The sequence below is a fragment of the Streptomyces caniscabiei genome (genome assembly GCF_014930365.1).
Taxonomy (GTDB): domain Bacteria; phylum Actinomycetota; class Actinomycetes; order Streptomycetales; family Streptomycetaceae; genus Streptomyces; species Streptomyces caniscabiei.
In genome coordinates this window covers 274,305-321,858 of record NZ_JABXWI010000001.1, presented here as the reverse complement: position 1 = coordinate 321,858, position 47,554 = coordinate 274,305, and the positions used below count along the sequence as shown (strand labels likewise).

The window sequence follows — 47,554 nt, the reverse complement described above, 5'->3', positions numbered from 1 at the left end:
TGGGGTTCCACCGCACTCCCCGTCGCCCACCGCTCGGCAACCCGCCGCTCGCCGCTCGGCAATCCGTCGCTCGGCAATCCGCCGCCCGTCGACACATCGCGTGCCGCTCGGCAACCCCTCGCCCCTACCCCGCACGTCACTATCGCACCCGACGCGCGCCTCCCCCCTGGGCGTATACGTGCAGGTCAGCGAGTGGTTGCGTATAAGGGAAACATAAGAGTTGAGTCCCCTCCGCTCAGGTCTGTTGACCCATCGGGGGGCGTCATGCACACTTGAGTCCGTTCCACTCAAGTCATTGTTGGAGGAATTGAAATGGCACGTGCGGTCGGCATCGACCTGGGCACGACTAACTCCGTCGTCAGCGTTCTTGAAGGCGGCGAGCCCACCGTCATCACCAACGCAGAGGGCGCCAGGACCACGCCGTCCGTCGTCGCCTTCGCCAAGAACGGTGAGGTGCTCGTCGGCGAGGTGGCCAAGCGCCAGGCGGTCACGAACGTGGACCGGACCATCCGGTCCGTCAAGCGTCACATGGGCACGGACTGGAAGATCGAGCTCGACGGGAAGCACTTCAACCCGCAGCAGATGAGCGCCTTCATCCTGCAGAAGCTGAAGCGCGACGCCGAGGCCTACCTGGGCGAGAAGGTCGCGGACGCGGTCATCACCGTCCCGGCGTACTTCAACGACTCCGAGCGCCAGGCGACGAAGGAGGCCGGTGAGATCGCGGGGCTGAACGTGCTCCGTATCGTCAACGAGCCCACCGCCGCCGCCCTCGCCTACGGCCTCGACAAGGACGACCAGACGATCCTCGTCTTCGACCTCGGTGGCGGCACCTTCGACGTGTCCCTCCTGGAGATCGGCGACGGCGTCGTCGAGGTGAAGGCCACCAACGGTGACAACCACCTCGGTGGTGACGACTGGGACCAGCGCGTCGTCGACTACCTGGTGCAGCAGTTCCGCGCCGGCCACGGCGTCGACCTCGCCAAGGACAAGATGGCCCTCCAGCGCCTCCGCGAGGCCGCCGAGAAGGCCAAGATCGAGCTGTCCTCCTCCACCGAGACCTCGATCAACCTGCCCTACATCACGGCCTCCGCCGAGGGCCCGCTGCACCTGGACGAGAAGCTCACCCGCGCCCAGTTCCAGCAGCTGACGGCCGACCTGCTGGAGCGCTGCAAGACGCCGTTCCACAACGTCATCAAGGACGCCGGGATCGCGCTGTCCGAGATCGACCACGTCGTTCTCGTCGGTGGGTCGACGCGTATGCCGGCCGTCGCCGAGCTCGTGCGCGAGCTGACCGGCGGCAAGGACGCCAACAAGGGCGTCAACCCGGACGAGGTCGTCGCCATCGGCGCCGCCCTCCAGGCCGGTGTCCTGAAGGGCGAGGTCAAGGACGTCCTGCTCCTCGACGTCACCCCGCTGTCCCTCGGTATCGAGACCAAGGGCGGCATCATGACCAAGCTCATCGAGCGGAACACGACGATCCCGACCAAGCGGTCCGAGATCTTCACCACCGCCGAGGACAACCAGCCGTCCGTGCAGATCCAGGTCTACCAGGGCGAGCGCGAGATCGCGGCGTACAACAAGAAGCTCGGGATGTTCGAGCTGACCGGTCTGCCGCCCGCCCCGCGCGGTGTCCCGCAGATCGAGGTCGCCTTCGACATCGACGCCAACGGCATCATGCACGTGACCGCGAAGGACCTCGGCACGGGCAAGGAGCAGAAGATGACCGTCACCGGCGGCTCCTCGCTGCCGAAGGACGAGGTCGACCGGATGCGCCAGGAGGCAGAGAAGTACGCGGAGGAGGACCACGCCCGCCGCGAGGCCGCCGAGAGCCGCAACCAGGGCGAGCAGCTCGTCTACCAGACCGAGAAGTTCCTCAAGGACAACGAGGACAAGGTCCCCGGTGACATCAAGACCGAGGTCGAGGCCTCCGTCGCCGAGCTGAAGGAAGTGCTCAAGGGCGAGGACACCGCCGAGATCCGCACGGCCACCGAGAAGGTCGCGGCCGTCTCGCAGAAGCTCGGCCAGGCCCTCTACGCCGACGCCCAGGCCGCGCAGGCCGCGGGCGGCGAGGCCGGCGCCGGTGCCGGTGACGCCAAGGCCGACGATGACGTCGTCGACGCCGAGATCGTCGACGAGGACCGGAAGGACGGTGCCGCGTGACGGAGGAGACCCCGGGCTTCGACGAGCAGCAGCCGCAGTCGGCTCAGCCGCAGCAGCCTGATGTCCCCTCCGGCTCCGAGGACGCCGAGCCGAAGGCCGCCCCCCAGGAGGGGGCGGCCCCGGCCGGGGACGCGGCAGCGACGGCCCAGGTGGCCGGTCTGACGGCGCAGCTGGACCAGGTGCGTACGGCGCTCGGTGAGCGCACGGCGGACCTCCAGCGCCTCCAGGCCGAGTACCAGAACTACCGTCGCCGGGTCGAGCGCGACCGGATCACGGTCAAGGAGATCGCCATCGCGAACCTCCTTACCGAACTCCTGCCCGTGCTCGACGACATCGGGCGCGCGCGGGAGCACGGCGAACTCGTCGGCGGCTTCAAGTCCGTCGCCGAGTCCCTGGAGACGGTCGCGGCGAAGATGGGCCTGCAGCAGTTCGGCAAGGAGGGCGAGCCCTTCGACCCGACGATCCACGAGGCCCTGATGCACAGTTACGCGCCCGACGTCACCGAGACGACGTGCGTGGCGATTCTCCAGCCGGGGTATCGCATCGGCGAGCGCACCATCCGCCCCGCGCGGGTGGCCGTGGCCGAGCCGCAGCCGGGTGCGCAGCCCGTCAAGGCCGAGGGCTCCGAGGAGCAGGCGGCGGCGGCCGACGACAAGGAGAGCGGTGGCCCGGACGAGGGCTGACGCCACCAGCCTGAATGGCGTGCAGGGTGAGTGGAAGGAGGGACGTCGCGGATGAGTACCAAGGACTTCATCGAGAAGGACTACTACAAGGTCCTCGGCGTCCCCAAGGACGCCACCGAGGCCGAGATCAAGAAGGCGTACCGCAAGCTCGCCCGTGAGTTCCACCCGGACGCCAACAAGGGGAACACCAGGGCCGAGGAGCGCTTCAAGGAGATCTCCGAGGCCAACGACATCCTCGGCGACCCGAAGAAGCGCAAGGAGTACGACGAGGCCCGCGCCCTCTTCGGCAACGGCGGCTTCCGCCCCGGGCCCGGCGCCGGCGGCGGCTCGTTCAACTTCGACCTGGGCGACCTCTTCGGCGGCGGCGCCCAGGGCGGGGGGCAGGCGGGCGGCTTCGGCGGGGGCATCGGCGATGTCTTCGGCGGCCTCTTCAACCGGGGCAGCTCCGGCACCACGCGGGTGCAGCCCCGGCGCGGCCAGGACATCGAGTCCGAGGTCACGCTCAGCTTCACCGAGGCCATCGAGGGCGCGACCGTCCCGCTCCGGATGTCCTCGCAGTCGCCCTGCAAGGCCTGTACGGGCACCGGCGACGCCAACGGCACGCCCCGCGTGTGCCCGACGTGCGTGGGCACCGGCCAGGTCGCGCGGGGCTCCGGCGGCGGTTTCTCCCTGACGGACCCCTGCCCGGACTGCAAGGGCCGCGGCCTGATCGCCGAGCACCCCTGCGACATCTGCAAGGGCTCGGGCCGCGCCAAGTCCTCCCGCACCATGCAGGTCCGGATCCCGGCGGGCGTCTCCGACGGCCAGCGGATCCGGCTGCGCGGCAAGGGCGCCCCCGGCGAACGGGGCGGCCCGGCGGGCGACCTGTACGTCGTCGTGCACGTCGACCCGCACCCGGTGTTCGGCCGCAAGGACGACAACCTCACGGTGACCGTCCCGGTGACGTACCCGGAGGCGGCGCTCGGCGGAGAGGTCCGGGTCCCGACCCTGGGCGGACCGCCGGTCACCCTGAAGCTGCCCCCCGGCACCCCCAACGGCCGTACGATGCGGGCCCGGGGCAAGGGCGCCTTCCGCAAGGACGGCACCCGGGGGGATCTGCTGATCACGGTCGAGGTGAGTGTCCCGAAGGACCTGTCGGGGAAGGCTCGTGACGCGCTGGAGGCGTATCGCGAGGCGACCGCGGGCGAGGACCCGCGAGCGGAGCTGTTCCAGGCCGCGAAGGGAGCATGAAGGTGATGGACGGCCGCCGTAGGCAGAACTCATTCGGTAACCGGGCTTATGAGCTGACGGAAGAGACACCGGTGTACGTCATCTCGGTGGCCGCCCAGCTCTCCGGTCTGCACCCGCAGACCCTGCGCCAGTACGACCGTCTCGGACTGGTCTCCCCGGACCGCACCGCCGGGCGCGGCCGTCGCTACTCGGCCCGTGACATCGAACTGCTGCGCACCGTCCAGCAGTTGTCGCAGGACGAGGGCATCAACCTGGCCGGCATCAAGCGCATCATCGAGCTGGAGAACCAGGTCGCCGCGCTCCAGTCGAGGGTGGCGGAGATGGAGGCCGCGCTCGACGGCGCCGCCGCGGCCATGCGCCAGCGCGAGGCGGCGGTCCACGCGTCGTACCGGCGCGACCTGGTGCCGTATCAGGAAGTGCAGCAGAGCAGTGCGTTGGTGGTGTGGCGGCCGAAGGGGCGGCAGCCGTCATCGGACTGACGGGTCGGCAGCGTCTGACTGACGGATCGTCAAGTACGCGGAAGGGCCCGGAGGTTCGCACGAACCTCCGGGCCCTTCCTTGTGCTCAGGGGGCCAGGGCCGCCCAGGCGTCGCCGGGGGCCGATTCGGTGCCGTCGGCGTGGAGGGCGGTCACCCAGTAGAAGTGGGTGGTGCCGGCGGCGGCCGTGGTGTCGGTGTACGACGTGCCGGTGACCGGGTCGGCGGTCAGGGACTCGTAGGCGGCGGTGGCCGGGTTCCACCGGTACACCCGGTAACCGGTGATGTCCGTGCCGTTGTACGAGCTGGACAGCTTCCAGGTGAGGTCGACCGCGGCCCCGCCGTCGGCGACCTCGGCGTTCACGTCGACCAGCCAGTCCGCGGGGGTCTCCACGGTGGGCCGCAGGTCCAGCTCGGTGACGGTCGTGGACACCATCTTGTCGGCCGACGTGTAGTTGGAGTTGCCCGAGGTGTCGACCGCGTCCACGAAGTACGTGTGGTGCTCGCCGTCCTGGAGGTTCGCCGAGTCGACGAGCCGGCTGGTGCCCGCCTTGACCGTGCCCACATGCGTGTACTCGGTCCCGTCGTCCACCGTGCTGAGCCGGAACACGTTGTACTCGGCGAGGTCGGAGACCGGGCTGTCGTCCCAGTCCAGGACGGTGCCGTACTCGGTGGCGGCGGCCGTGAACCCGGTGACGAGCGGCGGGGCGGTGCCGTCGCCGTAGCCGTGGGAGATGGTCTGCGAGGGGCCCGACTCCCGGCCGAGCGCGTCGACGGTCGTCACCCAGTACACATAGAACCCGTCGTTGGGGCTCGGCACGACCGTGGTGTCGGTGCAGGCGTAGCTGTGCTTGGTGCCGTAGGCGGTGTCGACGAGCGTCGGCTCGCAGGGCACCACCCGGGAGTCGACGACGTCGAACGTGCCGGTGGCGTCGTCGAAGCGGCGCTCCTCGCGGTGCACCCGGAAGGTGGTGGGCGCGTGCGGGGACACGTCCCAGCGCAGATCGACGCCGCCGCCGTCCTCCGGCCGGTTCTCCGTCTTCCAGAGGTACGGCACCGCGAGCGGCCTATCGATCGACACCACCGACGAGTACGCGGTGTTGCCCGCCGCGTCCGACACCGCGACCTTGTAGTACGAGGTCTCCCCGTACGGGGCGGTGGCATCCGTCGCCGAGTTGCCCCAGGGGCCCTTGACCTCCTCGAACGGCCCGTCGGGCGAGGCGGACCTCAGCAGCCGGTTCGTCTCGGCCCCTTCGGACATCCACCAGAGCGACACCCCGTCGAGGGCGGAATCACCGCTGACCTTCAGATCCCGGACGGTCGGCGCGATCCGGTCCACCGTGGTGACCAGCTGATCGGCCGTGCCGGTGGACGCGTTGCCCGCCTTGTCGTAGGCGCGGACCTCGTAGTAGTACGCCGCGCCCGACTTCGGCAGCCCGGTGTCGGTGTACGAGGTGGAGGTGGTCGTCGCGAGCGGCGTGCTGCCGAACGAAGCGCCCTTGAGCCGCCGGTAGACCTTGTACCCGGCGAGGTCCATCTCCTTGTTCTTCGCCCAGGTCAGCTTGGCCTTGCCCGTCTCCGAGTCGTACGACACCGAAGTCCCGCTCGGGACAAGGGGTTTGACCGTGTCGACGGTGGCGGAGGTGCGGGGCGCGTACGTGAACTTGACCTTGGCGGAGCCGGTCCAGTTGACGTAGTCGACGCGGAGGGTGTGCTTGCCGGCGGGGATGGTGAGGTTGACGGTCTTGGAGACGGTGGTCGTGCCGTTCTTCCAGAGGTCGATCTTGCGGGCGCCGGTCGTACCCGGGTCGAGGTAGATGCGGATGCCGTCCAGGCCGGAGGCGGAGAGCGCGAAGGGGCCGCCCGAGCCGAAGTCGCGGGTGACGGTCCAGCGGACGCCGAAGTTGTTGGTCGGCAGCCCGGTGGCGGGCGCGCCGGTGCCCCAGTCCTGGTCGATCGCGCTGTCGCAGTCCGTCTTCTTCGGAGTGCCGGAGAAGGTGGTGTTGGCGAAGAGCTGCCGCTTGAAGACGGGGGAGGCGCAGGTGACGGCCGCGTTCGCAGTCGTGGCGGTCACTGCGAGCAGGCCGCCGACGGTGGCGAGCACGACGGCGGTGGCCGCGGCCGTCGTCGAGCGTCTGACTGAGGTCATGGGGTCCTTCAGAGAGGGATGCCGATCGTCGCCGGCGGGTGACACCGCCGACGACGATCAGACGATTGGGGTGGGGGGATGGTTGTACGGGGTGGGTGAGACGGGGGAGGAAAGTGGTTCGCGAACGGGAGTGGTCGGTGCGGGGGCTCGTGGGGGAGTGGTTTCTGCGTCACCAGTTCGAGTGAAGCGAGGGTGTTTTCGCAGGTGAGCCTGTATGGGCGCCTAGCGTGGCGGCGTTGCTTGTGCCCCGTGCACGCCCAGCCCACACTTGAGGAGGAGGTGTCACCTTGACCGCTCTTGCACATGAGAGGCCCGAGACCATGTCCGAGGCAGGGACTGAAGTCGTGAACGGACCCGGCCTGGACGAGGCCTTGTGGCAGGTGTGGAAGGCCATGGACCCACCCGAGGGCTACCGCGCTGAGATCATTGAGGGAGCCATCGAGTTGTCGCCCACCGCTCGCCGTTCGCACGGCCTGATCGCCAATCGAGTGCGACGGGCCCTGGACAGGTTCCTGGACGGCGGCGAATACGCCTGCTATCAGGACATGAATGTGATCCACAACCGCAGGGCGTGGATCCCGGATGCCTTCGTCGCTCCGGAGGACACGGAGCCGTGCCGCGACGAGGACGACATGGGCGTGACCGCCGACTCCGTGCGCCTCGTCGTCGAAGTTGTCTCCCCGGGCAGGCGGAACCAGGACCGGGACCGAGTGAAGAAGCGGCGCGAGTACGCCCGCGCCGGTATTCCGGTGTACGTCGTCATCGACGACTACGACGGTGAGGGCGCCGTCACGCTTTTCACCGGGCCGCGCCCGGAGGCGGCCGACTGGAGCGACATCCGCCGCGTCCCCTACGGCACGGAGGTCGTCATCCCGGAAGGGCCTGCCAAGGGCTTCGTCATCGGCGAGGCGATCACGGGGGAGAAGCGGGACTGAAATTCCGGCTCGCCCGGGTGACGTTCTCGGACGACCCGGTCAGTCGCCCACGCCGAGCCCTGGGCTAGGGCGCTCGTGGCCGGGTGGCAGTTGCTGGGGCTGCTGGGTGGTGGGGCGCGGCGCGCCGGAGGTGCCGCGTGGACGCATGCCGACTTCCCAGAGGGGGATGTCGGGCGCGGCTCGGTCGGCGGTGGGTGTGGTGGGTTCCGGTCGGTCGGGGGTGGGTGTGGCGGATGCCGGTCGGTCGGGGGTGGGTGTGGTGGGTTCCTGTCGGTCCGGGGTGGGAGCGCTCGGGGTCCGTTCGGCGGTGGGGGGTTGTTGCTGCGGCTGTGCCTCCCTCTGCGGCGGTGTGGCGCTCGCGGGGCCTCCGGCCGAGGTTTCCGTCTCCGTCTCCGTCTCTCTCCCCGTCTCCGTGGCCCGGTCCGGGCGGCGCCAGCGTTCCGGGATGGTCGACCGGTGTTGCACGGCGCTCTCATCGCCTGCCTGGACCGCTGCCACGGCCCGCGCGCGCAGGGCGCTCTGGCGGGCGACGGGGGCGAAGCCGGGAGCGGCGTTGCCCGTCTCGGAGGGCAGACCTCGCAGGCCCATCTCGTTCAACTGCTGCTGGAGGCCCGACTCCGGGGCGAAGATCTCGCGCGGCAGCTGCCAGGAGGCCGCGCCGTCGACGTCGACCCGGTGTTCCTTGCCGTCGACGGTGAAGGTGAGGCCGTAGCCGATGTACTGGTCGTCCTTGTCGAACTGCAGGTCGCCGGAGATCTCACCGCTCCGCTCCCGGACCTCGTTCGCGAGGACCTGGAGGGCGGGCGGGAGCGGGTTGGTACGGCCGAGGCTGGCGACGTAGCCGCCGGCCCGCACCACCTTGCGCTGTATGTTCTCGCCCTCCCCTTCCTCGTAGGCGATGTGGAAGCGGGTCTCCTCGCCCTCCTCGTCCCAGTACGTCTCGATGGCGCCCAGCCGCGCCGTGATGAAGGTCAGCCGTTTCTTGTCGGGCCCGCCGTACGCCTTCTCCATCGCCGGGAACTGGACCTGGTGCCGCAGGGCCGACGGTGGAGGCGCGCCGATGATCGTGACGTGGGCGTCCGGGTTCTGCGTGAGGATGATCTCGGCGTTGGCGACTCCGGAGCCGCCGGAGCCCGCGACGACCCAGTCCTTCGTCTTCCGCGCGTCGAAGCGGTTCTCGGCGACCTCGTCGCCGAGCAGCGCCCGGCCCGGTGCCTCCTCCCGTGCCGTCTCCCACTTCGCGGTCGAGTCGAGGGCGCCGAAGCAGTTGTCGATGCGGGCCTTGCCGGGGCCGAGGCCGGAGGTGAGGGCCTCCATCAGTGGTGAGGACTTCAGGACGTCGAGCACCGTACGGGCGTCCGTGCCGCCCCGTTCGGGCTGGGTCAGCCAGGTCCGCAGGTCGCCCGCGTGGGGGAGCCCCTCGTCCTCCAACTCCCCCAGCCGGTCAGCGATCAGCCGCACCGCCTCGTCGCGGCTCTCCACGCCGTGGTCCCCGCGGGGCATGCCGGGGACGACCTCGGGGGTCAGCCCGGTGGCGATGCTCGGGACGCCGTCGCAGGCCACCCACAGTGGGCGTGGGGCCTCCTTGCCGTCCTCGGCCGGCCGTTGGATCTCGGCGAGGAGTTCGTTGTGCTGGCCGAGCCGCAGGCGGGCGTGGCCGTTCACCACGTCGCCCCGGGTGGCGAGTTGGTCCTCCCAGATCCGTACGGCGTCGATGGGCAGGCGGTGCCCGGGGTGCTCGACCGTGGAGTGCGGGTCGACTCCCATCCACTGGGCGAGGTCCCGGTCCTGATCCGCCGACTGCACGATGCCCTGGCCGGGGTCCAGGTGCCACCGGCCCGCCGCGTCGATCAGCAGCGCGTCCGGGTCCCGTCCGGTCAGGCTCGCGCCGCCGCCGATCACCACGCGGCGGTTGGGGAACTCTTCCTTCGCCAACTGCCCTTCGATGGCCTCCTCGGTGCGGGTGCTGATCTGGGCGCGGTACTCGGCCCATTGCACGGAGGCTGCCTTCAACTGGTCGCGGGGGAGGGGCAGTCCGTTCTGGTCATAGCCGGGCATGGGCATGGTGACTTCGCGGCGGCCGATGAACGCTTCGACCTGGCGCTCGGCTCGTAGGGCGGCGTCGCGGGAGGCTTGGAGGGCGGTGGCGTCGGCGGGGTTGAGGTGTTCTATGGGGCGGGCGAGGGTGGCGACGAGGCGTTTCGCATCGGAGGAGAGGAGGTCGTTCGACACGACGTACCGTCTGTTCGCGGCCCGGGACTCGGTCGTGAACCGCTCCGAGTCGGCCATGGGCGCTACTGGCCGGAGACCACACCGGTCGAGCAGAGCTGAGAGGTCGGCACGTGCCTCGGCCTGGTGCTCCTCCGCGAGGGTAGGTTCGGATGCGCGGGCTGCGAGCCAGTTCAGTTCGGCGATACGTCCGTGATCCCGGCTCGACAGTTCGTGCCGGTTGCCGATGTCGGGCTCCTGGTTCAGGAGGTTCTCGCGCACCGGCGCCAGACCCTGACTCGACCGGTCACGAGTGGCGATGAGTTCGCCCACCTCGTGAGCCAGAACACGGGTCAGGAATTCGCTGGGCAGACGGTCGGATATCTGCACGACGTACTGATCCGTCGTCGTGTTCGTCATCGTGCTGGAGATCACTCCGGAGGCCATCGGAATGGCGTCCAGCCACAAACTTGCCGAGCCGCCCTGGGCGTCCTCCAGGGCGAAGTACTCTCTCCCGTCGTCCGAGCGTCTCTCGTCGATCGACTTGAATCGCTCTCCGAGCACGACGGATGCCACGGTCGGAAGTTCACGTTTCACCGCTGCGATCAGGGCGGCTTGCCGGGCTCGCAACCGCGTGTCGGTGACCGTCGTGTCCACGTGATGTTCCTCCCCCGTATCCGCGCAGACGAATGCGCCGAACAACCCTTAGGATCATGTCATGTTGACAGCGCGCTCATCGGCCGAAGCCCATCTGTACATGGACCTGCATCGCTGTGAGTGCGGGTCGGGGGACTTCGACCGTCAGCACCGGCTGGAGCTGCGCGGCGACGTCCTTGTCGCGGTGTACGAGGGTGCTTGCAGGCAGTGTGAAAGAACCCGCCGTTTCGAGTTCCGCATGGCGGAAGAGGTTCCACCGCCGCCGCCGGCTTTCGGTGGTCCGGAGCCGTCGCAGATCATCGACCCAGGGGAGTTTGAGGCAGTCGCGGGTCGACTTGCTGAATCCACTGGAATTCAGCTCCTCAACACGCCTGAGGCCGAGCATCATCAGTTTCGCGACGCGATCGCCTATGTCGTTGCGGCGTACGAGGAGATGCTGAAGTTCCTCCCGCCGGGCGAGAATGCCATTCCGGCCGGCGCCTTCACGTCCGAGGTGGGTAAGGCTCGTTATCGACGCGATCCGGGAAATTATGACCGCGACATTCTGGAGCTGAACGTGCGAGCTGCTCGGGCGGTCCTCAACGACATCGACGAGGTCAGCAACGGTTCGGGGCCCTCCGCGTAGGGCACGGGAGGGCGGATTGCCCGCGAACCGGGCCGAGCGCGGCTGAGCCTGGGGCCGTGGCTCATGAGGGCGGGGGCAGCTGGTCCGCCACGAACGTCCCCAGCCCGACTTCGCCCCGTGTCCAGCCCTGCTCCCGAACCTGCCGCATGGCCTTCGCCGCCGTCGCGTTCACCACGCCGAACTCCAGGGCGATCTCCAGAGTGGACGGCACACGGCTTCCCGGCGGGTACGTGCCGTCCTCGATGCGTCGGATGATCTCCGCTGCGATCTGCCGCCACAGCGGGCGCGTACGGTCAAGGATCATCGAGTGGACGTTTCCCCGGAGGCTGGCGGCAGCGGGTCGACAACATACGTCCCCTTGGCGGCCAGCGTCTCGACCAGTCCTCGTTCGCGCAGGTCACGCACAGCCCGCCGTACTGTTCCAGGGCTGACCTGGTGCACATCGGCCAGTGCGCGTTCGTTCTCGAGCCGACCGCCGGGCGGAATCTCCCCGCTGCGGATCCGGCGCTCCAAGTCCCTTGCGATGCGTACCCACTCGTACTCAACCATGCATCGATGATCTGTGCGGGCAGTGCGTCACGCGCACTGGGTAGCACGCTGTGCGGACTGTGCAGGCAGAGCGCACTGTGCACACGTAGCGGATTGTGCTTATCCTGGGACACGAAAGCGCCCCGGCGGGAAGGGTGAGAGCTTCCCTGCCGGGGCTCAGCCGACTACACAGGAGTCGACCTATGCGCAGCCTACTGGCCGCGATCCTGAGCCTTTTCCTGCCTGCTCGCGGGGTGCACCGTGCGGTTGCGTTGCCCGCGACTCCCGCCCCCTCCTGCCCGCCCGTTCCTGCATACCGGCCCGCACCTCCGTGTCCGTTTCTCGGCGACATCATCAGGGTCGACGGGTCGCCCCTCGTCCGGCCCTACGTCGTCGTCTGGGAGCGTGAGCGGGATGAGCTCGATCGTCGGCGTCTGCAGCGGGCGCGGCGTCGGGCGGCCGTGCTGGCGACGATGGGGCAGGACTGCAGTTCCTGGGAGGCCGCCGTATGAGCGGGCCGCGACTGCGCAGCCTCGGCGTGGACCCGGCGACCGGCCGGGAGGCCTTCGCGGACACGTGCCCCGGGGGCGTCCTCGAAGGGCTGGCCGACGCGCAGGCCCTGAAGGCCGCCGCCGTGCTGGTGGCGGTCGTGGGTGCCGTACTGGAGGTGGGGAAGGCGTCGGACGCCGAACTTGCCGCCTTCGTACCGGCGTTGTACGCGGCGCTTGAGGAATGCGTCGGCATCATGGACGCGGATCACGCACGGCTGGCATCGGTGAACGAACAGCGGATCACACAGCCGCAGCGTCACGGGAGTGAAAATGAATGAAGATGCAGCGGCCGGGATTCCGCCGGTGACCGACGAGGTCCGTGAGCAGGCTGTCGCCCAGCCGAACGGCTGGGTCTACGCCATCGATGCGTACTTCGACCCGAACGGAGAGGTTCCGCCGTACGGCGTGGTCGGTGCCTGGAAGGTCGATTCGCGGGGCCAACTCACCGGAGAATTCAAGAAGAACCCCAACTACCGTCCCTCGCCTCGCACACTCGGGATGGCGGAGCCGACCGACGCAGTGGACGCGGCCATTCAGCTGGCGGCGGTCCGCTATGGGTCCGAGGCGGATCTGAGACTCGCTCTGATGGACGCCGTCGTCTATGTGGCTCTCGACGCGCACCACGTCTCACCGATCGTGATTCACACGAGCCCTGCGCAGGCCGCGAGTTCAGCAGAAGAACTCCGCCGGACCCCCTTCCGTGAACTCCTGTCCGGCCTGCCCGAGGATGCCGTCCTCAGGCTGAACCCCGGTGGTTCGGCGGCCGTGGACATCCCTGTGGCCGACCTGGGCAGGGCGGTGTGAGAACCATGGCCGAGGACCTGTCCGGACGTGCACCCCATCGTTACCGCCTTCGGCGGGCGCATTAGGAACGCAATGATGACTCAGGAGATCGCGCTCGCGCCCAACACGCAGGCGAACAGGCCTATCGGAAGTTTCAGCGTCATCCACGTCCACGCACCTCGGGGACAGGCCGCGACGGTGCGACTCTCTGTCGCATCCGAGGGCGAGGAAGCGCGTCACTCGCTGACCGTGGGTGACGTGTTCCCAGTCCAGGACCAGCGGTGGAAGCTCGACCGGATCGTGGACCTCTACTCCCCGACCGGCGACTGGACGGTCGTTCTCTCCCGAGTGGCGTGAGATGAGCGAGGTGGACGCGGCCGAATCAGGAAGACACTCGCAGGAGGCACCCGTGACGGACGAGACTGGGCCCGAGTTCGTCATGATCTCGACGTTCCGCAGAAGGACTGCGGAGGGATTCATGCTCGCGGCTTTCGTCATCGACGAGAGGGAGTGCGAGTCTCCTGCGGAGATGAGGTCGATCAGGAACGAGGCCCTCACCGAGATCCAGCGTCGGCGCGTCGTCGGAGAGTTCGAGACCCGGAGGGCGAAGGCCGGTGAGCTGCCGTCGACTCTGCCTCGATGGGCGGAATACAAGAGGCGGCTGGAAGCTGCGGACAAAGAGCCGTCCTGACCCATCGGGTGTTCGGTGCGTGGCACGCGTGGGGCAACGCCCGCCGACAGTCGGCGGTACCCGCTCCGCCCCGCCGGAGGTCCTGCCGCTCAAGCTGGCGGGCCCGTTCGGCAACGTACAACGGCTCGACACGCGCTCGCGGCCCCAGCAGTGGCGTTCCTGCTACCGCGAGACGCGCCATCACTTGTTACATCGGACCTCAGTCAAGCTGTTCCGTCGTGCCGTCCGGGTGGATCAGGAGTCGGATCGCGCCGCCGTAGCGGTTGTCCGTGATGGTGGCCGGGGTGGGGGCGCCGACTTGTTGGGCGCGTTGTTGGAGGATCGACAGGACGACGTCCTGGATGTCGCCGTAGGGCGGGGCGGTGACCGGGACGCCGTCGATGAGGCCGGCGTTGGGGGAGAAGACGTGGACCTGGGCGTCGGACGCGGCGGGGTCCACGGTCGGCGGGGGCGGACCCTGGGGCGGGAACGGTTCGGTCATCGGGGGCTGGGGTTCCTTCCGGCTCGCTCGGGTCAGGCGCTCTTCGCCTCTCCCCGTTCGGGGAGGAGGGCGTCGTCGATGTCCTGGACGTTTTCGACGTTCTCGATGTTTACGACGTTCAGGACGCGAGCGTACGTGCCGCGCGAGAGGCGTTGCAGGCGGCCCGACTTGACCAGCGCGGACAGGACGTTGCTGATGGTCTTCGACGGGTCGCCGTAGATGCCCGAGGGCAGGGCGCGGAGAACGTCGCGGGCGGAGAAGGCGCCGGGGAAGCCGGCGACGGCCTTCTCGACGGCCGCGCGGATGCTGGGGGTGGAGGGTGTCCGGCGGGTCTGCGCCGGTCCGGCTCCGGCTCCCGCTCCCGCCGCGGTGCCCGCGAGCGGATGGCCACCGTGCAGGGCGTGTGCCGCTGGGTGAGCCGTGGGGGCGGCCGGGTGCGGGAGGCGGTCGTGGATCTCGCGGACTGCCGTGCGGATGGTCTCCAGTCGGGCGGCGTCGCCGGTGTCGTCCGAGGCGGCGGCCAGCATGGTGGCGACCTTCTCTATGTTCGCGAGCGTGGCGGCGAGTTCGCGCAGCAGCGGTTCCAGGAAGTCGCGGCGGAGCGCGGACACAGGGTCGGTGGTGGCGAGTTCGACGGAGACGGAGCCGGTGAGGGGGCGGCGGGGAGCAAGGGGTGTCCCGTCGGCATCCGAGGGGGCTTCGGCGTGGTCCGGGAGCAGTGACTCGACGGCTTGCCGTACGGCCGGGATGTCACGCGGGGCCTCGGGACCGGTGTCGCCGCCGGGCATGCAGGTCAGCATCGTGACGAGCTGTTCGAGGCTGGTGAGCGCGGGCAGGGCGGAGCGCACCAGGGGGCCGAGCACGGCCTGCCGTACGGCCAGGGCGGGATCCTCGTACGAGAAGGTGATCCGTTGCCCGGCCTCGGCCGCTGCCATGGGTTCCTCGCTCCTGTCGTTCGACGGTCCGGACGTATACGACGGCCCGCCCGGAGGGGTCGTCTGTCTGTGGGTCGGCTGTGTGGTGGTGTGCGATTGCAACAGCGATGTCAACGCGGCGCGCGGCGGGTATTTCCTCAACAAGCTCTGACTGTCGGCCAGTTGACTCTGGAGCTGGTCGAACGCGTCGAGGATACGCTCCAGTTCGGGAAGGTCCGGAGTGGTCGGCCGACGGTTTCCGGAGTGGGTCGCCGAGGACTCGTCGGCGCGGGACCTCAGCCGGGTGAGGCGCCGGGGGAGCGAGCCGGAGTCGAAGCGGACCGCGGCGTGGGCGGGCAGGTCGCCGTTCTCGTCGCCGAGGTCGAGTATGCGGCGCAGCGCACGCCGGTCCTCGCGGGTGGTGGCCGCCGTGTAGCCGTACGGCTCGGCGTACGCGACGGCGTCCTGCAGACATTCCGCCCAGAGCGGGCAGGAGGCGCACAGGTCGCGGGCGGTGCGGAGGAGGACGAGGTGCTGGCGGCGCTGATCGGGTGGGATGCCGGGCGCCGCCGTCATCGGGGTGTCCGGGCCGTGAAGGCCGTGTGGGTGCTCGGAGTTGTCCAGCAGCGGGTGTTGGAAGACGTCCGGCCGACGCCGACAGGGCAGAGCCGCGTCGGGTATGTGGGCCTCCCGTGCGACCGCCTTGCGGGCGGGTCGCGCGGGCAGCCTGGCCAGCGTCGTATGGCTCGCCATACGCATGAGTAATAGCCCCCGTGGTGATCCGTGATCGCGGGGGACTCTAGAACACATTGTCAAACTGTTGCAACGCATGTGCAAAGTGCTGGCCGGAAACGAACAGTGCCGCGACGAACCGTTCACAAGAGCCTCAACTGTCCGCCGTTTTCCGGGCGTCACGAGGACGCGGCCGACGTATCGCCTGGCCCAGCCTTCTGACCCGGGCCGTCATGGCCTTCGCGGATGCGCCGCGTACGGCGAGCACCCCGAGCACGCCCACGAAACCGATGGGCACGCCTGCCTCTGGCGCGAACATGCCGACGACGGAGCCGATGACCAAGATCACATCGGCGAGCACGACCGTGACGCCGCGCCGGCCCGGGTGCTCCTTCACCATCCAGGCGCCGAGCAGGGCCATGCCGGTCAGGGCCCAGTAGCCGAACGCGGCGGTTCCGGTGACGGCCGCGCTCGTGGTCATCCGGGCCGACTCACCCACCGCCGAGAAGTAGCCGGTGAAGGCGGTGGCGAGGATCGTCGAGGCGAGGGCCAGGAGGAGTTGGGTGCGGCGGCGGAGGAGCCAGACGGCTCCGCCGAGGAGCAGCAGGGCGCAGACCATCACGAAGGACGAGCCGCTCTGCGAGGCGATCATGAAGAGGGTGTAGGCGGCGGCCAGGCCGAAGACGATGCGGGGGAGCATGCGTACGGCCCAGGGGTCGGTCTTGTCCTGGTGGAGGAGGCGGCGGAGGCGGGACTGGGTATGGGTTCGGCGGGTGGTGGGGGTGCCCGGGGTGCGGTTCATGGAGCGGTCACATTCCCATGCCGGTGTCTTGCGCCTGTTCGGGGGCGCCAGGGGCTTGAGTGGGGGTGGGGGCTGCGGGAGCCTGGGCAGCGGGGGCCGGGGCGGGCTTGAGGGTGACTCCGGGCAGGAAGTGCGCGCCTGCGATGGCTTGCGACGCGGTTCCGAGCGGTTGGATCGGCCGGGGGCCCACCTTGGCGTTCACTTCCACACCAGGCAGATAAGCGCCGTGGGTACTGACCACAGGGTTGGTCGCCGCGCGACTCTCGTGCGCCCACGCCAGGTCCGTGGAGCTGGGCAGCACGACCTCGTGGTCGGGACGCAGGACTCTGACTTCCTCGACGAGTCTTTCGACATCGGCCGTACGGGCAGGGCCGTCCATCGCGGCCACGCGAGCACAGACCTCGAGCACGGCGGCGCGTTGGGCCTCCGGAGTGGGCAGCGACTTCAGGTGCTCCAGGTCGAGGTGGCCCGCCTTGGTCAAGGGCGTGTACTTGGGGTCGTTCTCGTCGTACCAGAAGGTGTGCACCTGGGCGCGAACGGCCCGGGAGGCCAGCAACTCCTGGGTCTCCGGAGCGAGACCCGCGTACTTGTCCAGCGGCGGCGGATACGCGAAGTCGATGATGTCGAGCTTGCCGTCCTGGCGGAGCTGCCGAGATTCCGTCTGGTAGGCGACGGTTCCGGGATTGAGCTCGGCCATGAAGAAGAGCGCCTCGTTCTCGGTCTTCGCGGCGTACTTCTGTGAGAGAGCGTTCCACGCATCGGATGCCAGGCCCAGACCCGCTTGCTCGTCCAGTTTGAGTGCGTCTTGGACGTCTGGATGCCACAGGTGGAATTCACCCAGCGCCTTGCCGCCGGGAGTGCCCTCCAGATACCGCAGAGTCTCAGGCACGATCGCGTTCTGAGCCTCGGTGTACGCAGCGGCCACGTGCATACTCTTGAGCTCTTCCCCGGCATGCGTGGCGACGTTCGGGTGATCTGCCAGCTGATAGGACCAGAAGGCAGACCTCGTCTCGGGGGTGGGCAGGTCCATGTCCTGCTCGGCGGCGAACTCCATCAGCCGCTTGCGGAGCTGCTCCCTGTACTCCTGCTTGGGAAGGCCGGCAATGCCTTGGCGCAACCGCTTCGCAATGCTCTTGACCTCCTCGGGGGTGGGCGCCTTGCTTCTGCCCTGTCGGTCCCGCGCGTCATCGACGACATGGTCCGACACGTTCACCCGGATCACACTGCCTCCGGCGGGTAGCAGCGGATGTTAATGCGTGCGCTCCGGAGTTCGCCCGGCTCCAGAGCGGCGCCGAGACTGACGGTGAGTACGGTGATACGTCCTTCCGGGCCGCTCTCACGCCACACGGCCATGCGGTAAGGGTCCATGTCCTCCAGACGGATGCCGCGAGGCATGAGCCAGTGCTGGTCGTGAGGCGGTTCCGGGAAGGCGGGGTCGTCCCAGGCGCCGGCGAAGACCGGTTCGCCGAGCACAGGGCGTGCGGCCGCCACATACGCGCCCCATGTCGCGGCGGCCTGTGTCAGGACCAAGTCGTTCTCCGACGTGTCGTCAGCCCACATGTCCCAGCTGGTCCAGCTGAGCTGCTTGATCGGTGCCCATGAGGCCTCTTGCTCGGGCCAGAGCGCGATGGTCTGGCCCGTGGTGCTGCGCACCGTCAGCACCCGCTCCGCCGACGTCGGCTTCCACCCGAACAGCGCGCACCAGTCGTCCAGGGCCTGGCCAGGGTTGGGCGGGCCCGCCCAGACTGCGGGCCAGTCCACGTACTCAAGGCCCTTGAGTTCTTCGGCCAGCTGATCGGGGCTGCGATCGATGCTGAGGTTCGTCATCGTTTGTCACCTTCCTCGCGTTCCGGAGGGCTCTGGTTCACCCGTGCCGTGCCTGCCGCTCCGCCTCCACGTGGGCGGGATCGTGGCAGACGAGCACGATCCTCGCATCGGCCGGGACCGGACCGCCTCGGACGGCCGCGCCGAGCGTCATACGTAGCTCGACGACGGGTGCATGCGGCGGAAGGAAGCGCCACACCGCCACCCGGTGGGGGTCCTGGTGATCCGTGCGCCAGCGTGCGTCCGGCCATGGATGCGGGCCGGGAAGTTCTGGAAAGTCCGGGCTGTCCCACGTGCTCTGGTGGGTCGGGTTGCCCAGGTAGCCGCGCAGCGCCTCGTAGTGGGCCTGCCAGCGGGCCTCGGAGAGGTCCGTGACCCGGTCGTTCTCCGACAGGTCCCGGGACCGGGCCGCCCACACCGTGTATTCGGCCCGGGTCACCGGGAGGGCCGGGCCGAGAGAGACGAGGTGCAGACGGCCGCCCAGGGATGTGCGGACCCGCAGGCCGGACTGGAACCACAGGGGCTGCCAGCCGAAGCCGGCGCACCAGTGGGCGCGCTTGTCCGTGTCCGCCGGGACACCCGCCCAGACCGTGGGCCAGTCCACGCCGGTGAGCCGCTGCATTTCCCCGACCAACTGGTCGGGGGTGCGGTCGGCGGTCAGGGCGGGCATGGGCTGACTCCTCGGGGTCGGCGGGGCTCTGGCGTTCGGCAGCGGGTGTCAGACGCGACCATCGGGGGTGCGTGGGTCCCGTGGGGCCGGGGTCGGAGGCGTGGATGGACGAGGCGTAGGTGATGGCTCGGCCGCCTGGGTCCGGGGGCGAGTGGTGGGCGGCTGAGGATTCGGGTCCTGCGTCTGCTGCGAGGCCGGTGGACTCTCGGGCTGGGAGCTTTGCTCAGGCGACGGCGTTCGAGGCGCCTGCGAGGTCGACTGACCACTGGAACCACTCACACGACCGCCACGGGAGGAAGAGGCCGAGGGTGGGGCCTCCGGGGGCGCTGCCGCAGCCGGCGAAGCCTGCCTGTTGTCCTTGAGCTGGTCCTGGCCCGACTTGTACGCCGCGTACGAAGCCTTGCGCTGCTCCCGTTGTGACATGCCGATCCAGCCCTGCTGCTGGAGCCCCTTACGGCCCTTGCGTCCGGTGAGCAAGTTGGCTGCCCCCGCGGCGGTCTTGCCCACGACCCGCCCGCCCGCCTTGGCCGTGGTCGCCATGGCGGTGTTCCCCTTGGCGACCATCTTGTCGCTCCCGGCGCTCGCCGCCTCCCGGATGCCCATCGCGTCACCGGCACCGCCGGCGAACTCGGGACTGAAGTTCCCCGCGAGGAGCTTCTTCAGCATCATCACCACGGCGGCAGTGACCAGGACCAGCATCAACAGCTGCGTACCCAGGGCGACCTGGGCTGGAAGGATGATCTGGTAGAGGACGAGCAAGACGGTCAGGATCACTCCGAAGCCCGCGCGCAGCACGAAGCTGTGGATGAACGTCTCCAGCCAGCCCTTGAGCAGCTTCTGCTGTGAGGGGTGGATACCGAGTGTGGCGACCAACGGCAACATGATGATCAGGATCAGCGTGACCGCGTGCCAGAGCAGGGTGAGCGCGCTGAGGACGATGACCATCACACCGACGATGAAGGCGGCGATGACGGAATAGAAGGCAATGCCCACTCGGTCGGAGGCGTTCATGCCTGCCCAGTCGGGGTATGGCACTGGGTAGTGCGTGCCCTTGGCGATGTCGTCGCGGATCAGCTGCCAGTCGTAGAACTGGTCGAGTTTCTTGTCGTCTCCATCACCGGGTACGGACGACGTGTCGATGTCGGTTATGGATTGTGTGACGACTTGGCGCACGCGGAGGTCTGCGCAGCGGGTGCTGCCATTCGTGCCCCAATAGCAACCGGAGTGGTCCGGGACTCCTATCGAGACCCCTTTCGGGACCGTCTCAGGGCAGTAACCGCTCACGGCGGTCGATTTGTCGCTCTTCATCCTGAAGATGCAGGTGTTGCCCGCCTCTCCGAACTGGCCCAGTGCCCACGGGCGGAACGCCAGCGTGTCGTACATGGCGCAACTGGAGAGACGAAGCCCCTCATTCCCTCGATCGTCGTTCAGGTCGCACGGCGGCTGCGGCGTACCCGACACGCTGGACAGCGCGGTCGATGTGAGTGTCGAGTTGGCTTCCGCGATCCATTTGTCAGCACCTGACACGAACTTGTCGTAGTTGGTGTCGTACAGAACGGCCATGACCGCGATTGTGGTCAACGCGGTCCAGGAGATTCCGGCCCAGACCTCGCGCATGTCGCCCTTGCGCCACTTGGCGAACACCCAGAAGCCGACCAGCGCGATCATTACTGGGACGGCGGGCTTGAGGACGTTGTCCTTGAGCGTCTTGACGACGTTGTCCCGCCCCGAGTAAAGGCCCGCGAACGGACTCGGGTTGGAGGCCATCTCCTTGATCGAGATGGAGAACCGGGTCAGGACCTTGGTGCCGTTGAAGATGATGTTCGCCATGCCGTTGTTGACCCAGGTCATGAGCGAACAGTCATCCGCCCCGCTGAACCAGGTGCCGTTGGCCTTTTGGGCGTCTTCCTTGTCCTTAAAGGTCATGGACCAGTTGAGGCCCCGCATGCCGTTCAGTTCGTACAGGGTGTAGCTGCCCGCGTCCTCCGGCTTGACCAAGTCGTCCGGGACGTATAGTTCTTCGACCAGGAGATCGCCGATGGCCGGCGGGGGAGCCCACTGCACAACCGTGGGTATGAAGGCCTCGCCGTTACTGCCCGGGGAGTCCCTGTGGTAAGTCTCGTCCCCGGTGAAATCGCAGGTGAAGTCTGCGGACGCCGACGTCGGCGCGGCCAGGGTGAGGGCGATCAGCGCCAGCACCAGAAAGAGGCCGGCACGGACGGCTGCGCCGACTTTTCGAATGCGGCGGCTCAGCGCGTTGCGCGGGGGCATCTGAAGTCCTAACGGGGATGGGGCGAGGACGAGATCGGCGGCGAATTCCGCATCGCTCTTTTGGGAGGAAATAAATTCCTCTGGGCTGAGCTGCGGGGCCTTCCCATGGGATCCTTTGTGCTACTGGTCCAGGGGATCGAGGACAAAGTTGGTCAGCACGCAGCCGCTCGCCAACGCTTTCTCCGTGTGATATCCCTCGGGAGCCTTGAAGCGCGGATCGCAGTTCTCCATCAACATGCCCGCTTCGAGCAAGGTCTTGCTAGCCAGGTAATTCGTGGGGTCGACGATGAAGTCACTGCCGAAGAAGAACCGTCCGCGCGCCAGCTCCCAATAACTTTTCCCCTCTTCCTCCTCTCGGGCCATTTTGCGGTAGTTCTCCTGGAACATTTTCATGTCCTTGGGCAGGTAAATAGTCCAGCCGCCCGTGTCGGACCGCGCATCGCCGCAGAATCCGGCTTTGCGGATGGCCCACGGGTCGGCTTCCTCCGGAGTATTGCTGGTTTGTTCCGCAGGGCCGAGGAACCCAAAGAGAGGCGTTTGCTGCGCCATCTCGTCGACGGTGAGGTTGTCGCAAGGAAGCCCTGCCCCGGTGATGAATTCCTGGACGTCCCTCAGCGTCTTGGCGCTGGGGCGGCTCGCTTTCTCTGCCTCGGGGGAGGGCGAACCGCTGGCGCGGGAGAAGAACGAACCGTCGTCGTCCTCTTCGGAGTCGGATCCGCACGCGGTGAGCGAGGTGAGCAGGGCGAGGGACACGACGCTCGTGGTGAGGGTCTTGGACCGGAACATGAAGGTGTGGCCTCCTGGGGTGATGGTGGTTCGGGAAGACGTCATGCCGCCGACGGTTCCGGTGTCGCGGACCGTGCCGTCGTCGCCGATTCCTCCTGCGCCTCCTGCAGGAACGTCCAGTCCCACACGCTCAGCGGCGGGTTGACGCCCTGGCGGGCCGGGCGGGTCGTGCCGTTGGTGTCCGTGGCGGCCAGGATCTCCTTGAAGACCAGGTCGACGGCGACCGTGCCGACGCGCTTGTCGGCGTCGCGCTGGAGGCAGACACCGGTGCGGAGTTCCTGGAGCGCGGCGACGACCTTCGGGTCGTCCTCGGGGCGGCCGAGGAGCGGAGCCACCAGGGACGCCTCCTGCGCCGACTTCTGCTTGAAGGCGAAGACCGTGTGGATCTGGTTGGCTCCACCGCTACGGGCCTCGGAGTCCTCGATCTGGACGAGGTCGATCGCCTGCTGGGTGATCAGGACGGTCACGGCCATGTACGAACGGCCCTGCTTCAGGGCGCGGCGCATCAGATCGCGGCCCGACTCCGTGGCCGTGACGACGTACGCCTCGTCCACGAACAGCGCCTTCGGGCGCAGACCGATCTCGCCCGTGACCGGGTTCTTCTCGTAACCGACGTCCAGCATCTGGCTGCCCAGCTCCACGACCGCCATCAGGGCCGTCGCCGCCAGGCGCTCCGCCGGGTTCCAGCTGCGTGGGTCGGAGGCCGCGGGGGACTGGAAGCCCCGCAGGGTGATCACCGTACGGCGCTTGCGCATCGCGGAGAGCGGCTGGGGCTGCTCGGAGAAGGCGAGACGGGCGTAGGGGAGGGTGCGCAGCTCGGTGAGGAGCATCTGCGCGAGTTTCAGGTCCTTCGTCGCCTCCCGGTCGCCCGAGGCGAGCGCCTGCTCGTACGCCGTCACGACCTCGTCGACCACCTGCCACAGCGTCGGGCGGGGGACCTGGGCGTCGGCGTCGCGGGCCGTCAGGCCCTGGTCGACGGCCTGGCGCATCGCCGAGTTGTAGCGGCCGACGACCGTGGCCATCGCCTCGATGACGGGGAGGCGTACGCGCTGGTAGTCCTCGTCGCCGAGGAAGCCGCGCAGCATGGACTCGGCCAGCAGACGGCCGGCCGGGACGTCGCGGGCGATCACCCACGGGTCCAGGACGCCGGCCTGCCCCTTGAGAAGGTCGACGACCTCCGTCTCCGCCCAGAACTCCGGGTTCACCGGCTGGAAGCGGCTCTGCGGGGTGCCGAGGAGGCCCGCCTCCGCGTCGCCGGAGAACGCCGGGTCGTTCACCTGGGAGCCGAAGGCGAGGTAGTAGCAGAGCTGGGCGAAGTCGGTCTTGGGGTCGATGACCAGGCAGCGGACGCCGGACTCCGACTCCTCGTAGAACTTCTGCAGGGCCAGGGAGGACTTGCCACCACCGGACGCGCCTACGATCGCCAGACCACCGCCGTCGTTACGCGCCGGGCCGACGTGCAGCGAGTAGTGCACCGGCATCTTGCCCGCCCAGCCGACCAGGTTGCCGACCCAGCCGAGGCGTTTGCCCGAGCGCTGCTCGGGGTTGTCACCCAACTCCGTTCCGGCGGTGGGCAGTCCGGCGCCCAGCTGCTCGACCTCCTGGAGGCGGAGGTAGGGGGCGATGGGGAGCTTCGGGGCGTCGCCCGGGAGCTGGGACTGGAGCAGACGCCACTGCTGGCGCGTCGGACGGAGCAGCGTGACCTTCAGGTCCTGCTTGAACTGCATCTCCAGGACCCGGCGGCGGCGTTCCAGCTCCTTCACGCTCGGAGCCGAGATCGTGAAGCGGATCTGCGCCTCCATCCCCGGCATCTTGTGCTCCTCGATGTCGTCGACGAGCTCCTGGGCGCGGGTGACCTGGTGGGCCAGCTTGGTGTCGGGGCTGCGGCCGGAGTTGGCCATGTCGTTCATCTCGTCGACGAGGTTGCCGCGGATCTTGTCGGCGCGGTCCTTGAACTTCAGGTACGGGATGAGCGTGAACCGCATGTCGATCTCGACGGGGAAGTCCACGTGCTGCGCGGCGTACCGGGCCCAGGCCGTCGACTGCCGGAAGCGGGTCTCGGCGGGCCAGTTGGCGGCGACCAGGGTGGTGGTGTAGCTGGTCTGCTGCTCGCCGGTGACCTCGTCGTACTGGTTCAGGACGATGTGCGTCTTGCGGTTCTCGCCCGAGAAGTCGACGACCAGGTCGAAGGCGTTGGGGCCCCAGGCGCGCGAGCCGAGCACCGGCTCGGGCGGGACCGGCAGGTCGCCGTGGAGGGGCTTGCGGATCAGCCAGACCAGCTCTTCGCGGGTGAGTGGGGTGCCCCGGAGGGTTTCCAGGCTCTCGTGGACCTCGGTCGCCACCTGCGTCCATTCCGCGACGACGGAGGGCGACAGATACTCGTCGGCGACCCCGGTCGCGGTGGCGGCCACGTGGTCGGCTGCGCCTCGTACGCCGCGCAGCAGGCCCGGCTCGTCGTACGGCTCGTCGTCCTCGGACATCACCCCGGAACCACCGCTGCTGCGCTTGAGCGAACCCAGCTTCACCAGCAGGACGTTGCGCTCCCGGTTGGCACCGATGCGCTCCTGGTACTCGGCCTTGCGGAGGTTGTAGGCCTTGTAGTTGTCCGTCGGGTCCCAGGCGACCGCGTTCAGGTCCTCCGCCCAGGTCATCGCGGTGATCGGCTGGTAGACCTTGCGGTAGTGGCACTCGACGTTGCGGTCACCTCGGGCGAGGTTGAGCAGACCGCGCGGCGGGCCCTCGGCCATCGCCTGGAGTTCCTGGGCGTTCAGGTACTCGTCGATGGCGTTGGGCAGGACGAGGCCGGTCCACACCGAATCGCCGTGGACGAAGATCATGTCGTCCGCGTAGCGGTACGGCAGCCGGAGGTCTTCGCGCCGTGCCGAGGCGCCGGCCCCGGAGGACGACCTGGAACGGCCGGCCGACGAACTGGCCCGACCACCGCCACCGCCCTGGCCCGGCTTCTTGCTCGACGTGGCGGCCATGATCATGGCGACCACGAAGAAGGCGGCCGCCCCGCCCAGAAGGATCAACAGGAACATGGACATGGAGGAGTCATCCTGCGGTAGTCGGCTTGGTACGGGGGTGGATCAGCGGGGGAGAACGGCCTGGTCAGAGGTTCAGCGGGGTGCCGAGAAGGCTGTACCGCGTTCGGCGGCGGCCCTGCGGGCGTCTTCGTAGCGGGCCTGCCAGCGTGGTGCTCCCGGGGTCCAGAGGATGACCTGCCAGTGCAGTTCCTCCGGTTCCTGGTCGGCGGAGAGCCCCTGCAGTCGCTTGGGCTGGAACCACCAGTCGGTCCACACCACCAGCTGCTGGCTCAGCGTGAGCGCCGAGGGCAGGGGCCGGCCCCAGACGAAGTAGACGGCGAACGGCGGCCCGAAGTAGAGGACCGACGTGAGCATCGACATGCCGAGGAAGGGGAGGAACGCGGACAGGGTGAACATGGCGATGAGCCACACCAGCCCGAAGCCGAAGGCCGCGCCCAGCGCCGGCAGCAGCAGGCCCGGGAGGGGGATGTTGCCCCAGTTCCAGATCCGCTTCGGCCGGTTGACCAGATCGGTGTGGTCGTAGGCGACCAGCGGCTCGGGCGCGTCCTGCGCCATGACGACCAACTCCTCCCGTTGCCAGTATTTATGACGGTGCGTCAGCTACCGTTGCCGATTTGGTCGCCGAGCGAGATGAGGAGACCGGCGAGACCACTGGCGCCACCGATGACCAGGGCGGCGAGCGCGATCATGCCGAAGCCCTGGAAGGCCTCGCGCATGCCGTCGCCGCGCTTCATCGACATCAGCATGCGGATGCCGAGGACGAGAAGGGCGATGACGGCGACGAGCGTGCCGGCGCTGGTGAGGATGGACTGCACCTCGCCGAACATCTCCTTCATCTTGTTGGTTCCGTCGCCGTCGGCGGCCAGGTACATGGTGGTTCCTCTCGGGTGGTGAAGAGCGAGCGATGCGAGTGGGGCGTGGAGGGTCAGGACTTCTGGGGCTTGTCGTCCCCGGACGGCTTGGACGAGCCGGAAGGCGACGCCGGGCCCGAGGGCGACGCCGAGCCCGAGGGCGACCCCGACGGTCCGCCGGTGCCCTCCTCCGGCACGGTCTGCTCGTCGGAGTCGGCCCGGCCGCCCTCCGCGTCGAGCACACCGCCGCGGATGTCCTTGATGAACCAGCCCTGCGCCGTGTTCACGACGGTCATCCGGTACGCGCGGCGCACGGTCGCACCCTTGGCGCCGGCCCAGGTGACGCTCACGCGGAGCTGCACGGCCTGATCGTTGCCGTAGGTGTACGAATCGGCGCCCTGGAGATTCTTGGGCACCAGCGCGACCACGTCGTCGACCGTCGGGTCCGTCAGCCGGCCGGCCAGGCCGGCGGTGGCCACCTGGGTGGCGCCGGGGGCGGCGAAGCGCGCCATGGCCGTGGAGTCGGAGGCGCCCCATGCCTCGAAGTAGCCCGGCAGCACCTTCTCCTGGAGCTGTGCCGCGAGTTCGTCGTCGACGACCTCGTCCTTGCTGATCTCGGGCACGTCGGCGCGGGAGGGCAGCGGCATCTGGCCGACGTCGCCGGCCACGCGCAGACCCTCGCCCGTCGCGAGGTCCTTCACGTACACGGGCACGGTGAGTGTGGTCAGGGAGCCGTCCTCGCTACGGACCTGGATCCCGAGGTAGCGGCCGCGGTCGCCGTACTCGGGAAGCTCTTCGAGGGTGCCGTCCCAGACGGCGGACAAGGCGGTGTTGGACCCCTCACCGCTCCAGCCGCACTCGGAGTCGACGCCGGAGGAGGCGTAGCGGGCCAGGTTCTCCCGGCGGTCCACCTCAGTCTCCGGCGAGTACGTCAGGCACAGCAGCGCGTACTGCTCGGCGAAGGTCGCCGCCTGCTGCGTCGGGAACTCGGTGAGGCGGTACTTGGCGGCGTCGTCGGAGTCGAGGCCCGCCGTGACGGAACCCGACGAGGCGCCGACCACCATTCCCATCACACCGCACGAGCCCAGGGCGAACACGCATGTGGTGATCAGCAGGGTGGCGCGCAGCGCGACGTGCGTACGGCGTCCGCCTGAGGGGGCCCGGCCGCCGGGCTTGGGGACGTCGAAGTCGCGGGCGGGGCGGGGCCTGGCGGCGGTGGGGGCGGTTCCGCCGACGGTGGCCGGGGCGGGAGTGACCGGGGCACCGGAGCGGGTTCCGAGGGTGAGGGTCTGGTTGCCGGCGGCCGGTGCCTGCGGCGCGTGGGAGACGGTCGAGGCCGCGGGAGGGGCGGCGGTGGCCGCCGCGGTCGGGGCCGGCGCGCCGCCCTTCTTGCGCTGCTCCTTCGCCGCCTTCTTCTGCTCGTACGCGGCCTTGCGGGCTGCCCGCTCCCGCTCGCGCTTCTCCTTCTTCGACTCACTGGCGGGGCGCGTCTCGCGCGGCGGCAGCGCCGGTACGGCGGCCTGCCCGGCCTGGGGCGTGTTGCGCACCCAGGCGGCGGCGACCTGCGCGCGGGCCGCGTCGGAGGGGAGCTGCTGCGGCTGGGGGTGGGAGGGCTGCGGGGCAGGGGGCTGCTGTCCGTGGCCCTGCGCCTGCCACGCCTGCGGCTGGGGCGGCTGGGGCTGTTGAGGAGGACCGAAGGACCCGGGCTGGCCGGAAGGCTGGCCTCCGCCGACCGCGCCAGCAGGGCTGTTGTGGTCTGTCATCGAGTCGGTTACTCCAGCGAGTCGGTTCCCCGTCCGCCTCGGCGGGCACGACCGCACCGCACGACGGGCCCTGGCCCAGCCAGGTGCGCAGGCAGTGTGACAAAGACCTGTCACCGCGCCGCCGTCGATTTCCTCGCCGGGAGACGGGAATTCCCGCGAGAGTGGAGTTCGGGAAAGCGTTCGGGAAAAGTGTCAGGGACACGCCGGGAACCCGCCTGGCCGTCCAGAACCGCACTGGGCCCACAATGCGCTGGGCGCGTCCGCCGTACACGCGGCGTTCCCGGCACCCCTGGACCCGACGGACCGGCGAAGGACGACAGTTGACCGACCACAACGGGCACCCGCAGCCGCCGCAGCCCGACCCGCGCACCTGGGGCGCTCCCCAGCAGCCCCCGCCGGTCCAGCAGGCACCTGTTCCCGCCCCCGCCGCCGCCGTTCCGATGCCTCAGGTCTTCCCCGCAGACCGTGCCTGGGTCGACGGCTACGAGCCCGGCAACCCCTGGCAGGCGCGGCTGTGCGTCGAGACGCCGTACGGCACCTTCGCCTATCCCCTGACCCCCAACACGATTCCCGAACTGCTGGAGCCGATCGTCCTGGTGGCTCAGGAACAGCAGGGCCTGCCGGTCGGGTTCGACGCCGAGCCCGAACCCGACGCCGAGCCCGGTACGGCACCGGCGAACGCCGAGGACGGCGACGAGGACGAGCAGGGCCAGACCGGCAATCTCCACGGGGGCCGCGCCGCGCGGCTGACCGGCTGGGCCCTCGTCCACGACCTGTGGGAACGCGAGGATCCGACGGCGCGGATCGTGATGGGCGCGATCGTCGTGGTGCTGTTGCTGCTCGGTATCGTCCTGTCCTGATCGCCCAACCCGCAGGAGTGGAACGATGACCGCCACCCAAGTCGACTCGGAAGAGCCGGAGTTCTACTTCGCGGACGTCTACGTCTTCGTCTCCGACTACCTCGCCCAGATGGTGCGCCGCCGGGTCAACGGCTCGTCGGCGACCTGGTGCCCCAAGTGGTGGGAGCACCCCGAGGCCGGCGCACGGCTCTCCGCCCTCTGGCTGGCCTGGGAACACCTGCGCCAGGACCCGGCGCTCGGCATGTCGACGTGGTGGCTGCATCACGCGGACCCTCATCTGCGGGTGCTGATGGACGCCGACTCGGGCCCGTTCGCGGCTTGTTCGCCCAAGGACGGGCACACCGCGTACCCGTTCGATCCCCTGCCGGTGGATCCGCGGCCGGAGTGACGCCCCCGGGCTTTCCCCGCGTTCGCCTCCCTTTCCCGACCCATTCCCCGCCGGGAAAAGCCGAGCCTCTCCCGCCCCCACCTCCCCCTACCGTGTCCCGGTCAGCGCCCGACCGCCGTACCGGCACAGCACGAGGGAGACGCGGGAACCGTGGAGTTGCCTGCCGAGAACAAGCGCACGGCACTACTGGCTCTGGCGGCGCTCGGCGCTCTGCTGGCCGCCGCGCTGACGGTCTTCATCGTCTTCGACGGGGACGACGAGGACCCGGCCGGCCAGAACGCGGCATCCGCGGCGCCGTCTGCGGGGAAGTCGGGATCCGGCGGCGGGGACGCGGACTCCGGCTCGGACGAGCCGGGCGACGCCGACGCGACCCCCATCGTTGCGCTCGCCGAGGTGGACGAGGCCCACACGGTCATGGCGAAGTACATGGCCGGCATCAACACCTACGACTACAACAGCAACGCCGTCACCTGGGTTCCCCCGCTGCTCGAACTCACCACCGACGACACCCGGATGAAGCAGCTGACCATATTGCCCTCCGGTAAGACGTGGGCCCTCTGCGAGGCGGAGCAGTGCGAGTCCAAGGGCACGGCCGTCGTCGTACGTGACGCGGTGATCGCCGACGATCTGGTGCGCGGCAGCGGTCGTACGATCTCCAGCCTGGTCAAGGCGACCTCCACGGTCACCGCGGGCGGCAAGTCGACCACGGAGTCCAACGAATGGCTCGTGACCGTCCAGGAGGACCGGGGCAGGTGGGTGGTGTCCGGGTTCGACATCTTCGGCCTCGGGGACGTCGGCGCCTCCGAAGAATCGGGGGAGTGAGCCTGCCATGGTGGCACCTGCCGTACTGGCGGCCGCGGCGAAGGCCGCGAAGGTAGCCAAGACCGCCAAGGCAGCCGGTCAGTTGGCCGCCGGTGCCCGTGGATCGAAGGGCGGCGGAGGGGGCGGCGGGGGCAAGAAGAAGAACACCTTCAAGTGGTGGATCTTCCTCGGCGGCGGCGGAGGCCTCGCCATCGCGGGCATCTGTCTCGCCCTGCTCCTCATAGGCAGCATGATCGGCGGCGTCGGCAACGGTGCCACGAATGCCGCCTGCGGGGACTACGCCGACAACGCCGAAGCCGGTAACACCGGAGACGCCGCGGCCACCAACCCGGTCATGCCGGCGGGCAAGATGTACATGCCGAGCGAGACGGCGCGCAACGAGATACCGCCGAAGATGATCCTCGCCTCGATGCGGGCCGCGGCCCGCTACGACGGTCTCGACTGGACGCTCATCGCCGGGCAGATGTACCAGGAGACCAAGTACGGCCAGGACCCCTCGGCCGCGCCGGGCGGTGCCAACTCCCTCGGTTACATGGGCATTCTGCAGTTCGGCAAGCCGGCCTGGACGGACTACGGCGACGACGGCAACGGCGACAAAAAAGAGGACCTGTACAACATCGACGACGCGGCCTACGCCGCGGCCAACTTCCTGCACGCGAAGAAGGCGGAGACCCAGCCCTTCAAGGCGCTGCAGATCTACTCCGGTTCGGTCGCCTCCAACAGCATCTACCCTCGCGTGGTCCTCACCCAGGCCGCCCGGTACCGCGGTGCGCTCACCGGCGACAAGGACCTCATCAAGCGCTGGTACGTCCATCTGAAGGAGACCATCGAGAAGAACCCCGACTTCCCCACCCTGGGCAAGCAGTCGGACATCCCGGAGCCGGTCGGCAACGACGCCCAGCCGGACAAGGCCCTCAGCGTCGCCGCCACCTCGCCCCGGTCCTGGTCGACCCCGCCGCTGAAGGGCGAGACCGAGGACGTCGTCTCCGCCATGGCGCCGGTCGCGTACACGGTCACGAGCGGCACGCGCACCACGAACGTCACGCCGGTCTCCTTCCCCGGTGCCAAGCCGCCGCCCACCGCCGGCAAGGACTGGCAGTGGCCCATGAAGCGGGGCACCTACACGATCGGCACGCCGTACCACAAGAGCGGCGGCATGTGGAGCCTCGGCTACCACACCGGCCTCGACCTGGTGGCCACCAGCGGAACCCCGATCTACGCCCCGGCGGACGGCAAGGTCGTGGCCGCCGGCCCCGGCGGTTCGTACGGCAACATGACGAAGCTGCGGCACGCGGGCGGCGTCATCACGCTCTACGCCCACCAGACCTCGTTCAACGTGTCCGTCGGCGACTCCGTCAAGCGCGGACAGCAGATAGGCACGGTCGGCGCGACCGGCAATGTCACCGGCCCCCACCTGCACTGGGAGGTCCTCGTCCCGGGCGTCGACAACCCGTTCGTCGGTGGCCAGGACCAGGGTCCCGGCATGGTCGACCCCGAGGAGTGGCTGGCGGGCCGGGTCACCGCCAAACCGGACTACGGCACGGTTCCCGGCTCGGACTCCGACGACAAGTCCCGCGACGCCGAGTACGCCGACTGCGCGAAGGGCGGCAGCGGCACGGCTGTCGCCCCCGACGGCGCCGGCGTCTCCGGTGTCCTCCCCGACTCCGACGACCCCGTGATCCGCGCGGTCCTCGGCTGGGCGCAGCGCGGCATCGGCGTCCCGTACGTCTTCGGCGCGGCGCGGCTGCAGGGACAGAACCCCACCAGCTTCGACTGCTCCAGCTTCACACAGTGGGCCTACTACATGGCCAGCGGCGGGAAGATCGACATCGGTGGGACCACCTATGTGCAGGAGCCCCGCCTGGAGAAGTACGAGGTGTCGCTCTCCGAGGCGCAGCCCGGGGACCTGATCTTCTTCCGGCCGGAGGGCGACAACCTGTCCGGGCACGTGGGCATCGTCTGGGACCCCAAGAGCAAGAAGATCATCCACGCGCCGCGCCCCGGCAAGAACGTCTCCTTCAGCACCTGGGACGTCCAGGACAAGATCACGGGCGTCTACCGCGTACCGATCCCCGCCGGCACGAACCCGGTCGAGGGCGACGGCCACGCCGAGGCATAGGGCTCGTGGCGGCCTTTGATTCCGCCCCGGGTCTCCCCATCACCGTACGGAGCAAGGAAGTTGATGAAGATACGCACGGGTCTGGTCGCCGGAACCGTTCTGACCCTCGGCCTTCTCACCGCCTGTGGCGGGGACGGCGACCCCCAGGACACGGACGCGACCGGCGGGGCGAAGCCCAAGGCATCCCCCTCCGCCACGAAGGGAACGGGCCCCGCCTACGAGGGCGACGAACTGCCCGGCCTGTCCGCGGAACCGGCGTGGAGTCTGAAGGCCCCCGGCCTCAAGGGCTGCGCCGACGACCCGGCCAAGGCCGCCGCGACCGAGGTCGTCAACTTCGACGCGCAGACCTGTGTGCTGGGGGACGCCGTCGTCCTGACCGAGGACCTGTCGGAGCACGCCGAGGGTGAGGCGACGGACAGCCGCTTCCGGGCCCGCCTCTACGACCCCGCCACCGGCGAGGTGCGCCGGACCGTCGACGTCACGGTCCCGGCCGAGTGGCAGGGCGATCGCGACCTTTCCCTGGACCAGTTCATGCAGGTCTCCGAGTGGAAGGACGGCTCCCCGGCCCTGCTGGTCGTCTCCGGTGATGTGGTCGAGGGCGACGGTCTGAAGAAGGCGTCGATCACCACGACGTACACCATGTACGCGCCGTCCGGGAAGGAGCTGGGCAGCTCCACCCTCAGCGGTGAGGACGGTTCCCGGCTGACCGTCGAGGCGGGCCATCTGCTCACGAAGGAGGAGTACAAGAAGGACACGTACACCCCCATCGGCGGCGGCACCCCCGTCGAGGTCCGTGACCGGGGCCTCGAACAGGCACCGCTGGGTGCCGGGTTCGGCTACCGCGTCGTCTCGACCTGGTCCGTGATCGACGGCAGCGGCAGCCGGCTGTCCGTCAGCGACCGCCTCACCGGCAAGGAGCTGTGGAACCTCCGGGACGTCGACCGCCCGGCCGCCCTCGCCGACGTCGAGGACCTCGGCGACCTGGAGGCCCGTCTCCTGCCGCTCACCGACGACAAGGGCATCCTCGCCTGGGAGCAGCCGGGCGACGACGCGGACGACGAGATCCTGACCGTCGTCGATCTCGGGACCGGCCGGCTGATCGCCGAAGGGCCTGAGCAGGACCTCGACGAGCTCTCCCGTGGCTGGGGCAGCACCGTCCTGTCTCCGGACGGCGGCACCGTGGTCACCCAGTTCGGCGGCGGTGCGGTCGCCTGGAACACGGAGACGGGCGCCGAGCTGTGGCGGCAGGAGGCGGACGAGCACACCATCACGCCCCTGGGGCTCACCGCCGGGGGCGTCCTCTACGCCTCCGTCGACACCATGGGGATCACCGCGCTGGAGCTGAAGACCAAGAAGGTCCTGGCCTCCGACCTCGTCGAGTACCAGGGTGTCCCACTGACCGGGAACGTCGAGCCCCTCCAGTTCACCACGGACGGTTATGCGGTGCTGGCGGCAGCGGACCTCTTCGTCTTCGCCCCGGAAGAGAAGCAGTAGACGCGGAACGCGCAGGGGCGATCGCAGTCCTCGCCCCCCACCCCCAGAAAGGACGGACCCGCGGGTGACCGCAGAACAGCAGAAGAAGCCCCGCGCCGAGGACGACTGGACGATCGAGATCGTCATCGTGGTCGCGATCGTGCTCCTGGGGGTCGTCGGGGCATGGCTCGCGGCGAAGATCGGCGCCCCTTTCGCGGACGCGCCGGCCCCGGCCTCCAACCCGCTGACGTTCCTCGTCGCCATGGTCAAGGGCGACTACAGCTGGCCGGGGTCCCCGGCCAGCGCCGTGGCCGCCGGTGAGGCGGTGCTGCTCGGCATCCTGGGCACCGCCGCGTACCGGGTCGTCCAGCGGTTCAAGAAGAAGCCCAAGGTGGACGGTGCGGCGCAACACCTCGCCAAGGGCGAGGAGTTGGGCAAGCTCACCATGAAGGGCGCGGCCGCCGTCGCCGAACGGCTCGGCGTGAAGGCGAAGACCCCCGGTGTCTTCATCGGACGCTCCGTCAAGGGCCGCCAGCCGCTGTTCGGTTCGTACGAGGACATGCACGTCGACATCTGGGGGCCGAGGACCGGTAAGACGACCCGCCGGGCCGTGCCCGCCATCCTCGACGGGCCCGGCGCGGTCCTCGTCACCTCCAACAAGCGCGACATCGTGGACTCCACCCGGGGCCCCCGTGCCGCACGAGGCCCCGTCTGGGTTTTCGACCCGCAGCAGGTCGCCGCCGAGACGCCGAGCTGGTGGTGGAACCCGCTGTCGTACGTCACCGACGTGGCCAAGGCGCGCAAGATGGCCGACCACTTCGCCAGCGGCTCACGCGACGCCAACGCCTCCACGGACGCCTTCTTCGACCCGGCGGGTCAGGACCTGCTCGCCAACCTCCTCCTCGCCGCCGCCTGCGGCAAGATGCCGATCACGCAGATCTACACCTGGCTGTCCAACCCCAAGGACGACACCCCGGAGCGGATCCTGCGCGGCTCGGGCCACACCATGGCCGCCGACGGCCTGAACGGTGTCCTCACCGCCCCCGACAAGCAGCGCAGCGGCATCTACGGCGTCGCCCAGCAGATGGCGTCCTGCCTGATCAACCCCGAGGTCAACCGCTGGGTGACCCCGCCGGCCGACCCGAACGCCCCCGAGTTCGACCCGCACACGTTCGTCCGCACCGCCGGCACCCTGTACTCCCTCTCCCGCGAGGGCCGCGACTCCGCCGGACCGCTCGTCACCGCGCTCACCGTCGCCGTCGTCGAGGCGGCCGAGGAGTACGCCACCACCCAGCGCGGCGGCCGCCTCCCGCTGCCCCTCGTCGGCGTCCTCGACGAGGCCGCCAACGTCTGCCGCTGGCGCACCCTGCCCGACCTGTACTCCCACTACGGCTCGCGCGGCATCATCCTCATGACCATCCTCCAGTCCTGGGCCCAGGGCATCGAGGTGTGGGGCGAGCGCGGCATGGAGAAGCTGTGGTCGGCCGCGAACATCCGCGTCTACGGCGGCGGTGTCTCCGACACCCGCTTCCTGGGCGACCTCAGCGAACTGGCCGGCGAGTACGACCAGCGCGAGTACCAGGCGAGCCGCGAGTCCGAGTTCGGCGGCTGGAGCGGCAACCGCACGGTCAGCGAGTCCGTCAGCCGGCAACGCGTCCTCGGTGTCTCCGACCTGGGCGCCATGCCCCCGGGCCGCGCCCTCGTCCTCGCCTCCGGCACCAAGCCGGTCCTCGTCGAGACGATCCCTTGGTGGGAGGGGCCGTACGCCGGCGAGGTCCAGGAGTCGCTGCGCAAGTACGACCCCGGGGCGCGTTGATGGGGGAGGTCGTGGGCATCGCCTTGGGCGGTGCGCTCGCGCTGACCGTTCCGAACCGGCCCGACCTCATCAGGGACCCGGTCATCACCTGGCTCCAGCGCGCCCGTACGGTGCTGGGGCTGCTGGCCGGCGTCTGGCTGGTCATGGCCTATCCGCTGCGGAAGGGGCGTGAGGAGTTCGTCCTGGACAAGCTGGGGAACCTGGCGCTGGGCTGCGCCATCATGCTGGGCGCCGGGGCCGTCGGAGTCACGGTCTTCATCCTCGCGGCACGCCCACCGCTGGGAGGTCTCTACACGCGGCGCCTGGTCGGGCCGTTGACCGTGATAGGGCTCATCGTCGGCGGGATCGGCCTGTGCTGGCTCGCGGTCCTGGGGCTGCGCGGCGACATCGTCTCCAGCGCCGACATCGGCCGGTTCGATCTCACGCTCGGGCTCTTCGGTGAGCTGGCCGGCAGGGCGATCACCGGCCTGGTCATGATGGCGTTGCTGGTCGTGGGCGCCATCGCCTGTGTCATCGTCCTGCTCCTCTCGCTCTTCACCACGCTGCTGGTCACGTTCATGGCGCTGAACTCCTGCTTCCGCACCGCCGACGTCCACGAACTGCTCCCCGCCCTCCTCTCACCCCTCCTGGTCTGGTCCCTCTTCGCCCTCAGCTACTCCGACACCCCCGACGTGGCCGCCCCGCCCGCCGTGATCTACTCCTTCCTCCTCGGCGGCCCCCTCACCGTGACCGCCCTGTCCGTGTGGGAGGTACGGCGTCTGCGCATCCGTCACGGGGTGACGCTGCGGACCGCCCTCGGCCGCTGAACCGTTTGCCGTGGGGTGGCGTCTCACCAGGCGAAACGCGTACGTAGCCGGTTGGGGAGGCACTCATGGCCATGGTCGGACTGTTCTGGATCGCCGAGGACGGCGGCGTGTACGTCGGGGCGCAGCCGGAGGGGTTCGGGCCCGGGGTGCGGCTGACGCGGGACTGGGTGGAAGGGCTGGGGACCGGGCAGAGCGCGGTGTGGGGCTGGTCGGAGATCCGGTCGGCCACCGTGCGGTACGTACGGATCCGGTCCAGCGCCCGGCTGCTCGCCACCACGGCGGTCGACCTCGTGACCAACGCCGTCGCGGGTGGCGGGGAGGCCGCGGCCGCGTTCGAGGTGCACCTGGAGACCGTCGACCGGACCGTCGAGCTCAACGCGCAGTCGGCCGCGGCCCTCGGCGGTTATGTGCAGTCCGAGTACGACCTCTCCGTCGCCCTGCTGGACCGCCTCGTGGCGGGCACGGCGGACGTCGAGACCCTCGCGCGCTGGGGCCGCGCCCACGCCGCCGAGGGCACGCCGCGACGTGAGCAGCGGGAGGCCCTGCTGCGGGAGTGGGCGGCGACCGGGGACTGAGCCGGGGACCGGGCCGCCGCCCTCGACTCCCGGCCTCCTTCCTCGTCGGCCTCCCGGGAACCCCGTCGCCCTCGTCCGCCGTCCCCCACAATGACCACTGGACACCGGGACACCGGAGGGACGCATGACCGCACGGGACACCCCACAGGACACTCCACAGAACCCCGCTCCACGGAACACCGCACGCGGCAAAGGCATTTCGGTCAGCCACGACCTGGAGCCGCACGACTGGTCGAACGAGGAGACCGCGGCGTACGAGGCGGCGATCGAGGCCGTGAACGGCGCGGTCGGCGCGTACAGCGCGAGGATCGCGGCCGAGGAGGCCAAGGACGTGCCCGACCCCGCCGTCATCGAGGCCGCGCGCGCCGCGCAGGGGCGGCTGGCCAAGGAGCGGGAGCGGCTGCGGTCGGCCGACCGGGAGCAGATCGCCGAGGCCCGCTCGCGCTACGCCCGGCTGGCCCGCGAGGTCATGGCGGACCTCACGTGACCGACCCGGCCTCTCCACAGCAGCCCGGCGCGTCGTCACCCCGGCCCGGTCCACCCGGTCCACCCGGTCCACCCGCGCGCGTGATCGACCCCGCCGAGGTCGAGCGGCACCGGCTGTCCGACGCGGAGAACCGGCGGATCTTCCGTGAGCGGATCGTCCCCGACCTCCTCGCGGGCCGCGTCGGGCAGGAGACGCCCACCGTGGTCTTCCTGGTCGGCCAGCCCGGCGCGGGCAAGAGCAGGGTCACCGAGATGGTCGCCGGCGCCCTGAACCGGCACGGCGGCTTCGCGGACGTCGACAGCGACCTCTACAAGCCGTACCACCCCGCGTACGCCCGGCTCATGGCCGAGGACGACACCCTGATGGCCGCCTACACCCGCGCCGACGGGCGCGCCTGGATGGCCCAGGCCGAGGCGTACGTCCGCGAGCACGGGCTGCACGCGATCATCCAGGAGACCTCGCAGAACGCGGCGGCCGTGGAGGAGAAGATGCGGGCCTACCGCGACTCCGGCGCCCGTGTCGAGGCCCTCTTCATGGGGGTGCCGCAGGCGATGAGCAACCAGGGCATCGTCAACCGGTACTTCGAGCAGCTCGCCGACCGGGGCCAGGGGCGGCTGACCGTGCAGTCCAACGCGGACGAGTCCTACGCCGGCATCCTCCAACTCGCCGACCGCGTCGACCGGGGTGCCCTCGCCGACCTCGCGAGCGTCTACCGCCGGGGCGAGAGCAAGCCCCGCTACAGCAACTCCCTCGACGGCACGGGCACCTGGGCCGGCCCGCCGGAGCTGCGCCGGGCCCTCGCCACGGAACGGGAGCGTCCCTGGACGGCGGCCGAGAGCGACTCCTTCGTCAGTACGCAGCTGCGCCTGCGCGAGAGCGCCCGTGCCCTGGGCCCCGAGTGGCCGGATCGGCTCACTCGCATCGAGGACCAGGCCCGCCCTCTGCTGACCCCGACGGCCGCCGGGCAGCTGCCCTCCACGGCACCGACGGCACCCTCCACTGCACCTCCGACGCCGCCCCGGCCGCCCCAGCCGACGGCCACCTCTCCCACTGCCTCTCCCAGCACGTCAGCCTCACCCTCACCCTCACCCTCGGCAGCGGCCGCGCGCTCCCGCAGTACGCCACGCTCCGGCGGTCCCGCCACCCCGGGACAGGCCCAGCCCCCGGGACAGGGACACCGCCCCGCCTCCGGTCGTGTGGTGTCGCCGTCGCAGGGGCCGCCCGGCCCCGACCCCAACCGGCGCGGCAGATAGCGCAGGCAGCGCGGGCAGCGGCGGGGTACCGGACAGCGCGCCCGGTCGAGCGGTGTGGCAGCAGCGGCAGCCGCCCGGTCGACCGGCCGCCCGCCCCTCGCCCACCGTCTCTCCGTGAGGTCCGCCACCCTCCCCCTCGACGCACCCCACCCCGTCGCCGGGCGAAGCGGACCGCCGGGGCGCACGCCGGGTCGTGATCCCCGTCGCAGTGGATCTCCGACCACCCCCACCCCACCCCCCGGCACCCACCGCCCTGACCTGCCGCCCTCCACGGCGACCCCCGGACCGGCCCCCGCGCACCCCTTCCGCCCGCAACACCGGGACGTACGGAGGGCATTGGAGATCAAGGGCGTCGGGCGGGAATCGTCGGCCCGGATCGGGTGAAGGGCGCGCGGCGACACGGAGGGCCCCTTGCTTTACCCTCTTCACACCGAGACCACACCAGGCTGTTGTCATCTCGTTAAGTGATTGGTCCTTGACGCTGAGGTGATCACCGCGTTGGCTTTCAGCCACCTGGGTCGCAGTGCTGCGCGCCCACGCCCGGAAGGCCCTTGATGTGAACGCCCGTACCACCAGCACCACCCCCAGCACCCGTATACGTCGTCGCACCACTGTTCTGCGCCGTACCGCCACCGCCCTCGTCGCCTCGGCGGCGGCCGTCTCCATCGCCTCCTGCGGGGTCTCGGACATCGGCGACAGCGCGGAGGCGAGCCCCACGAAGGGCGACGACATCACGGTGGGTGTGCTGTTCCCCGACAAGGACACCAAGCGGTACGAGCAGTTCGACTACCCCAACATCAAGAAGAAGATCGCCGAGCTCACCGACAACAAGGGCGTGACCAAGTACGCCAACGCGGAGAAGGACCCGGAGACCCAGAACAGCCAGATCGAGCAGATGGTCGCGGACAAGGTCGACATCCTCATCGTCGACGCCGTGGACTCCAAGGCCGTCGCGCCCGCCGTGCAGAAGGCGGACGACGCGGGCATCCCCGTGATCGCGTACGACCGGCTGGCCGAGGGCCCGATCGACGGCTATGTCTCCTTCGACAACGAACTCGTCGGGCAGGTGCAGGGACGCTCGCTGGTCGAGGACCTCGGTGACAGCGCCGCCAACAAGATCGTCATGATGAACGGGTCGCCCTCGGACCCGAACGCCGCCATGTTCAAGGAGGGCGCGCTCTCCGAGCTCCAGGACAAGGTGACGATCTCCGAGACGTTCGACACCAAGGACTGGGACCCGAAGGTCGCCAAGGTCAACATGGAGCAGGCGGTCGCCAAGCTCGGTGCCGACAACATCGACGCGGTCTACGCGGCCAACGACGGCATCGCCGGCGCCGTGATCGACGTGCTGAAGACCGCCGGCGTCGCCAAGGTGCCGCCGGTCACCGGGCAGGACGCCGACCTGGACGCGGTGCAGCGGATCCTCTCGGGCGACCAGTACATGACCGTGTACAAGTCGTTCCCGACGCAGGCGAGCGCCGCCGCCGAGATGGCCGTCGCCAAGGTCCAGGGCCGCTCCATCGAGTTCGACGCCCTCGCCAAGGACAGCGTCGACTCCCCGACCACCAAGAAGATCCCGGCCCAGCTGGTGCCCCCGGTCGCCCTCACCAAGAACAACATCGCGGACACGGTCATCGCCGACGGCATCTACACCGTCAAGCAGATCTGCACCGCCGAGTTCAAGTCCGACTGCGACGCGGTCAACCTGAAGTAACACCCGAGCCCTCCGGGGCTCCCCCTCCACGCCCACGGCCCGGCAGGGCCGCCGCACGGCCCCGGTGCCGGCGGTGGCCCTGCCGGGCCGTACCGCTGTGCCGGGCGGCCGATCCCCATGGTCTAGGGTTACGCCTTGTCATGTCGTGATCACGGGGGACGACTGTCGCATGCCTCAGAGCAACGGGTACATCCGCATGCCGCGTGAGCACACCGCCGCCGCATGCCGCGCCGCGACGGCGCCTGCCACGACGGCGCCTGCCACGGCGGTGTCCGCCGTCGTGCGGCTCAGCGGCAGGGCACCCACGCCCGCGCCGGTCTTCTGAGCCCCACCCCGCCCCGCCCCCGCTCACGTTCCGCTCTCCCGGATCCCCAGAGGACCTCCCTTGCGCACCCATGCACCCACCCGCCGCCGTACGTCTGCCGTCCTGGCCGCGTCCGCCTGCGCCCTGCTGCTCACCCTCACCGTCTCCGCCTGCGGTGACGACGACGAGATGCTTCCCATGGCCAAGGACGCGACGGCGGTCGCGGGCTTCCTGGACGAGCACGTCGGGTGTGAGGACATCGACTACTACGTGGGTGACGATCTGCAGGAATTCCGCGCCGAGGTCAGCTATGCCGTCGACAGCGCGGGCGAGTGCGACGTCAGCGAGAACACCGACATGGACTTCGTGCACTTCGGCAGCTTGGGCGACTTCCAGAAGGACGTGGTGAACTCCGAGATCGCGAATGACGCCGGCCTCATGGTCGGCATGAACTTCGCCGTCGACGCCGACGACGACAAGACCGCCAAAACCCTCCTCGACGCGGGCCTGGTCTACCTCGTCTGCGATCCGGGCGTCGAGATACCCAGCACCTACCGACAGGACAAGGGCGAGGCCGGCTGCGTCCTGACCGACTACGCCCGGGAGGAGCCGGAGGAGGAGTACTGAGCCCCCTCACGCCACCCGCGTGAACTCGATCGTCACCTCCGGAGGGCCTCCCGCCACGCCTCGGTAGATGCCCTTGTGGGGGGTCACGTCGTCGTAGTCGCGGCCTCGGCCGACGATGACGTGGGACTCGTCGGCGGGGACGCGGTTGGTGGGGTCGTAGCCGGTCCAGTCGCCCGCCCAGTACTCGACCCAGGCGTGGCTCTGGCCGGCGACGGGGCGGTGGAGTTCGGCCTCGCGTTCCGGGTGGAGGTAGCCGGAGACATAGCGGGCGGGCAGGCCGAGGGAGCGGAGCATGCCGAGGGTGAGGTGGGCGATGTCCTGGCAGACACCGGCCCCCTGCTCCCACGCCTCCGCCGCGCTGGTGTGCACACCGGTCGCGCCCGGCACGTACGCGACACGGTCGGCGACCAGGGCCGAGACCGCCACCGCCGTCCCGTGCGCGGAGAGCCCCTCCGACGCCTCCCGGGCCCGGTCCAACAGATCCTGCGGCAGCGTCGTACGGCCCGTCGCCGTCAGGTACTCCAGGAGGCGGGAGTCGGCGCTCGCCCGGCGGATCTCCGCCCGGTCCGGCGCGTCCGGCAGCGGCTCGGGCGGGCTCGTCTCCACCAGGCTGGTCGCGGTGATCGTCAGATCGGAGTGCGGCTCGATGAGGTCGAAGCCGGTGACCTGGGTGCCCCAGTAGTCCCAGTACGACCAGGTGGGCGTGGAGGGGTTGACCAGGACCCGGGCGTCCAGCGTGGTCTGGCCCGGCAGCGTCAGCGGCGTCATGCGGACCTCGTTGTGGGAGGAGGCTGCGGGCTGGGCGTACGCGACGCGGGTCGTGTGCCGGATGCGCAGACGCCGGGTCGCCCGAGGAGCCGTCGCGGCTGTCGCGGCCGTTGCGGGCAGGTTCATCGTGCTCACGCGCCTTCCTGGGCCCATTCGACGGGCCCCTGGTACGGGAAGAACTTCTCGGCGACCGCCTCCGCCGAGGCCATGCACGCCTGCTGGAGGTCGCGCAGCAGCGCCGGCAGCCCGGCCTCCAGCGACTCGGAGTCGAGGTATTCGAGGTGGGTGCGCAGGGCGCCGATCGGACGCCGGGCCGGGTCCTGGCGGGGCCGGCCCAGCGCCGCCAGGCACTCCTCCGCCGTGGTGAGGGCGTGCAGCGCCGAGCGCGGGAAGTCGCGGTCCAGGAGCAGGAACTCCGCCACCTTGGGGCTGTCGCCGAAGCCGCCGTGCACCCGCGCGTACGCCTCGTCGGCGCCGCTCGCGCTCAGCAGGGTCGGCCAGTCCGGCGCGTGCGCCGCGTCCAGCACCCGTACCGACAGCAGCCGCACCGTCATGTCCACCCGCTCCAGGCTGCGGCCCAGCACCACGAAACGCCAGCTGTCGTCCCGGCTCATCGTGGAGTCCGCGAGCCCGAAGAAGAGGGCCGCGCGACGCCGTACCAGCTCCAGATACGCGTACGGGCCGCCCGTGCGGCGCGCGGCCGTGCGCTGGTCGGCGAGCGCGTGCCAGGTGGAGTTCAGGCACTCCCACATCTCCGACGACACCGCCTCGCGGGCGCTGCGGGCGTTCAGCCGGGCCGCCCCGAGCGCGCCCTCGATCGATCCCGTCGAGCGGGCGTCGAAGGCCAGCCGGTCCAGCACCTGCTGCATGTCGCAGTGCCGGTCGGGCGCGTCGACGCCGAGGATCGCGTAGAGCGAGCGGCAGGCGGCGTCCTCGTCGCGCCAGGGGTCCTCCAGGAGGCGGTGGAGGTAGGCGTCGAGGATGCGGCCGGTCGCGTCGGCCCGTTCCACGTACCGTCCCGTCCAGGTCAGGGCCTCGGCTATCCGGGAGAGGATCACGTCGTTCACTGCTGCTGCGCTCCTTCCTGGACGACCGCGCGGGTGCCGTCGGGTCCGAGCTGGCGCGGCGCCTTCTGCGGGAGCGGGCCGCCGGGCTCCTCGGGGCGCTGCTCGGCGGGGCCCTCGGCGAGCACCCAGGTGTCCTTGGAGCCGCCGCCCTGGCTGGAGTTGACGATGAGGTTGCCCTCCTGGAGGGCGACACGGGTCAGCCCGCCGGGCAGGACCCAGACATCGCTGCCGTCGTTGACGGCGAAGGGCCGCAGGTCGATGTGGCGCGGGGCCATCCGCTCGCCGGCGAGGGTGGGGGAGGTGGACAGGGCGACCGGCCGCTGCGCGATCCAGCCGCGCGGATCGGCGGCCACGGCCTGCCGGGTGCGTTCCAGTGTCTCCCGGTCCGCCTTCGGCCCGATGACGATGCCCTGCCCGCCGGCCCCGTCGACCGGCTTGATCACCAGCTGGTCGAGCTGGTCGAGGACCGCCTCCAACTGGCCGGGCTCGTCCGGCCGGAAGGACTCCACGTTCGGGAGAATCGGTTCCTCGGAGAGGTAGTAGCGGATGAGGTCGGGGACGTAGGTGTAGAGGAGCTTGTCGTCCGCGATGCCGTTGCCGACCGCGTTCGCCAGCGTCACGTTGCCCGCCATCGCGGCGCTCATGATGCCGGGGCAGCCGATCACCGAGTCGGGCCGGAAGTGGAGGGGATCGAGGAAGTCGTCGTCGAGCCGCCGGTATACGACATGGACCGGCATCTCCCCGCGCGTCGTCCGCATCCACACCCGGTTGGCCCGGCAGACCAGGTCGTGTCCCTCGACCAGCTGTACGCCCATCAGCCGGGCCAGCAGGGCGTGTTCGAAGTAGGCGGCGTTGCTGGGGCCGGGGGTGAGGACGACGACGCGCGGATCGCCGATCCCGGCGGGCGCGGCGGCCCGCAGCGCGGCCAGCAGCCGCTGCGCGTAGCCGTCGACGGGCACCACGTGCTGCTCGGCGAAGAGGGACGGGAACACCCGGGTCATCGCCCGCCGGTTCTCGATGACGTACGACACCCCGGACGGCACCCGGACGTTGTCCTCCAGCACCCGGAAGTCGCCCGCCTCGTCCCGTACGAGGTCGATGCCGGCGACATGGATACGGACCCCTCCCGGGGGCTCCACGCCGTGCGCGGCCCGGTGGAAATGGGGGGAGTTGAGGAGCAGCCGCCACGGCACCACCCCGTCCTCGAAGGCCCGGCAGGGCCCGTAGGCGTCGGCGAGGTACGCCTCCAGCGCCCGTACGCGCTGGGCGACTCCGCGCTGGATCAGGTCCCACTCCAGGGCGTCCAGGATGCGCGGCACCAGATCCAGCGGCCAGGGTCTCTCCTCGCCTGCGAAGGCGTACGTCACGCCCCGGTCGGTGAACGCGCGGGCCATCTGGTCCGCCCTGAACCGCAGTTCGGCCGGCTCGATCGGCTGGAGCGCCGCGAGCACCGGCTCATAGGCGGCCCTGACCTCACCCGGCCGCTCGAACATCTCGTCCCACGCGTCGGCCAACGCGTACGCGTCAAATATGTCCGCCATGGCCCGACGGTAAGCGCGCTCCGTAACACCCTGATCACCGGCGCGTTTCCGGCATCTTGCGGGAACGGCCACGACCTGCGGAAACGGAGGGTTTGAAGTACGGCGGGGCGGGGGACGCGGGGTGCGACCGCGCGCCGAAGCGGTCACCGGAGTCTGCGCGCGCCGCCCTGCCGTTCGCCTGGCGCGCGGGGCGCTTCCGACGTCGACTTCAGCTTGTTGCAGAGCGCACTGCCTGAGGGGTGGAGAAACGCGGGCGCAACCGCTGCTATGGGGGCATAACCATGGCGCAGCCGTGTTGCGGAGCCGGTGCGGGCCGCGCATAGTTGCGCTGCGAGAGGGCTGGAACCGGGGGTGAATTGGGTGATGGCCGGGCACGCGACCGAGGAGCATCCGCACGGTGCCGACCGGCTCTGCGCGGCCGGGGACCGCGTGTACTCCCGAGCCGTACGACGTGGCCGGATCCCGCGCGCGGACGCCGACACCGTGCCCTGTCTGCTCGAACTCGCCCTGCTGCACCCCGACCCCGACGACATGGGCTGGCTGGTGCCCACCGCGCCGCAGGAGGTCATGACCCGGCTGCTGCGCAGCGTCCACGCCGAGGTCAGCGCCAGCCAGGCCCGGATGGGCGCGGCGGTGGACGCCGTGGAGTGGTACGCGGGCCTCGGAGGCGCCCGGGCCCGGCAGGCGGCGGAGAGCACGGCGATCCGGGTGCTCGACGGGCTGTCCCGGATCCGGGCGGCGATCGACGAGGCCACCGACCGCTGTACGACCGAGGTGCTGACCGTGCAGCCCGGCGGCATCCGGCGCGAGGACGAGCTGCGCGAGGGGCTGCACCGGGCGCTGGCGATGTGCCGGCGGGGTGTGCGGATGCGGGACCTGTACACGCATGTGGCCCGGCACGGGCAGGGCCTGCACAACTACATGGAGCTGATGGGGGAGTCGGCGGAGGCCCGCACCCTGGACGAGGTCGTGGAACGCCTCATCGTCTTCGACCGCACGGTCGCCTTCATCCCCGCGAACCCCGACCGCACCATGGCCCTGGAGATCCGCCACCCCGCGCTGGTGGAGTACCTGGTCACGGTCTTCGAACGCCTCTGGCGCCTCGGGGTCCCGCTCGCCACATCCCTCCCGTCGACCGGCGTCGCCGGCATCACCCACCGGGAGCGGTCCATCGCGGCGCTGCTGGCGGAGGGCCACCAGGACGCGGTGGTCGCCGAGCGGCTCGGCATCAGCGTCCGCACCTGCCGGGCCCATATCGCCCGCCTCTCCGAACGCCTCGGCGCGGCCAGCCGTACGCAGTTGGGCGTCCGCATCGCCGAGGCCGGCCTCGACGGCCCGCCCCGCTCCTCCCCGGCCGACCTTGCGTCCCTGCCGCCCCCAACCCCCGCGACTCCTACGGCCTCCACCGCCCCAACTACCCCTACTGCCTCTACCGCCTCTACGGCTCCTGCTCCAGAATCCCCGACCGTCCGATGAGATAGCCCAGCTGAGCCCGGCTCTCACTCCCGAGCTGCGCGGCGAGTTTGGCGATGTGGAGGCGGGCGGTGCGGACGTTGAGGCCGAGCCGGTCGGCGATGGACGTGTCGGTGTGGCCCTGCACCAGGAGGCGGGCGATGGCGCGTTGGCGTGGGGTGATGCCGTCGATCACGGGCAGCTGGACGGTCTCGGGGTACATGGGTGTGGCCAGGTGCCAGAGGCGGTCGAAGGTGGTGGCGCAGAAGGCGATCAGCGCGGGATGACGGATCTCCAGAGCCATGGTCAGGTCGCTGCTGGCGGGGATGAAGGCCACCGAACGATCGATGAGGATGAGGCGGTCGGTGACCTCGTCGAGCGTGCGGGCCTCGACGTCGCCCCGTAATTGTTCGTAGCGGGCCATGGCCATGGGGGCGTGGCGGAGCGTGTGCGGGTAGAGGGTGCGGATACGCGCACCCCGGTCCAGCAGGGACTGGTCACGCTCGAAGGCGACGGCGTGCGGGGCGGGTTGCCCGTGGTAGTTGGTGTGCGGCTGGATGCAGAGGAGTTCCTGCGTGGCTCCTGCCATGGCCTCGGTGATGGCGGTGTTGATCCGCTCCTTGCCGCTGAGCACGGTGATCGCAGGGGGGCTGCCATCCGCCGGGGCGGTCCGGCGCTCCGCGATCCGCAGCAGCGGCTCGAAGGCTGTCGCCAACCGCTCCTCACGGCGCCGTTCCTCGGTAACCCTGTCCTCGATGTCGCGCAGCAGTCTGTGCAGGGCGGTCGCCGGGGCCGCCGGCTCCAGCCAGGACGGGTCCTCCATCGCCGGGTGCAGCAGTCCGGCCTGGACCAGACAGGGTGCCGCTGTCGCCTCCTCGCCGCGCACCCGGCCGTCCCGCAGGGCTCGTGCGTACAACTCAAGGCCGGCTGCGCACAGTTCGTCGACCCGATGCCCGTGGACCTCGCTGGTCACCCGTACTCGCCTCCCTCGCCCGTCAGTGGCTCTCCCCCTGCTCCAGGATCCCCGACTGCGCGATCAGATAGCCGAGTTGGGCCCTGCTGCCGCTGCCCAGCGCGGTCGCCAGTTTGGCTATGTGGGCGCGGCAGGTGCGGACGTTCATGCCCAGGCGGCGCGCTATGGCCTCGTCCACGTGGCCTTCGACGAGGAGCTTGGCGATGGAGTGCTGGATGTCCGTGATGCCGTCGGGGGCCGTCTCGTACGGGGCGCCGGCGGTCAGGGGGACGGCGCGGCCCCACATGAACTCGAAGACCTTGACCAGGTAGCGCACGAGGCCCGGATGTCTGAGTTCCAGGGCGACCTGCTGGTCGTCGCGGGTGGGGATGAAGGCCACGGTGTCGTCGCAGATGATGAGGCGCTCGACCAACTCGTCGATGGTGCGGTACTCCACCTTGCCGTCGGACAGCCGCGCCACGTAGGCCAGCTTCTCCGGGTTGTGCCGGGCCGTGTGTTGATACAGCGTGCGGATCCGCACACCACGTTCGATCAACGGTCTGTCACGTTCGAGACCCTGGAGCAGGTTGCGCTCCGATATGCGGTTGCTCGGCTGGACCGTCAGCACCTCGATCTGGCACTCGGCGGTGGCCAGGTTCAGAGCCGTCTGGATCTGCTCGCCGCCTTCCAGCACTCTGATCGCGTGCGTCGGG

At 69.9% G+C, this 47,554-nt stretch carries 45 protein-coding genes (1 of these 45 running past the window's edge); 24 read left to right on the top strand and 21 right to left on the bottom strand.

Going from position 1 to position 47,554, the window contains the following annotated elements:
* Nucleotides 1–312: 312 nt before the first annotated feature.
* The 4 genes from dnaK to HW837_RS01715 are packed head-to-tail and all read left to right on the top strand — an operon-like array spanning nt 313 to nt 4,552.
* On the top strand, nt 313–2,160 hold the full coding sequence (dnaK, locus tag HW837_RS01730; protein WP_045558228.1) for a molecular chaperone DnaK: 1,848 nt from the start codon (nt 313–315) through the stop codon (nt 2,158–2,160).
* Nucleotides 2,157–2,843, top strand: coding sequence for a nucleotide exchange factor GrpE (grpE, locus tag HW837_RS01725; RefSeq protein ID WP_045558227.1), 687 nt, complete (start codon nt 2,157–2,159; stop codon nt 2,841–2,843). The genes dnaK and grpE overlap by 4 nt, the downstream gene beginning before the upstream one ends.
* A gap of 51 nt (nt 2,844–2,894) precedes the next feature.
* A complete protein-coding gene (dnaJ, locus tag HW837_RS01720; RefSeq protein ID WP_045558226.1) occupies nt 2,895–4,073 on the top strand; it encodes a molecular chaperone DnaJ in 1,179 nt (392 codons plus the stop codon).
* Between the two features lie 5 nt (nt 4,074–4,078).
* A complete protein-coding gene (locus tag HW837_RS01715; RefSeq protein ID WP_078853486.1) occupies nt 4,079–4,552 on the top strand; it encodes a heat shock protein transcriptional repressor HspR in 474 nt (157 codons plus the stop codon).
* A gap of 85 nt (nt 4,553–4,637) precedes the next feature.
* Here HW837_RS01715 and HW837_RS01710 read toward each other — a convergent pair whose 3' ends face one another.
* A complete protein-coding gene (locus tag HW837_RS01710; RefSeq protein ID WP_193382412.1) occupies nt 4,638–6,698 on the bottom strand; it encodes a PA14 domain-containing protein in 2,061 nt (686 codons plus the stop codon).
* 344 nt (nt 6,699–7,042) lie between these two features.
* Between HW837_RS01710 and HW837_RS01705 the strand changes: the two genes are divergently transcribed.
* Complete coding sequence (locus HW837_RS01705; protein ID WP_313895524.1) at nt 7,043–7,633, top strand: Uma2 family endonuclease; 591 nt, start codon at nt 7,043–7,045, stop codon at nt 7,631–7,633.
* A 39-nt stretch (nt 7,634–7,672) separates the two neighbouring features.
* On the opposite strand, the gene HW837_RS01700 is transcribed toward HW837_RS01705, so the two are convergent.
* Nucleotides 7,673–10,498, bottom strand: a complete 2,826-nt coding sequence (locus HW837_RS01700; RefSeq protein ID WP_193382413.1) for a hypothetical protein — start codon at nt 10,496–10,498, stop codon at nt 7,673–7,675.
* A 61-nt stretch (nt 10,499–10,559) separates the two neighbouring features.
* Here HW837_RS01700 and HW837_RS01695 point away from each other — a divergent pair, with 61 nt between their 5' ends.
* Nucleotides 10,560–11,123, top strand: a complete 564-nt coding sequence (locus tag HW837_RS01695) for a hypothetical protein (protein ID WP_193379480.1) — start codon at nt 10,560–10,562, stop codon at nt 11,121–11,123.
* A 61-nt stretch (nt 11,124–11,184) separates the two neighbouring features.
* Here the strand turns inward: HW837_RS01695 and HW837_RS01690 are convergent, their stop codons facing one another.
* A complete protein-coding gene (locus HW837_RS01690; protein ID WP_193379481.1) occupies nt 11,185–11,427 on the bottom strand; it encodes a GntR family transcriptional regulator in 243 nt (80 codons plus the stop codon).
* Nucleotides 11,424–11,672, bottom strand: coding sequence for a GntR family transcriptional regulator (locus tag HW837_RS01685; protein ID WP_193379482.1), 249 nt, complete (start codon nt 11,670–11,672; stop codon nt 11,424–11,426). The genes HW837_RS01690 and HW837_RS01685 overlap by 4 nt, the downstream gene beginning before the upstream one ends.
* A 487-nt stretch (nt 11,673–12,159) precedes the next feature.
* Here HW837_RS01685 and HW837_RS49530 point away from each other — a divergent pair, with 487 nt between their 5' ends.
* The 4 genes from HW837_RS49530 to HW837_RS01670 all read left to right on the top strand — a co-directional run bounded on the left by HW837_RS49530 (nt 12,160) and on the right by HW837_RS01670 (nt 13,676).
* Nucleotides 12,160–12,480: a hypothetical protein gene (locus HW837_RS49530; RefSeq protein WP_269153565.1), complete on the top strand. Its 321-nt coding sequence runs from the start codon at nt 12,160–12,162 to the stop codon at nt 12,478–12,480.
* Nucleotides 12,473–13,006 (top strand): type VII secretion system-associated protein, encoded by a 534-nt coding sequence (locus HW837_RS01675; RefSeq protein WP_196788729.1) that lies wholly within the window; start codon nt 12,473–12,475, stop codon nt 13,004–13,006. The genes HW837_RS49530 and HW837_RS01675 overlap by 8 nt, the downstream gene beginning before the upstream one ends.
* 72 nt (nt 13,007–13,078) lie before the next feature.
* Nucleotides 13,079–13,342 carry a DUF6406 domain-containing protein gene (locus HW837_RS48315; protein WP_319678001.1) on the top strand — a complete coding sequence of 88 codons (264 nt, stop codon included), beginning with the start codon at nt 13,079–13,081 and terminating at the stop codon, nt 13,340–13,342.
* Nucleotides 13,343–13,394: 52 nt separating this feature from the next.
* Entirely contained in the window at nt 13,395–13,676 is a 282-nt protein-coding gene (locus HW837_RS01670) for a hypothetical protein (protein ID WP_193379483.1), read from the top strand.
* 199 nt (nt 13,677–13,875) lie between these two features.
* Here HW837_RS01670 and HW837_RS01665 read toward each other — a convergent pair whose 3' ends face one another.
* The 12 genes from HW837_RS01665 to HW837_RS01610 form a co-directional block, all read right to left on the bottom strand.
* Nucleotides 13,876–14,157 (bottom strand): hypothetical protein, encoded by a 282-nt coding sequence (locus HW837_RS01665; RefSeq protein WP_193382414.1) that lies wholly within the window; start codon nt 14,155–14,157, stop codon nt 13,876–13,878.
* 32 nt (nt 14,158–14,189) lie between these two features.
* A complete protein-coding gene (locus tag HW837_RS01660) occupies nt 14,190–15,824 on the bottom strand; it encodes a WhiB family transcriptional regulator (protein ID WP_193379484.1) in 1,635 nt (544 codons plus the stop codon).
* A gap of 133 nt (nt 15,825–15,957) precedes the next feature.
* A complete protein-coding gene (locus tag HW837_RS01655; RefSeq protein ID WP_193379485.1) occupies nt 15,958–16,605 on the bottom strand; it encodes a hypothetical protein in 648 nt (215 codons plus the stop codon).
* A 7-nt stretch (nt 16,606–16,612) separates the two neighbouring features.
* A complete protein-coding gene (locus HW837_RS01650; protein ID WP_237269813.1) occupies nt 16,613–17,827 on the bottom strand; it encodes a hypothetical protein in 1,215 nt (404 codons plus the stop codon).
* Nucleotides 17,824–18,432, bottom strand: a complete 609-nt coding sequence (locus tag HW837_RS01645) for a hypothetical protein (RefSeq protein ID WP_193379486.1) — start codon at nt 18,430–18,432, stop codon at nt 17,824–17,826. Before HW837_RS01645 ends, HW837_RS01650 begins: the two co-directional genes overlap by 4 nt.
* A gap of 37 nt (nt 18,433–18,469) precedes the next feature.
* Nucleotides 18,470–19,099 carry a hypothetical protein gene (locus HW837_RS01640; RefSeq protein WP_193379487.1) on the bottom strand — a complete coding sequence of 210 codons (630 nt, stop codon included), beginning with the start codon at nt 19,097–19,099 and terminating at the stop codon, nt 18,470–18,472.
* A 48-nt stretch (nt 19,100–19,147) separates the two neighbouring features.
* Nucleotides 19,148–21,370, bottom strand: a complete 2,223-nt coding sequence (locus tag HW837_RS01635; RefSeq protein WP_193382415.1) for an ECF transporter S component — start codon at nt 21,368–21,370, stop codon at nt 19,148–19,150.
* A 120-nt stretch (nt 21,371–21,490) separates the two neighbouring features.
* The gene (locus tag HW837_RS01630; protein ID WP_193379489.1) at nt 21,491–22,201 is read right to left on the bottom strand and encodes a hypothetical protein; all 711 of its coding nucleotides are present in this window, start codon (nt 22,199–22,201) and stop codon (nt 21,491–21,493) included.
* Nucleotides 22,198–25,203 (bottom strand): ATP-binding protein, encoded by a 3,006-nt coding sequence (locus HW837_RS01625; RefSeq protein WP_237269811.1) that lies wholly within the window; start codon nt 25,201–25,203, stop codon nt 22,198–22,200. Before HW837_RS01625 ends, HW837_RS01630 begins: the two co-directional genes overlap by 4 nt.
* 72 nt (nt 25,204–25,275) lie before the next feature.
* Complete coding sequence (locus tag HW837_RS01620; RefSeq protein ID WP_045558206.1) at nt 25,276–25,758, bottom strand: hypothetical protein; 483 nt, start codon at nt 25,756–25,758, stop codon at nt 25,276–25,278.
* A 41-nt stretch (nt 25,759–25,799) separates the two neighbouring features.
* On the bottom strand, nt 25,800–26,075 hold the full coding sequence (locus tag HW837_RS01615) for a TrbC/VirB2 family protein (protein ID WP_045558205.1): 276 nt from the start codon (nt 26,073–26,075) through the stop codon (nt 25,800–25,802).
* Between the two features lie 53 nt (nt 26,076–26,128).
* Nucleotides 26,129–27,817 (bottom strand): conjugal transfer protein, encoded by a 1,689-nt coding sequence (locus HW837_RS01610; protein WP_107439509.1) that lies wholly within the window; start codon nt 27,815–27,817, stop codon nt 26,129–26,131.
* A gap of 320 nt (nt 27,818–28,137) precedes the next feature.
* Between HW837_RS01610 and HW837_RS01605 the strand changes: the two genes are divergently transcribed.
* The 13 genes from HW837_RS01605 to HW837_RS01545 all read left to right on the top strand — a co-directional run bounded on the left by HW837_RS01605 (nt 28,138) and on the right by HW837_RS01545 (nt 41,061).
* Nucleotides 28,138–28,677, top strand: a complete 540-nt coding sequence (locus HW837_RS01605) for a hypothetical protein (protein ID WP_093792156.1) — start codon at nt 28,138–28,140, stop codon at nt 28,675–28,677.
* A 25-nt stretch (nt 28,678–28,702) separates the two neighbouring features.
* A complete protein-coding gene (locus tag HW837_RS01600) occupies nt 28,703–29,065 on the top strand; it encodes a DUF4913 domain-containing protein (RefSeq protein ID WP_093792154.1) in 363 nt (120 codons plus the stop codon).
* Between the two features lie 150 nt (nt 29,066–29,215).
* The gene (locus HW837_RS01595; RefSeq protein ID WP_193379490.1) at nt 29,216–29,887 is read left to right on the top strand and encodes a hypothetical protein; all 672 of its coding nucleotides are present in this window, start codon (nt 29,216–29,218) and stop codon (nt 29,885–29,887) included.
* Nucleotides 29,888–29,894: 7 nt separating this feature from the next.
* On the top strand, nt 29,895–32,006 hold the full coding sequence (locus HW837_RS01590) for a peptidoglycan DD-metalloendopeptidase family protein (RefSeq protein WP_193379491.1): 2,112 nt from the start codon (nt 29,895–29,897) through the stop codon (nt 32,004–32,006).
* Between the two features lie 63 nt (nt 32,007–32,069).
* Nucleotides 32,070–33,500 (top strand): outer membrane protein assembly factor BamB family protein, encoded by a 1,431-nt coding sequence (locus HW837_RS01585; protein WP_237269809.1) that lies wholly within the window; start codon nt 32,070–32,072, stop codon nt 33,498–33,500.
* A gap of 64 nt (nt 33,501–33,564) precedes the next feature.
* Nucleotides 33,565–35,295, top strand: coding sequence for a type IV secretory system conjugative DNA transfer family protein (locus HW837_RS01580; RefSeq protein WP_193379492.1), 1,731 nt, complete (start codon nt 33,565–33,567; stop codon nt 35,293–35,295).
* An 11-nt stretch (nt 35,296–35,306) separates the two neighbouring features.
* Entirely contained in the window at nt 35,307–36,101 is a 795-nt protein-coding gene (locus HW837_RS01575; protein ID WP_193379493.1) for a hypothetical protein, read from the top strand.
* A gap of 65 nt (nt 36,102–36,166) precedes the next feature.
* Nucleotides 36,167–36,676: a hypothetical protein gene (locus HW837_RS01570; RefSeq protein ID WP_045558198.1), complete on the top strand. Its 510-nt coding sequence runs from the start codon at nt 36,167–36,169 to the stop codon at nt 36,674–36,676.
* Between the two features lie 124 nt (nt 36,677–36,800).
* Nucleotides 36,801–37,163, top strand: a complete 363-nt coding sequence (locus HW837_RS01565) for a hypothetical protein (RefSeq protein ID WP_045558197.1) — start codon at nt 36,801–36,803, stop codon at nt 37,161–37,163.
* Nucleotides 37,164–37,243: 80 nt separating this feature from the next.
* On the top strand, nt 37,244–38,416 hold the full coding sequence (locus HW837_RS01560; RefSeq protein WP_256255244.1) for a zeta toxin family protein: 1,173 nt from the start codon (nt 37,244–37,246) through the stop codon (nt 38,414–38,416).
* Nucleotides 38,417–38,972: 556 nt separating this feature from the next.
* Entirely contained in the window at nt 38,973–40,130 is a 1,158-nt protein-coding gene (locus HW837_RS01555) for a sugar ABC transporter substrate-binding protein (protein ID WP_313895525.1), read from the top strand.
* A gap of 169 nt (nt 40,131–40,299) precedes the next feature.
* Complete coding sequence (locus tag HW837_RS01550; protein WP_193379495.1) at nt 40,300–40,455, top strand: hypothetical protein; 156 nt, start codon at nt 40,300–40,302, stop codon at nt 40,453–40,455.
* Nucleotides 40,456–40,515: 60 nt separating this feature from the next.
* The gene (locus tag HW837_RS01545; protein WP_093792144.1) at nt 40,516–41,061 is read left to right on the top strand and encodes a hypothetical protein; all 546 of its coding nucleotides are present in this window, start codon (nt 40,516–40,518) and stop codon (nt 41,059–41,061) included.
* A gap of 6 nt (nt 41,062–41,067) precedes the next feature.
* Here the strand turns inward: HW837_RS01545 and HW837_RS01540 are convergent, their stop codons facing one another.
* Genes HW837_RS01540 through HW837_RS01530 form a run of 3 tightly spaced genes read right to left on the bottom strand, consistent with a single transcriptional unit; the run spans nt 41,068 to nt 44,437 of the window.
* Nucleotides 41,068–41,955 carry a transglutaminase family protein gene (locus tag HW837_RS01540; RefSeq protein WP_093792188.1) on the bottom strand — a complete coding sequence of 296 codons (888 nt, stop codon included), beginning with the start codon at nt 41,953–41,955 and terminating at the stop codon, nt 41,068–41,070.
* Nucleotides 41,956–41,960: 5 nt separating this feature from the next.
* Nucleotides 41,961–42,896, bottom strand: a complete 936-nt coding sequence (locus HW837_RS01535; protein WP_045558194.1) for an alpha-E domain-containing protein — start codon at nt 42,894–42,896, stop codon at nt 41,961–41,963.
* Nucleotides 42,893–44,437 carry a circularly permuted type 2 ATP-grasp protein gene (locus HW837_RS01530; RefSeq protein ID WP_193379496.1) on the bottom strand — a complete coding sequence of 515 codons (1,545 nt, stop codon included), beginning with the start codon at nt 44,435–44,437 and terminating at the stop codon, nt 42,893–42,895. Before HW837_RS01530 ends, HW837_RS01535 begins: the two co-directional genes overlap by 4 nt.
* A 363-nt stretch (nt 44,438–44,800) precedes the next feature.
* Between HW837_RS01530 and HW837_RS01525 the strand changes: the two genes are divergently transcribed.
* Entirely contained in the window at nt 44,801–45,913 is a 1,113-nt protein-coding gene (locus HW837_RS01525; protein ID WP_237269807.1) for a helix-turn-helix transcriptional regulator, read from the top strand.
* Here the strand turns inward: HW837_RS01525 and HW837_RS01520 are convergent.
* Complete coding sequence (locus tag HW837_RS01520; protein WP_045558191.1) at nt 45,876–46,862, bottom strand: helix-turn-helix transcriptional regulator; 987 nt, start codon at nt 46,860–46,862, stop codon at nt 45,876–45,878. The genes HW837_RS01525 and HW837_RS01520 overlap by 38 nt on opposite strands.
* Nucleotides 46,863–46,884: 22 nt before the next feature.
* Nucleotides 46,885–47,554, bottom strand: the 3' portion of a protein-coding gene (locus HW837_RS01515; protein ID WP_078853475.1) for a helix-turn-helix domain-containing protein. Its footprint extends 347 nt past the window's final position; only the last 670 of its 1,017 coding nucleotides appear in the window; its start codon lies beyond the right edge, outside the window; the stop codon is at nt 46,885–46,887.

What these genes read in the sequence shown, in the direction of transcription:
- dnaK (WP_045558228.1), top strand. Translation starts at nt 313, where the DNA reads ATGGCACGTGCGGTCGGCATCGACCTGGGCACGACTAACTCCGTCGTC.
- dnaJ (WP_045558226.1), top strand. Translation starts at nt 2,895, where the DNA reads ATGAGTACCAAGGACTTCATCGAGAAGGACTACTACAAGGTCCTCGGC.
- HW837_RS01715 (WP_078853486.1), top strand. Translation starts at nt 4,079, where the DNA reads ATGGACGGCCGCCGTAGGCAGAACTCATTCGGTAACCGGGCTTATGAG.
- HW837_RS01710 (WP_193382412.1), bottom strand. Translation starts at nt 6,698, where the DNA reads ATGACCTCAGTCAGACGCTCGACGACGGCCGCGGCCACCGCCGTCGTG.
- HW837_RS01695 (WP_193379480.1), top strand. Translation starts at nt 10,560, where the DNA reads ATGTTGACAGCGCGCTCATCGGCCGAAGCCCATCTGTACATGGACCTG.
- HW837_RS01690 (WP_193379481.1), bottom strand. Translation starts at nt 11,427, where the DNA reads ATGATCCTTGACCGTACGCGCCCGCTGTGGCGGCAGATCGCAGCGGAG.
- HW837_RS01685 (WP_193379482.1), bottom strand. Translation starts at nt 11,672, where the DNA reads ATGGTTGAGTACGAGTGGGTACGCATCGCAAGGGACTTGGAGCGCCGG.
- HW837_RS49530 (WP_269153565.1), top strand. Translation starts at nt 12,160, where the DNA reads ATGAGCGGGCCGCGACTGCGCAGCCTCGGCGTGGACCCGGCGACCGGC.
- HW837_RS01675 (WP_196788729.1), top strand. Translation starts at nt 12,473, where the DNA reads ATGAATGAAGATGCAGCGGCCGGGATTCCGCCGGTGACCGACGAGGTC.
- HW837_RS48315 (WP_319678001.1), top strand. Translation starts at nt 13,079, where the DNA reads ATGATGACTCAGGAGATCGCGCTCGCGCCCAACACGCAGGCGAACAGG.
- HW837_RS01665 (WP_193382414.1), bottom strand. Translation starts at nt 14,157, where the DNA reads ATGACCGAACCGTTCCCGCCCCAGGGTCCGCCCCCGCCGACCGTGGAC.
- HW837_RS01660 (WP_193379484.1), bottom strand. Translation starts at nt 15,824, where the DNA reads ATGGCGAGCCATACGACGCTGGCCAGGCTGCCCGCGCGACCCGCCCGC.
- HW837_RS01655 (WP_193379485.1), bottom strand. Translation starts at nt 16,605, where the DNA reads ATGAACCGCACCCCGGGCACCCCCACCACCCGCCGAACCCATACCCAG.
- HW837_RS01645 (WP_193379486.1), bottom strand. Translation starts at nt 18,432, where the DNA reads ATGACGAACCTCAGCATCGATCGCAGCCCCGATCAGCTGGCCGAAGAA.
- HW837_RS01640 (WP_193379487.1), bottom strand. Translation starts at nt 19,099, where the DNA reads ATGCCCGCCCTGACCGCCGACCGCACCCCCGACCAGTTGGTCGGGGAA.
- HW837_RS01635 (WP_193382415.1), bottom strand. Translation starts at nt 21,370, where the DNA reads ATGCCCCCGCGCAACGCGCTGAGCCGCCGCATTCGAAAAGTCGGCGCA.
- HW837_RS01630 (WP_193379489.1), bottom strand. Translation starts at nt 22,201, where the DNA reads ATGACGTCTTCCCGAACCACCATCACCCCAGGAGGCCACACCTTCATG.
- HW837_RS01625 (WP_237269811.1), bottom strand. Translation starts at nt 25,203, where the DNA reads ATGTCCATGTTCCTGTTGATCCTTCTGGGCGGGGCGGCCGCCTTCTTC.
- HW837_RS01620 (WP_045558206.1), bottom strand. Translation starts at nt 25,758, where the DNA reads ATGGCGCAGGACGCGCCCGAGCCGCTGGTCGCCTACGACCACACCGAT.
- HW837_RS01615 (WP_045558205.1), bottom strand. Translation starts at nt 26,075, where the DNA reads ATGTACCTGGCCGCCGACGGCGACGGAACCAACAAGATGAAGGAGATG.
- HW837_RS01610 (WP_107439509.1), bottom strand. Translation starts at nt 27,817, where the DNA reads ATGACAGACCACAACAGCCCTGCTGGCGCGGTCGGCGGAGGCCAGCCT.
- HW837_RS01600 (WP_093792154.1), top strand. Translation starts at nt 28,703, where the DNA reads ATGACCGCCACCCAAGTCGACTCGGAAGAGCCGGAGTTCTACTTCGCG.
- HW837_RS01590 (WP_193379491.1), top strand. Translation starts at nt 29,895, where the DNA reads ATGGTGGCACCTGCCGTACTGGCGGCCGCGGCGAAGGCCGCGAAGGTA.
- HW837_RS01585 (WP_237269809.1), top strand. Translation starts at nt 32,070, where the DNA reads ATGAAGATACGCACGGGTCTGGTCGCCGGAACCGTTCTGACCCTCGGC.
- HW837_RS01570 (WP_045558198.1), top strand. Translation starts at nt 36,167, where the DNA reads ATGGCCATGGTCGGACTGTTCTGGATCGCCGAGGACGGCGGCGTGTAC.
- HW837_RS01565 (WP_045558197.1), top strand. Translation starts at nt 36,801, where the DNA reads ATGACCGCACGGGACACCCCACAGGACACTCCACAGAACCCCGCTCCA.
- HW837_RS01550 (WP_193379495.1), top strand. Translation starts at nt 40,300, where the DNA reads ATGCCTCAGAGCAACGGGTACATCCGCATGCCGCGTGAGCACACCGCC.
- HW837_RS01540 (WP_093792188.1), bottom strand. Translation starts at nt 41,955, where the DNA reads ATGAACCTGCCCGCAACGGCCGCGACAGCCGCGACGGCTCCTCGGGCG.
- HW837_RS01530 (WP_193379496.1), bottom strand. Translation starts at nt 44,437, where the DNA reads ATGGCGGACATATTTGACGCGTACGCGTTGGCCGACGCGTGGGACGAG.
- HW837_RS01525 (WP_237269807.1), top strand. Translation starts at nt 44,801, where the DNA reads ATGGCCGGGCACGCGACCGAGGAGCATCCGCACGGTGCCGACCGGCTC.